The organism is Streptomyces sp. NPDC002888 (assembly GCF_042888465.1).
Taxonomy (GTDB): domain Bacteria; phylum Actinomycetota; class Actinomycetes; order Streptomycetales; family Streptomycetaceae; genus Streptomyces.
This window is the reverse complement of record NZ_JBIAPU010000025.1, coordinates 1-57,671: the sequence shown is the minus strand read 5'-3', so window position 1 is coordinate 57,671 and position 57,671 is coordinate 1. Positions and strand designations below refer to the sequence as shown.

The 57,671-nt window shown below is 71.3% G+C and carries 39 protein-coding genes and 2 pseudogenes; 10 read left to right on the top strand and 31 right to left on the bottom strand.

Annotated elements, in window-relative coordinates; all coding sequences use genetic code 11:
• Nucleotides 1-160 precede the first annotated feature (160 nt).
• Entirely contained in the window at nt 161-1,405 is a 1,245-nt protein-coding gene (locus ACFYWX_RS33825; protein WP_389428648.1) for a choice-of-anchor Q domain-containing protein, read from the top strand.
• Nucleotides 1,406-1,437: 32 nt separating this feature from the next.
• Nucleotides 1,438-3,099 carry a carboxylesterase/lipase family protein gene (locus ACFYWX_RS33820; protein ID WP_389428647.1) on the top strand — a complete coding sequence of 554 codons (1,662 nt, stop codon included), beginning with the start codon at nt 1,438-1,440 and terminating at the stop codon, nt 3,097-3,099.
• A gap of 39 nt (nt 3,100-3,138) precedes the next feature.
• On the opposite strand, the gene ACFYWX_RS33815 is transcribed toward ACFYWX_RS33820, so the two are convergent.
• The 4 genes from ACFYWX_RS33815 to ACFYWX_RS33800 all read right to left on the bottom strand — a co-directional run bounded on the left by ACFYWX_RS33815 (nt 3,139) and on the right by ACFYWX_RS33800 (nt 6,830).
• Entirely contained in the window at nt 3,139-3,750 is a 612-nt protein-coding gene (locus ACFYWX_RS33815; protein ID WP_389428646.1) for a TetR/AcrR family transcriptional regulator, read from the bottom strand.
• Nucleotides 3,751-3,854: 104 nt separating this feature from the next.
• A complete protein-coding gene (locus ACFYWX_RS33810) occupies nt 3,855-4,919 on the bottom strand; it encodes an LLM class flavin-dependent oxidoreductase (RefSeq protein ID WP_389428645.1) in 1,065 nt (354 codons plus the stop codon).
• Nucleotides 4,920-4,993: 74 nt separating this feature from the next.
• Nucleotides 4,994-6,358 (bottom strand): MFS transporter, encoded by a 1,365-nt coding sequence (locus ACFYWX_RS33805; protein ID WP_389428644.1) that lies wholly within the window; start codon nt 6,356-6,358, stop codon nt 4,994-4,996.
• Between the two features lie 391 nt (nt 6,359-6,749).
• Nucleotides 6,750-6,830, bottom strand: coding sequence for a putative leader peptide (locus tag ACFYWX_RS33800; protein ID WP_389428712.1), 81 nt, complete (start codon nt 6,828-6,830; stop codon nt 6,750-6,752).
• A gap of 473 nt (nt 6,831-7,303) precedes the next feature.
• Here ACFYWX_RS33800 and ACFYWX_RS33795 point away from each other — a divergent pair, with 473 nt between their 5' ends.
• The gene (locus ACFYWX_RS33795) at nt 7,304-9,961 is read left to right on the top strand and encodes a BTAD domain-containing putative transcriptional regulator (RefSeq protein ID WP_389428643.1); all 2,658 of its coding nucleotides are present in this window, start codon (nt 7,304-7,306) and stop codon (nt 9,959-9,961) included.
• Between the two features lie 105 nt (nt 9,962-10,066).
• Here the strand turns inward: ACFYWX_RS33795 and ACFYWX_RS33790 are convergent, their stop codons facing one another.
• The 13 genes from ACFYWX_RS33790 to ACFYWX_RS33730 form a co-directional block, all read right to left on the bottom strand.
• Entirely contained in the window at nt 10,067-11,395 is a 1,329-nt protein-coding gene (locus tag ACFYWX_RS33790) for an NADase-type glycan-binding domain-containing protein (protein WP_389428642.1), read from the bottom strand.
• Nucleotides 11,392-11,949, bottom strand: a complete 558-nt coding sequence (locus ACFYWX_RS33785; RefSeq protein WP_389428641.1) for a phage tail protein — start codon at nt 11,947-11,949, stop codon at nt 11,392-11,394. The genes ACFYWX_RS33790 and ACFYWX_RS33785 overlap by 4 nt, the downstream gene beginning before the upstream one ends.
• Nucleotides 11,950-13,896, bottom strand: coding sequence for a putative baseplate assembly protein (locus ACFYWX_RS33780; protein ID WP_389428640.1), 1,947 nt, complete (start codon nt 13,894-13,896; stop codon nt 11,950-11,952).
• The gene (locus ACFYWX_RS33775) at nt 13,893-14,306 is read right to left on the bottom strand and encodes a GPW/gp25 family protein (protein ID WP_103553588.1); all 414 of its coding nucleotides are present in this window, start codon (nt 14,304-14,306) and stop codon (nt 13,893-13,895) included. Before ACFYWX_RS33775 ends, ACFYWX_RS33780 begins: the two co-directional genes overlap by 4 nt.
• A gap of 7 nt (nt 14,307-14,313) precedes the next feature.
• On the bottom strand, nt 14,314-14,595 hold the full coding sequence (locus ACFYWX_RS33770; protein WP_389428639.1) for a PAAR domain-containing protein: 282 nt from the start codon (nt 14,593-14,595) through the stop codon (nt 14,314-14,316).
• A gap of 51 nt (nt 14,596-14,646) precedes the next feature.
• The gene (locus ACFYWX_RS33765) at nt 14,647-16,518 is read right to left on the bottom strand and encodes a VgrG-related protein (protein ID WP_389428638.1); all 1,872 of its coding nucleotides are present in this window, start codon (nt 16,516-16,518) and stop codon (nt 14,647-14,649) included.
• The gene (locus ACFYWX_RS33760) at nt 16,518-17,345 is read right to left on the bottom strand and encodes a peptidase M23 (protein WP_389428637.1); all 828 of its coding nucleotides are present in this window, start codon (nt 17,343-17,345) and stop codon (nt 16,518-16,520) included. Before ACFYWX_RS33760 ends, ACFYWX_RS33765 begins: the two co-directional genes overlap by 1 nt.
• Nucleotides 17,342-17,779, bottom strand: a complete 438-nt coding sequence (locus ACFYWX_RS33755) for a phage tail protein (protein WP_389428636.1) — start codon at nt 17,777-17,779, stop codon at nt 17,342-17,344. The genes ACFYWX_RS33760 and ACFYWX_RS33755 overlap by 4 nt, the downstream gene beginning before the upstream one ends.
• 37 nt (nt 17,780-17,816) lie before the next feature.
• Nucleotides 17,817-20,948: a hypothetical protein gene (locus ACFYWX_RS33750; protein WP_389428635.1), complete on the bottom strand. Its 3,132-nt coding sequence runs from the start codon at nt 20,946-20,948 to the stop codon at nt 17,817-17,819.
• A 12-nt stretch (nt 20,949-20,960) separates the two neighbouring features.
• On the bottom strand, nt 20,961-21,104 hold the full coding sequence (locus tag ACFYWX_RS33745) for a DUF6760 family protein (RefSeq protein ID WP_167455655.1): 144 nt from the start codon (nt 21,102-21,104) through the stop codon (nt 20,961-20,963).
• Complete coding sequence (locus ACFYWX_RS33740; protein ID WP_389428634.1) at nt 21,101-21,586, bottom strand: hypothetical protein; 486 nt, start codon at nt 21,584-21,586, stop codon at nt 21,101-21,103. The genes ACFYWX_RS33745 and ACFYWX_RS33740 overlap by 4 nt, the downstream gene beginning before the upstream one ends.
• Nucleotides 21,586-22,029, bottom strand: a complete 444-nt coding sequence (locus tag ACFYWX_RS33735; protein WP_389428633.1) for a phage tail protein — start codon at nt 22,027-22,029, stop codon at nt 21,586-21,588. Before ACFYWX_RS33735 ends, ACFYWX_RS33740 begins: the two co-directional genes overlap by 1 nt.
• A 107-nt stretch (nt 22,030-22,136) precedes the next feature.
• Nucleotides 22,137-23,711 carry a phage tail sheath family protein gene (locus ACFYWX_RS33730; RefSeq protein ID WP_389428632.1) on the bottom strand — a complete coding sequence of 525 codons (1,575 nt, stop codon included), beginning with the start codon at nt 23,709-23,711 and terminating at the stop codon, nt 22,137-22,139.
• A gap of 179 nt (nt 23,712-23,890) precedes the next feature.
• Between ACFYWX_RS33730 and ACFYWX_RS33725 the strand changes: the two genes are divergently transcribed.
• Together ACFYWX_RS33725 and ACFYWX_RS33720 are read left to right on the top strand one after the other, a co-directional pair.
• Complete coding sequence (locus ACFYWX_RS33725) at nt 23,891-27,406, top strand: hypothetical protein (RefSeq protein ID WP_389428631.1); 3,516 nt, start codon at nt 23,891-23,893, stop codon at nt 27,404-27,406.
• Complete coding sequence (locus tag ACFYWX_RS33720) at nt 27,403-28,110, top strand: hypothetical protein (protein ID WP_389428630.1); 708 nt, start codon at nt 27,403-27,405, stop codon at nt 28,108-28,110. Before ACFYWX_RS33725 ends, ACFYWX_RS33720 begins: the two co-directional genes overlap by 4 nt.
• A 35-nt stretch (nt 28,111-28,145) precedes the next feature.
• Here the strand turns inward: ACFYWX_RS33720 and ACFYWX_RS33715 are convergent, their stop codons facing one another.
• The 5 genes from ACFYWX_RS33715 to ACFYWX_RS33695 all read right to left on the bottom strand — a co-directional run bounded on the left by ACFYWX_RS33715 (nt 28,146) and on the right by ACFYWX_RS33695 (nt 35,755).
• A complete protein-coding gene (locus ACFYWX_RS33715) occupies nt 28,146-28,874 on the bottom strand; it encodes a hypothetical protein (RefSeq protein WP_389428629.1) in 729 nt (242 codons plus the stop codon).
• 20 nt (nt 28,875-28,894) lie between these two features.
• Nucleotides 28,895-30,955, bottom strand: coding sequence for an ATP-binding protein (locus ACFYWX_RS33710; RefSeq protein ID WP_389428711.1), 2,061 nt, complete (start codon nt 30,953-30,955; stop codon nt 28,895-28,897).
• Nucleotides 30,956-31,153: 198 nt separating this feature from the next.
• Nucleotides 31,154-31,834, bottom strand: a complete 681-nt coding sequence (locus ACFYWX_RS33705; protein WP_389428628.1) for a DUF4255 domain-containing protein — start codon at nt 31,832-31,834, stop codon at nt 31,154-31,156.
• A 19-nt stretch (nt 31,835-31,853) separates the two neighbouring features.
• Nucleotides 31,854-34,973, bottom strand: coding sequence for an HYR domain-containing protein (locus ACFYWX_RS33700; protein ID WP_389428627.1), 3,120 nt, complete (start codon nt 34,971-34,973; stop codon nt 31,854-31,856).
• A 161-nt stretch (nt 34,974-35,134) separates the two neighbouring features.
• Nucleotides 35,135-35,755 carry a response regulator transcription factor gene (locus ACFYWX_RS33695; protein WP_389428626.1) on the bottom strand — a complete coding sequence of 207 codons (621 nt, stop codon included), beginning with the start codon at nt 35,753-35,755 and terminating at the stop codon, nt 35,135-35,137.
• A 160-nt stretch (nt 35,756-35,915) separates the two neighbouring features.
• Between ACFYWX_RS33695 and ACFYWX_RS33690 the strand changes: the two genes are divergently transcribed.
• A complete protein-coding gene (locus ACFYWX_RS33690) occupies nt 35,916-37,328 on the top strand; it encodes a hypothetical protein (RefSeq protein ID WP_389428625.1) in 1,413 nt (470 codons plus the stop codon).
• Between the two features lie 115 nt (nt 37,329-37,443).
• Here the strand turns inward: ACFYWX_RS33690 and ACFYWX_RS33685 are convergent, their stop codons facing one another.
• From ACFYWX_RS33685 to ACFYWX_RS33655, 7 genes and pseudogenes are all read right to left on the bottom strand, one after another.
• The gene (locus ACFYWX_RS33685) at nt 37,444-38,214 is read right to left on the bottom strand and encodes a DUF4157 domain-containing protein (protein WP_389428624.1); all 771 of its coding nucleotides are present in this window, start codon (nt 38,212-38,214) and stop codon (nt 37,444-37,446) included.
• A 285-nt stretch (nt 38,215-38,499) separates the two neighbouring features.
• A pseudogene (locus tag ACFYWX_RS33680) lies at nt 38,500-38,592 on the bottom strand (IS5/IS1182 family transposase); the annotation flags it as partial.
• Between the two features lie 130 nt (nt 38,593-38,722).
• The gene (locus ACFYWX_RS33675; RefSeq protein ID WP_389428623.1) at nt 38,723-41,656 is read right to left on the bottom strand and encodes a hypothetical protein; all 2,934 of its coding nucleotides are present in this window, start codon (nt 41,654-41,656) and stop codon (nt 38,723-38,725) included.
• 2 nt (nt 41,657-41,658) lie between these two features.
• On the bottom strand, nt 41,659-43,506 hold the full coding sequence (locus ACFYWX_RS33670) for an HSP90 family protein (protein WP_389428622.1): 1,848 nt from the start codon (nt 43,504-43,506) through the stop codon (nt 41,659-41,661).
• Nucleotides 43,507-43,567: 61 nt separating this feature from the next.
• On the bottom strand, nt 43,568-44,554 hold the full coding sequence (locus ACFYWX_RS33665) for a hypothetical protein (protein WP_389428621.1): 987 nt from the start codon (nt 44,552-44,554) through the stop codon (nt 43,568-43,570).
• A 156-nt stretch (nt 44,555-44,710) separates the two neighbouring features.
• Nucleotides 44,711-45,226: pseudogene (locus ACFYWX_RS33660) on the bottom strand (ATP-binding protein); the annotation flags it as partial.
• A complete protein-coding gene (locus ACFYWX_RS33655; protein WP_389428620.1) occupies nt 45,195-45,806 on the bottom strand; it encodes a PAS domain-containing protein in 612 nt (203 codons plus the stop codon). The pseudogene ACFYWX_RS33660 and the gene ACFYWX_RS33655, both read right to left, overlap by 32 nt.
• Before the next feature lie 174 nt (nt 45,807-45,980).
• Here ACFYWX_RS33655 and ACFYWX_RS33650 point away from each other — a divergent pair, with 174 nt between their 5' ends.
• Nucleotides 45,981-47,447: an aldehyde dehydrogenase family protein gene (locus ACFYWX_RS33650; RefSeq protein WP_389428619.1), complete on the top strand. Its 1,467-nt coding sequence runs from the start codon at nt 45,981-45,983 to the stop codon at nt 47,445-47,447.
• Nucleotides 47,448-47,532: 85 nt separating this feature from the next.
• Here ACFYWX_RS33650 and ACFYWX_RS33645 read toward each other — a convergent pair whose 3' ends face one another.
• Together ACFYWX_RS33645 and ACFYWX_RS33640 are read right to left on the bottom strand one after the other, a co-directional pair.
• A complete protein-coding gene (locus tag ACFYWX_RS33645; RefSeq protein WP_389428618.1) occupies nt 47,533-48,120 on the bottom strand; it encodes a two-component system response regulator in 588 nt (195 codons plus the stop codon).
• Complete coding sequence (locus tag ACFYWX_RS33640; protein ID WP_389428710.1) at nt 48,117-52,286, bottom strand: HAMP domain-containing protein; 4,170 nt, start codon at nt 52,284-52,286, stop codon at nt 48,117-48,119. The genes ACFYWX_RS33645 and ACFYWX_RS33640 overlap by 4 nt, the downstream gene beginning before the upstream one ends.
• A 292-nt stretch (nt 52,287-52,578) precedes the next feature.
• Here ACFYWX_RS33640 and ACFYWX_RS33635 point away from each other — a divergent pair, with 292 nt between their 5' ends.
• From ACFYWX_RS33635 to ACFYWX_RS33625, 3 genes are all read left to right on the top strand, one after another.
• A complete protein-coding gene (locus ACFYWX_RS33635; RefSeq protein ID WP_389428617.1) occupies nt 52,579-54,420 on the top strand; it encodes a SpoIIE family protein phosphatase in 1,842 nt (613 codons plus the stop codon).
• Nucleotides 54,421-54,844: 424 nt separating this feature from the next.
• Nucleotides 54,845-56,239, top strand: coding sequence for a Mucin-2 (locus tag ACFYWX_RS33630; protein WP_389428616.1), 1,395 nt, complete (start codon nt 54,845-54,847; stop codon nt 56,237-56,239).
• A 788-nt stretch (nt 56,240-57,027) separates the two neighbouring features.
• A complete protein-coding gene (locus ACFYWX_RS33625; RefSeq protein WP_389428615.1) occupies nt 57,028-57,531 on the top strand; it encodes a lamin tail domain-containing protein in 504 nt (167 codons plus the stop codon).
• The last annotated feature ends 140 nt before the right edge of the window (nt 57,532-57,671 follow it).

Sequence of the window (57,671 nt, the reverse complement as noted above, 5' to 3'; positions counted from 1 at the left end):
CGTTCGCATCCCGCCGGCCACCTGCTCCGGCCCTCCTCGCCGCTCGAGCGCGCCACACCCCAAGGCGCCCCGCGTTTCTCACACGAGCCGCATCTGCACCAGCAGGAAGTCCTTGCATCAGCCGAGTTCTCCCCTTCCTCACCCAGAGGAGCTCATCCTGATGAACGTCCGAACCAGCCCGGCGGCACTCGCCGTCGTCCTCGCCACGGCAGTCGCACTCGCCACCCCCACAGCCCGGGCCGCCGCGCCCGCAGCCCCCGGACCGACGGAGTTCACCGTCGACACCACGTCCGACGCGGTCGATGCCGAGCCGTCGGACGGCCTGTGCCGCACCGCGTCGGGCGCCTGCAGCCTGCGCGCCGCGGTGATGGCCGCCAACGCCCGCCCGGGCAGCGCCATCACCCTGCCTCCGGGCCGCTACCAGCTCACCGTCCCACCCGATCCCCGCCTGATCATCGGAGACCACCCCGACCCGACCACGGGTGACCTGAACATCGACGCGCCCACCACGATCCGCGGCTCCGGCGCCCGGACCACCGTCATCGACGCCAACCGCCTGGACCGCGCCTTCCGCATGCAAGCGGACACTGAGCTGTACGATCTGACGATCACTGGAGGACTGGCCAAGGAGCGCGAACTGCCCATCACCGACACCGGTGGCGGCGGAATCGCCAACGGACACCGCATGACGCTGCGGCGTGTCGCCGTGACCGGGAACTCCGCGGGCTACGGCGGTGCCATCTTCAACATCCCCGGCTCACACCTGGATCTGATCGACAGCACCGTCAGCGGGAACGTCGCGGGAGAGGCCGGGGGCATCAGATTCGACGACAGCGGCACGGTGACCAACTCGACGGTCGCCGACAACCGCGTGACGAACCCAGGCGACCGTCCCGGCAGCCTCGCCGGCTACGGCGGCGGGATCGACATCCGCGGCCTCGGACTAGTCGCGATCCTCAACTCGACCATTTCCGGCAACAGTTCGAGTGACGGCGGAGGCGGCATCAACATCGCCCCCGCCTACCTCGACAGCCTGCCCTCCCCGATCCCCGACGTCGTCGATCTACCGCTGGGGCGACTGACGTTGCGCAACTCCGTCGTCGCCGGCAACACCGTCGACGGCAAGGCCGCCAACTGCAAGAAGGCCTTCGCCGCCATCGCGTCGGAGGGCCACAACATCGACAGTGACGGAAGTTGCCGACTCACCGCCGTGGGCGACCTGCCCAGCCGTACGCCGCTGATCGGCCCCCTCGCCGACAACGGCGGCCCCACGGACACCGCCGCGCTGCTGCCGGGAAGCCCCGCCCTGGACGCAGCGGCCGACTGCCCGCCCACCGATCAGCGCGGTGTCACCCGCCCCCAGGGCTCAGCCTGCGACATCGGCGCCTACGAGCACACGCCATGAGCACACCGCTCGCCCCGGCATCAGGAGATGCGATGAGATCGCCGAGCCTGCGCAACACCCTGGCCCGCGCCACGATCGCGGTTCTGGTCCTGCTGCTGTCCTCCCTCGCCGTTCCCGCGCCCACGGCCCGGGCGGACGCCGCCCGCGACCCCCTGGTCGTGCGCACCGACCGCGGCTGGGTGCGCGGCGCGGCCCACCGCGACGGTGGCCGGGTCTTCCAGGGCGTCCCCTTCGCCGCCCCGCCGACGGGCACACTGCGCTGGCGTCCCCCACGGCCCGCCGAGCGATGGCCCGGCGTGCGGGACGCCACCGTACCGGCCGACCCCTGCCCCCAACTGCCGCTCACGCTGCTCCCCGACGGCAGCCCCGTCCTGCCCGGCGAGTCCAATCGCACCGGCAGCACGACGGAGGACTGCCTGTACCTCAATGTGTGGACACCCGCCCGCACCGGCGGCCGGCCCCTGCCCGTGCTGGTCTGGCTGCATGGCGGCGGCCACTCCTACGGTGCCGGCAGCGACTACGACGGCTCGGCGCTGACCGCGCGCGGCGTGGTCGTGGTGACCGTCAACTACCGCCTGGGAGCGCTGGGGTTCCTCGCCCACCCCGCCCTGTCGTCGGAGAGCGGGGACCACGCCTCCGGCGACTACGGTTTGATGGATCAGCAGGCCGCGCTGCGCTGGGTTGCGCACAACATCGGCGCCTTCGGTGGCGACCGCAGCCGAGTGACCCTCGGCGGCCAGTCCGCCGGATCGGTGGACACCTGCGCCCACATTGCCTCCCCGACCGCCGACGGCCTGTTCCAGCGGGCGATTCAACAGAGCGGGAGCTGCGCCTCGGACGGCGGTCTGCCACCGCTCACGCTCGGCGCGGCCGAGCAGAGAGGAAGCGGTTTCGCGGCCTCGGTCGGCTGCGCGGACCCGACGACCGCGGCGACCTGTCTGCGCGCCCTGACCACCACCGAGCTCCTGCGCGGCAGCGGGACCGGAACCCCCTCGTTGTGGAGCCCGAACACCGGGCCGCGTATCCTCCCGCGTGCTCCGCACAGGGCATGGGCCGAGGGACGGGTGAACGCCGTCCCGACACTGAACGGCAACACCCATGACGAGTACCGGTACTTCACCGCACTGTACGTGGACCTGCTCGGCGGCGGCCCCCTGACCACCGCCTCGTACGCCGCACTGATCGGGCTCCAGCACGGCGGCCGCGCAGCGGCAGTCCTGGACACGTATCCGGCCTCGGCGTATCCATCCCCGAACCTGGCCTATTCCGCAGTCAACACCGACCAGCGGTTCGCCTGCCCGGCACGGGCCGACAGCCGGCTGTACGGTACCCGGGCACCCGTCTACGCCTACGAGTTCCACGACCCGCAGGCACCTCCGTTCATCCCGGCACCGCACACGCCGCAGGGCGCGTTCCACGCCTCCGAACTGGCCTATCTCTTTCCCATGAACTCCCTGCGCCTGACGCCCGCCCAGCGGCGGCTGTCCGCCACGATGACCGGCTACTGGGCACGGTTCGCGGCCACCGGCGACCCCAACGGCTCCCGCGCCCCCGCCTGGCCTCGCTACACCGCCGAAGGAGACCGCATCCAGGTGCTGGCGCCGGACCGCATCACATCCACCACCGGCTTCGCGACCGACCACCACTGTCCGTTCTGGCTACCGTCCCCCACGTCCCGGGGAACGGTGCGATGACGCCGACGCGCCCGCGGCCGCAACGAGCTCGCCTGGGGCTCAGTGCCCCAGAACGTCGTGGTGAGCCGCGAGCGCCAGCAAGGCGACGTGCAACGGCCCCGTCTCCAGGGCGACGCCCGGTTCGAACCAGCGGGCGACGGCGGTGCCGCTCGCCATTCTGAGTGTGAAGCGCGCCAGTTCATCCGCAACCTCCGGGCGGTCCTTCAGCCCGAAGACGGCGCTCAGCGCATCCTGAGCCCAGGCCACCAGCGCGTCCCGGTAGTGGTGCACCTCGGCCACGGCCGCCGTGCTGGCGTCCTGCTGCACCATGCCCAGCCCCAGAAGCAGTTTCAGACCGTGCGGGTGGCGCCGCAAGGCGTCCTCGACCTCCGCCAGGAAGGCGTCCAGGCGCTGCGTGACGTCGGCGCCCGGCACCTCGGTCGAGGGCAGGGCTGCCAGCAGCGCGGTCCTGGCGCGCTCCAGCACCGCGACGTAGATCCCGTCCTTGCTGCCGAAGTGCCAGTAGATGGAGCTGGGCGGCAGACCGCACTCGGCGGAGATCATGGAAATGGACGTGGCGGCATAGCCGTACCGCGACATCAGTTCGCCGGCCGTGTCGATAATCGCGTCACGGGACCGTGCGCCGCGGGCCTGGGCCGGTGCCTCCGTCATACAGCCGACTCTAAGGGGTCCTTGCACTATGAGCGGCGGGCATGGTGCAAGGACCCCTAAGAGCGAGAAGCCGGTGTCCGCTCAGCCCCACGCCGCTTCTCGGCTCAACGCAGCCTGGGCAGGAGCTGGCTGCCCACGCGGATGGTCTCCTGCTTGTAGGGCGTGTCGGAGAGCACGAAGTGAGTGACGCCGAGCTTGCGGTAGTGGTCCAGGGCCGTGGCGACGTCGGCGGCGGAGCCGACCAGCCACGTGGTCCCCGCTCCGCCACCCCCGAACCTGCCGGGCGTCGTGTACAGGCAGGTGTCGAGCACCTCGCCCCGCGCGGCGAGGTCGAGGAGCCTCCGCTGTCCGACGGCGGTCGTGCGGTTGCCCGTCCACGTCAGCTCGTGCGCCCCGGACGCCGCCATCGTCGCGATCTTCTCCTCGGCCGCCTGCCATGCCTCCTCGGTGGTGTCACGCACCAGCGTGGTGATCCGCAGCCCGAACTCGAGGGGCTTGTGCCGACGGCCCACCTGCTCGCTCAACGCCTTGAGCCGGTCGATGCGTTCGGCGATCCCGTCCAGGGGCTCGCCCCAGAAGAGCTGCACGTCCGCCTCCGCCGCCGACACCCGTTCGGCGGCCTCGGAGGCGCCGCCGAAGTAGAGCGTCGGATGCGCCCTCGCGTCGGTCGCGTACGGCCTTGGCGTCACCGTGGATCGCTCGACGTGGAAGTGCTCGCCGGCGAACGTGACGTCCTCCTCGGTCCACAGCCGTCGTACGAGATGCAGGAACTCCCGGGTGCGCTCGTACCGTTGCGCCGGGTCGCTGTGGGTGTCGCCGTACGCGGCCGGGTTGTCCAGTCCGCTGACGATGTTGATCAGGACCCGGCCCCGGCTGAGCTGGTCGAGTGTCGCCGCAGCGGTGGCGAAGTGCGCGGGCTGCCAGTAGCCGGGGCGGATGGCTGTCAGGGGTTTGAAGGTGGTGGTCCGGGCGGCCAGCGCGGTGGCGACGGTGAAGGTGTCCGGCCGGCCCCACCCGGTTCCGACAAGTGCACCGCCCCAGCCGTGTTCCTCCGCCGTGCGGGCGAGGTCGGTGGAGAACTCGATGGAGCCCCAGCCGGTCGTCGTGTCGTCTCCGCGGTGGCCCGGCTCGACGGTGTTGGGGATGTACCAGAGGAATTCGGAACTCATCTTGTCTCCGATCAGGGGTGACCGGCACCGGACGGCGGGTCCGGGCCTGAGGGAAGGAGGTCGGGGGCCCGGTGTCAGCTCGACGAACGCCTGCGAAGCGCGGAGCCGGTGAGCGAGGGCGGGGTGTGACCGGCGTCGCGGGCCGAGGGCACGTCGCCCTTCGTCAGGGACTCCCGTCCGGTCGGCACATGCAGATCCCCGTCCCGCAGCCGGCCGGTCGCCCACACACTGACCAGCCCGGCCAACGCGAGGTAGCCGCAGGACCACCACGGGCTGCCCGAACCGAGGGCCAGCAGAGCGGTCATGATCAGCGGGGTGATGCCGGACGCGAAGATGCCGGACACCTGGTAGACGAAGGACATGCCCGTGTACCGGACCGGTGTGGCGAAGAGGGCGGCGAACAGGGTGCCCTGGGCCCCGTAGAACCAGGCGTGCACGACCCCGAGTGTCACGATCAGCGCCGCCGCGAAGGCCCAGGTCCCGCCGGTGCCGAAGAGCCAGAACGCCGGGAAGACCGAGACGGAGAACGCGGCCATGCCGGTGACGTAGACCCTGCGGGCCCCGCGGCGGTCGACCGCCGCCCCGGACACCGGTATCAGCACAGCCATCACCAGTGCCGCGGCCGTGACCGCGAGCAGCACGTGCGTACGGTCCAGCTGCAGCGTTCCGGTCGCGTAGGTGATGGCGAAGACGGCCCAGGTGTTGAAGGCGGCCCCCTCGCCCCACCGGGCGAGCATCCCGAGCAGAACGTGCCGGCGCGCTTGTGGCGCACGCACCAGCTCCACCAGCGGCGCGGAACGCGGCAGTTCCTGAAGGCGGCGTACGGCACGGAAGGCCGGCGTCTCGTCGATCTTCAGCCGTACGGTCAGTCCGACCACCACGAGCGCCAGGCTGACGAGGAAGGCGATCCGCCACCCGTAGGCGAGGAACGCCTCCTCGCTGAGCGCGTCGCTCAGCAGCGCGAACACACCGGTCCCCAGCGCCAGTCCGAGGGCCAGCCCGATCTGCGGGCAGCTGCCGAACCGGCCCTTGCGGCCGGCGGGACCGTACTCCACGGCCAGCAGCACCGCCCCGGCCCACTCCCCGCCCAGCGCCACGCCCTGCGCGACACGCAGGACCAGAAGCAGCGCAGGGGCGAGGATGCCGACCTGCTGATACGTGGGCAGCAGACCGATCAGGGCGGTGGAGACGCCCATCAGCCCCATGGTGAAGGCCAGGGTGTGCTTACGGCCGATCCGGTCTCCGATGTGCCCGAAGAGCAGACCGCCCACGGGGCGGGCGAGGAAGCCCACGGCGAACGTCGCGAAGGACAGCATCGTGCCGACCGTGCCGTTGGACGTGGGGAAGAACAGCTTGTCGAAGACAAGCCCGGCGGCCGTGCTGTAGAGGAAGAAGTCGTACCACTCCACGGTGGTGCCGAGCAGACTGGCGAGCACCACGGTCCTCAGCCGGGCAGGAGACGGAGCATCCTGTTCCGCCTTCTGGGCTCGCGACGTCTGCGACGGTACGGGCGCGGCGCTCATCGCAAACCACCGCCCGGTCCGGCCATCCGGCCGAGGGAGCCGGCCGGGACCGGGCGGTCACCGATGGTGGGCAGGAACAAGGGAAGGGCATGCACAGACATGTGGCTCCGAGTGGGGTGCGGAAGACGGCGTGCGGGCATGCCGACGCGGTGGCGCACGTCCATGGACGCGTCGCGGCACGCAAGGGCGCGTGAAAGGGGTGGCCGCAGCCTTGACCGGTCCGCGTGATGCCGTGGGGGATGCGGACGCGCGCAGGCTGACGACCCGGTGGCCCTACGCCGTCAGGGGGCTCATGGGCTCTTGGCCGTCAGCCGCGACAGTTCGCGCTGGACTGGCGGCACAGATCGACGTGCAGTCGTCCCACGAGGATGTCGGCAGCAGCGGTCATGCCTGGCATTGTGCGTGAGCTGCCCCGCCAAGCTCAAGTACGACCCGACCCAGTGCCAACTCGGCGAACACATGACGAGGCGTCAAGGATGATTCCTGCATTGCTCGTTGACCCGTACGGAGCCGCGTGCCCGACGGCGCCCGGGCCGACGCCCCGACGGAAGGCGAGCGGCCGTCCGCGGCGGTGTCGAGTCGATCGTCCCTCGGGTCCCGAAAAACGGCACTCTCTTTGTCATCGGCCGTTTCCGGTCGCGCCGGATGAGGGAAAAGCACGAAAATGACACCCCACGACCATGGAACCTCCATACCCCATAATCTGCCAGGCTTTTCAGTACTAAAAAACGTCACAAAAGAAGAAACAGTCGAAATGGGGCACCCATGTCAGAGAGTCCGGGAACTGCGGAGATGAGGCATATGACGAGTCTTTTACCGGCTCAGCAGTGGACCGCATTCCGGATACCGGCCTCTGAGGCCATGTCCCGGGGCCGTCTGACCGAGCAGTTCACCCACTGCTCGTTGGGCTTGGTGGTCGCCCCGCCCGGCTTCGGCAAGACCGCGCTGTTGGCGCAGGCGGCCAGAGCGCATCCGGGCCCGGTGACGTGGTATCAGGCCCGGCCCGACGCAGACCAGCGGGAGTTGCTGACCACGCTCGGGTACCCGGCAGACGCGCTGGCGGGCTCCGCCGATCCGCCCGGCGCGGCCCAGCAGGTGTCGCGGCGCCGAGATGCCAGGGACGGCGGAGCCGTCGGCCGACTGGTCGTTATTGATGACATGCACCTGCTTTCAGCGGCCGCGCGGGCGCTTGTGGTCCGGCTCGGCCAGCTGGCACCGCCACACCCACGGGTGCTGATCGGGACGCGCCCCGCCGCCGGGTTGTCGGTGGCCGCGCTGGAGGCGTCGAGTGCGGCAGTGGTGAACGCCGACGCGCTGCGTTTCCGTTCCTGGGAGGTCGAGCACCTGTTCCCGCATCTGTACGACACTGCGCTGCGCCCCGGAATCGCGCTGCCCCTGGTCCGGGCCACCGGCGGCAGGGCCGCGACGCTGAGGCTGTTCGCCAGAGCCGTGGCGGCCCGCCCCGACACGGGTCAGGAGCGGATCCTGGCCGACGGGATGTTCGGCCGCGAGTACCTGGAGAGGGAGGTACTCGCCCCGCTCCCCGACCGTCTCAGACGGTTCGTGACGGAGACCTGCCTGCTGAGCCGGCTCACTGCCGACGCCTGCCAAGCGCTGACCGGCCGGGCCGACAGCGCAGAGATGCTGTGGTCCCTGGCCCACGAGCACGGGGTCCTGCGCGCCGACCCGGACGGACGGACGTACGTCGCCGAGCCTCTGCTCCGCGAGTGTCTGCGCGCGCGGCTCACCGGCACGCTGACCGACGTCGAACTGACGCGGCTGCGCGGCCGGGCCGCTGCCTGCGCCGTCGGAGGCGATCATCAGGACCCGCCGCCTTCGGCGGTGCGCCGCCACCTCGGGTCCGCCGACTGGCCCGACCCGCTGCGCGCCGTCGTCGCAGGCACCCCGGACGCGCGCCTCGGCCGCTCCGTCGGGCGCGTCGCCGAGGGCGGTTCCGGCAGCTCCGCCGCCCTGCTCGTCCAGGGCATCGCCGCCGCCCTGACCGGCGACAGGATGTCCGGCACCATGGTGCGCCGGGCTTTGGCGGAGGCAACGGACGATGCCCTGGTCGCGCTGTCCGGGCAACTGGTCCGGGTGGCGCTGGCCGTGCTGGCCGGGGGCCCGGCCGGGCCGGTCCCCTACCCGGAACTCCAGCGGATCGCGTACGACGCCGAACGGCTGGACCTGCCGTGGCTGAGCCGGGCCGCCCGGTGCCTGCTGGGCCTGGGGCCGCACCCCGAGGACGCCGGGCAGCCGGTCGTCGTGCTGGATGAGTGCACCCGGCTCGGCGACGCCGAAGGGGCCGCGCTCGCCGCATTGGCCGTGTGCCTGCGCTCGGTGCGGACGGGACGCCCCGGCATCGGCGAGCTGGAGGAGGTCGTGCGGCGGTTCCGGGCGCTGGGCTGGGGCACGCTGGAGGCGTGGGGCCGGGCCGCCCTCGCCGTCGTGGAGGCCGCGCACGACCTGCCGGACGCGGGGCAGCGCGCCGCCCAGGCGGAAGCGTTCGCCCGGTCGGCGGGTGTACCGGGCGCACGTGCGCTGGCCATGGGCGCGATGGCTCTGGCGGCACCTGATGCGGCGAACCGGGACGACTTGCAGGAGGCCGCCTGGTCGACGGCCCGGTCCGCGGGGCTGCCGGTGGCCGGGCTGCGCTCCTGGCTCACCGCGCTTGCGGCCCCCCTCGGCCCGGTCGGGGACGGCGGAGCGGCAACGGGCAGGACCAAAGCCGGCGGGCACCACACCACCGCCTCCGGACGCGTCCTCGGAGCAGGGTCGGTGCCGGGCCTGACGGTGCGTTGCCTCGGTGGCTTCGAGTTCACCCTGGCCGGGCGCGAGCACGACTGGGCGAAGCTGCGCCCCAGGGCACAGGCGGTGCTGCGGCTCCTCGCGGTACGCGCAGGCCAGGCGGTCCACCGTGACCATTTGGTGCTCGCGTTCTGGGACGGAGTGACGACACCGTCCACGCTGCACAACCTTCAGGTGACGGTCTCCAGTCTGCGTTCCTTCCTGGAACCGGAACGTCCCAGGGGCGGTTCACGGCTCATCGCGCGGCAGGGAGATTCCTACCGGCTGGTGCTGGCGCCCGGTGATGTGAGCGACGTCGCGGCGTTCGAGCGTGCGGTGCGCGACGGCCGACGAGCCCGGGCGCAGAAGCGGCTGGAGGAGGCGGCGGACGCGTTCCGTATCGCTCTGGACCACTACGCGGGTGAGCTGCTGCCCGAGGACGGGCAGGCCGAGTGGGTGGCCGCCGACCGGGAACGGCTGCGCCGGGAAGCGGCCAACTCGGCCGTGGCTCTGGCCGAGATACGTCTCGCCCAGAGCCGGCCCGTGGAGGCGGTGGAGGCGGCCGAACGCTGCCTCGAGGTCGACGGGCACCGCGACGCCGCGTGGCGGGTCCTGATCCGGGCGTGCGACGCCGCGGGGCTCGCGGCCGACAGTGCGCGGGCCCGGAGCGGCTACTCGGCGATGCTGGCCTCCCTGGGGATCCCGCCGTCCGGCGGGCTGTCCCATCCGATGTAGCGGCGGGCGCCGGGGCGCGCGTCCGCCGAAACCCCTGCTCCGGGGCGCGTCGCGGGCTGGACGCCACCACGGGGGAGGCACCCTGGCGCGCGTCCCGAGCGGACGTCATCGCAGACCGAAGAACTCGACCTCCACGATCGCGGTGTGCCGGTCCTTCCCCTCGACTCCGTAACTGGACCGGACGATGAATCGCACCGAGCTGACGTTCTTCCCTTCGAGGTCCAGCGTCTGCGGCCCCGGCTTGTCCTCCAGCTTGAGCCGCTTCTTCTCGACCTCACCGCCCGGTCCGCCCAGCTCGACATCGAGGACGGACGGCCTGGCCTGCTTGAGGAACTCGTCCTTGTTGACCGAGACCCCGGTTTGGATGATGAGTGTCTTGAGCGTGACGGGCTGTTCGAAGCGCGCCTCCAGATCCTCACCCGTACCCGCGCCGGCCCGCGCCGGCGCCCAGTAGGTGTTGTTCGCCCCGTCGAAGGCCAAGTTCGGCCCATGGTCCTTGAGGTGGTTGGACGCCTCCGCGAACTTCGGGTTGACGGGGGTGGGTTTGGCCGTCCGGTTTCGGAGGTTGTCGATGAGACTGCTCAGGTGGGGGCGGGCGAGGTATCCACCGCCGAGCAGGAGGACCAGCGTGATCGGGATCGCGAGGCTCGGCCGTCGCCATGCCCGGGCCGCAGGACGCTGCCCGGCCGCGAGCCGGCGCGGCGGGCGGCGGCGCATCCGCCGCCGCAGTCGCGCCCACCACGAGAGCCGCTCCTCTTCCACCACGGGCGCGGTGAGAACGGCGCCGCAGCGAGAACACAGGGTGCGGGTACGGGGGTTGGCCTGTGCGCATGCCGGACAGAGCAGGTCGTGGACCGGGGTCCGGGGGCGGGGCACGGTCGCGGTGGTGTCCTGCGTGCCCGGCGACGCGGGCAGGTCGTCCGGGTCAGCCGACCGCTCACCGGGCCGCCGCACGGTGCCGGAGGCCCCGGGTTCCGTCGGCGTCCGGGGCCGGACCGGTCCGGCCGGCGCGGCGGGGACGGACGGGCCCGCCGGATTCGGGACAGCCTGCTCCGGCGTGGCACCGGGCGGCTGTGCCTGGCGCCGCGTCGGAGCGGGTGCCGAAGTCTGCGGCCGGGGCAGGACGGGAGCGGTCCGGGTGGCCGCCGGCTCCGGCGCGGGACCGGCGGCCGCGGCTCCCTGGACGGACGGCCCGGAACCGGACGCGTCCGGTGTCACAGGGCCCGGCGCCACAGAACCCGGCACCGCCGGGCCGGAGACGGCGGGCCCCGCGACGGCTGCGCGGGGCGCCGTTCCCGTGCCCTGGCCGGCGTTCGCGGAGCCGGCGCCGTTGTGCTCCCACTCCAGGAAGGCGTTGCAGGACGCGCAGAACGCCGCGTCCGGCGCGTTGTGGTGGCCGCAGTCCGGGCAGGCCGGCCCGCCGGGGCTGCTCATGACGCCTCCGCGAGGGGCAGCAGTTCCGTGTCGTACACGACGTGCGCCGGCACCTCACCGGCCACCAGCTGCCGGAGCCGCTCCGCGCCTGCCGCGTCCGGGTCGGCCACCCGCACCCGTACGGTGACCCGGGGCGGAGCAGCGGCCGGCCCGGGAAGGGGACTGTGTGCCTTCTCGGACCACGACGTTCCGCCCGTCTCCTCGATCTCCGCCTCCGTGCCGAACTCCAGCCGTACGGCTTCGGCAAGTCCGCCTCTCGTACCGCGTCTGCGGTGCCGTTCCACCGCCCCGAGGACTGCGGCCCGGCGCTGTTCGGCCGGCTGACCGGCAGCCGGGCCGGTGGCCACCCACTCGCCCATCCACGCCAGAAAGTCCTCCGGAGCGGTTCGCGGGTCGAGGTGGGCGGGGAGGTTGTCGATGGTCAGCAGCACCGGCGCCAGTACGTCGTCCAACGCCCCGAGGAACCGCTGGATGAAGTCCTCTCCCAGGTACACGGCGGGGAGCTGGTAGATGAGTGGATGAGGCGTGGGCAGCCCCTCGACTGTTCCGCGCATTCAGGCCTCCCGCATTCGAAGTTGGTGCTCGTAGGAAAAGACGAGGGCGTGCGGGTCGAGCACGATCCGGGTGACCGGCTCGGCGCGCTGACCGGTCAGCGGGTCGGCCGGGAAGAGCCTGACGTCCTCGACGAGGTCGACGCCCGGCACCCGTTGGAGGACGGCGTACACCTCTCCGGCGTGGACCGGCCGCCCGAACGGCCATCCCTGCCCGCCCGGGCCTCCGGTGATCGGGTTGAAATACCCGTACAGGGCGGCCAGGGCCGCGGTGCGGACCGGGTCGGCAGCCGCACCGCGGGCCGCCAGGACGGACGCCACGACGGTGACACCCTGGTAGTAGGGCGGCTCGACCACCAGCCGGGTGCCGATGGGACGGCGCTGGTCCAGGTAGTCGGCGAGGCCCCGCAGCGTCTCCCGGGGCGGCACCAGGTCGTCGAAGCGCAGCCGCCCCTGTTCGTCGCTCCGCACGGCCGGCACCAGAAGCAGCCGCACGCCGCCCTCCTCGCCTTCCCCCGCGGGTACGCAGGCGACCCGCGCCGCGTCCGGGGCGACCTCCCGCGCCAGCACCTCGTAGTCGCGCGGGACGACCGCCCGGTACAGCGTGCTCAGCGTCATGGGGCCGCGGACCTTGGCGCTCTCCACGCTCTCCCCGTCGACCCCGCCGAGGGCGGCCCGCCGGTTCTCGGCCCGCGCGACGAACGGCAGCGAGGTGCGCAGCACCCGCAGCGTCCCCTTGGCGACGTTGCCCGGGCTGCCGCCTCCGGTCCGGTAGGCGCGGATCCGCACCGGGGCGCCCTTGGCCGGCACGGCGCCGTAGTAGCGGATCGTCCCGTCCGGCTCGCGAACGGCCGGTCCGAAGTCGATCCGGCCGGAGTTCGGGTCCAGCGTCAGGTGCCGGTCGGCGGGTCCCGAGTGGGCGAAGTCGTCGACGCGGTGCCACTGCGACCAGTCCGAGCCGTCCGCCACCTCTACGACGAACGGCTCGTCGCCCGGGACGACGGGGGGCCGGGCGACGTGGAAGGACTGGCCGGGCACGCCCTCGGACAGCCCCAGGACCTCGTCCGTCACCGTTTCGGCGTGCACGGCCTCGGCCGTCGCGCCGATGGTGAAGGCCTCGGCCTCACGGATGGTCGGCGACTGCAGATAGGTGGGCTGGTTCGGCTCGGCGGAGACCAGCCGGCAGCGCACCCACCCTGCGGATTGGCGCGCGATCGTGGATTCCGCGTGGCCGCCCGGCAGGTGCAGAACCACCTGGCCGGGGCGGTTGAAGCCGCCGGTGGTGTCCTCCTCGACGTCGCAGCGCGCCCAGGCCGTGCCGTCCCACGCCTCCCAGCGCAGCGGCGGGCGCCGTGGGTCGACGCCGACGCCGTCCACCCGGCAGTCCAGACGCAGCACGACGACCCCGGCCGGGACGGGGTTGGTCAGGCCGACGTACAGGGCATCGCCCGGGGCGGGCTCCGTGTCGAAGCAGGCCACGTCGCGGCCGAGGGCGAGTTCCTGCGTACGGTCGGCGGCCCCGCCTCCGGCGGGGCAGGTCGCCAGCCAGGTCAGCCCGCACGGCACGATCGGCAGATCGCGGACGGTGGTGAACACCACCGCCTCGTCGGTCTCGGTGCGCACGGTGGCGACCTCGGTGCCGGCCCTGACCCGGACGGTCTCGGGCTGCGGCGCGGACAGCCAGAACGTGAGGTCCGTGCGGGCGGCGGTGGGCGGGTGAAGCCGGACGCCGATCAGGTCGAGGAAGGCCAGGTAGTTCTTCTCCGGCACGCGGTTGAGGCGATAGAGGAGCTGGTCGACCATCGTGGCGAACGCCTCGATCAGGGTCACGCCCGGATCGGAGACGTTGTGGTCGGTCCACTCGGGGCAACGCTGCTGGACGAATCTCTTGGCGTCGTCGACGAGTCCCTGGAACCTCCGGTTGTCGAGATTGGGGCTGGGCAGCGTCACGGACCCGTTCCTTCCTCGTGCGCGGGGATCACATAGAACGGGAACACGAGGTTGCGGGGGTCGTTCGTGCCCCGCACGGTGTAGCTGATGTCGATGTACAGCACGCCGTCCTCCACCGCGTCGAACCGGACGTCGATGCCCACGACCTCGATCCGCGGCTCCCAGCGGTCCAGGGCGAGCCGGATCTCATAGGCGACCTGGCCCGCGGTGCCGGCGTCGGCGGGGGCGAACACGTAGTCGTGGATGGCGCAGCCGAACTCCGGCCGCATGGGGCGCTCCCCCGGGGAGGTGGCGAGCACGAGCCGGATCGATTCCTCGATCTCCCGCTCGCCGCGCACCAGGGCGATGCTCCCGGTGGCGTCGGTTCGCGGCGGGAACGCCCAGCCCGCGCCGACGAACTGCTGTCCCATCAGCCGGTCACCCGCCGATCAGGACGGTCGGACAGCCCGCGATGATCGGAGCCCCGCAGGCGGCGGTGTCCCCCATGCGGGCGGCGGGCTTGCCGTTGATCAGGACGGTGGGACACCCCGGCGGAATGATCACGGACGGCGGGTGCACGGCGGGCGGCGGGAAGGCGCAGGTGTGGGTGGTACCGACGGTGGCGGCGGGCATGCCGCCGATGAGGACGGTGGGCGCGCCAGGCGGGCCGACCGTCCCCGGGTGGCCGGTGGGATCGCCGACGCGAGCGGCGGGTGGCATGGCGGAGGCTCCTTTTCGTCGTCTCTTCGTCGTATCGGGGCTGGTCGTACGTCAGTTGATCCGGACCAGGCCCGCGTTGATCGTGCAGGTCGCCCCGCCCTTGATCTCCGTGCGCGCGGTGCCGTTGACCGCGACCTGGCTGCCCTTCACCTCCACTCCCCCGCTCGTCTTGAGCCCGACCTGGCCACTGCCGCCGTCCACCTGGACGCCTGTCTGCGCGGTCACCTTCACCGACTTGCCGGTCAGTTCGAGGGTGCCGTTGCCCGCGTCCATCAGCGCGCCGTTGCCCGCCTTGACGGTGACCTTGTCCTTGGCGTCGATCTCCACCGTGCCGTCGCTGTGCACGATGATCTTGGTGCCCTTGCGGTCGAGGTCGATGGTGAGCTTGCCGTCGCCGGTGACCATCCGTACGCCTTGTGCGCCGGAGGCGTTGTCGAGCAGTTCGAGCTGGTTGCCGCTGCGGGAGGAGAACGACCGCCGGTTGACGGCGCCACTGGTCCCGTCGATCAGCTCGCCGCTCGCCGTGGACGGTTTGTCCTGCCCGTTGAAGAGGCAGCCGAGTACGTACGGGCGGTCGAGCCGGCCCTGCTCGAACCCGACCAGCACCTCGTCACCCACCTCCGGGACGAACGCGGAGGTTCCCTTGCCGTCCTTGCCCCCTCCTCCGGAGGTCTGCGCGCTGCGTGCCCAGTCGCTGACGTACTCGTCGGACAGCCAGGGGAACTTGACCTTGACGCGGCTGAGCTTGTCCGGGTCCTTGGTGTCGGAGACGAGACCGATGACGACACCGTCCACCTCGGGGAGTCGGCCCGCCCGGCCCGCGGCGCCGCCGGCCAGCGCCGACAGGGAGCGTTCCTGCTGGCCCGAGACGGTCACCCAGGTCTCGTAGCCGCGCTGTGCGTCGAAGACATGCCGGGAGGCGGTGACGGTGTACCGGCCCTCGAACGGGGCGCCGACCCCGGACAGCGCGACCGCACCGCCGGCCCGGACATCGGGGTTGCCCTGGATGACCGCCTCCATCTCGGCGAACGACCCGGCGATCCGCTGCGCCAGCGCCTTGGCGACCTGCTCGACGCGGGCCTGCACGCCGTACGTGTTGTCGGTGACGAGGTAGTCGGCCTTCCCGAAGGGGCGCGCCACGTCCGCCGGGCCGATGCCCAGCTGGGCGGTGTCCGCCTTGCCCGCCTGTGCCGTGCCGACCAGGGCCCGCTTGGTCTTGGTGTCCCAGCCGCGCACCTGGACCTGGGAGACCTGCTCGGCGGCGGTCACCCCGGCGCGGCAGCGCACCAGGTTCTTCCCGAGCTCCAGCACGAGCGGGTCACGGTCGGCGCGGGCCGAGGAGCCGGGCGCACCGGACGCCGCGGTGGGCCCGGTGACATGCAGGGCGCCGTCGATCACGTAGACCTGCGCTCCGGCGTCCTCGGCCAGGTCGCGGACGAACTCCCAGTCGGAGACGTTCGCCTGGGCGACGTGTTCGAGGACCGGGCCGGAGACGTCGATCGTGCCCGTCCCGAGCCCGGCGCGCTGGGCGACGCGGCGGCAGATGTCCGCGACGGTCATGTTCTGGTAGGCGGCGACCCGACGGCCCCGGAAGAGCCGGTGCGCCTTGTCCATACCGCGGACCACGGTGAACGTCCCGGTCTCGTCGAAGTCCAGCTCCAGTGCGGTCACCTCACCCTTGAGCAGCGGTTTCGGCGAGCCGCCCGCGCCCGACGCGACCATCAGCCGCGCCTCGGAGCCGATCTTGATACCGGCCTTGTCGAGCAGCACCCGGCTGGGGTCGCGGAACCGCAGGACGAACGTGTCGGGCAGGGTTCGGCTGTCGTCGACGTAGCCGTCCACGAGGGTGTTGGCGAGGTCGGCGGGGAGCCTGGTCCCGCCGATCTCCATGACCAGGATCTTGGCGACGGTGTCATGGGCCATCAGAAGTCCTTCCGGCCGCCGGTGGCCGCGGACCCGTACGCGACGGGCTCCGCCGTCCCGCCCGGCACCGTGTCCAGTTCGTCGGCCGAGGGGAGCAGCAGTTCCCGCCCCTCGGTCAGCCGCATCGGATCGTCGATGCCATTGGCCTCGGCGATGGCCCGCCAGGCCGCCGCGTCGCCGTACTCGGCCCAGGCGAGGCCCTGCAGCGTGTCGCCGGCGCGGATTCGGTGGACACGGCGGGCGGTGAGCGCCCCCGAGGTCGGGTTCTGGCCGGCTGTCTCTCCGCTGATCTCCTCCATCGTCACCTGGCACACCGCGCGAATCGGCACCCCGGACGTGGTGAACAGCGTGTACTTGACCTGGACCTGGCTGACGTAGCCGGGGAAGCCGGTGATGCCGCCCCAGTGGAAGACCACCCAGGGCGGCGACGACCGCTGCGCCTGCCGGGTCTCGTTGGTCGGTACGCAGCAGGCGAACAGGCTCTCCACAGCCTTGACGACACGGGTGTCCTGGGTGTCGCTCGCGTCGAAGAACATCTCGACGGTGAGCTTGCTGGGCTGCGGCCCCTGGTACTCCGGCGGGCCCGCGCTCTTTGCGCCCTTGGCGGGGGTGCGTTTCCAGGACGCCGACTTGCCCAGGCTGAGCTCCTTGGGATTGAACTGGAAGTCGATCCGGCCGCAAGGCCCGCCGGGGGTGAGGCTGCCGCCCGAGGGCGGGGTGCGCAGTTCGAGGTAGGCGTGCTCCAGCTTGGGCCGCGCGTCACCGCCCGCGGCCGACGCCGACCTCGCGCCGCCGCCCGCCGCGCTGAACGCCACGGGCCCGCTCATGCTCCGGGCTCCATCGTGTAACCGTGGTGCGCGATCTCGATGGTCTCCGTGGCGACCTTGGGCGACTCGGGATTGAACGTCGGCCCGGTCCAGCGCACCGGCACCACCTCCAGCAGACCCCAGCGGGCGACCATCACGTCGTCGCCGGTACGCGCCTCGATGTGCGCAGTCTTGCGGGCGAACCCGGTGGTCATGCTGGCGAACCACTTGGCCACCTTCTGGGTGTCCTTCGTCAGCGGCCGGGAGAGTTTGACGTTGGGGTACTTCAGGCGCGTCGGCAACTGCCAGACATGGCCGTTGTTCCCGCCCTCCTCGCGGGATTCGAGCACCACCTCGCAGCCCAGTCCCTCACAGGTGTTGAACGACCCCAGCTCGATCCCGTCGATCGTGACGACGAAGCAGACCGAGACCGCCGGGTCCTGGGTCGTGGACATCCGATGCCCTGCCTTTCTGTCGGTACCGGGTGCTCTGTCAGTGCCGGATGTTGATCAAGGTCCCGGCGCGTTCACGTTCGATGCGCAGCTCCGCCCTGAGCAGCCTGCTGAGGGGGGCGACCAGGGCTCGGACGAGTTCGTCCGTGACCTTGGGGACGCCTGCCCCGCCGGCCTTCCCCGTGGCGGCCGACGTCGAGGAGTCGCCGGCGGCCACTGACGGCGCCGGTGGGTCGACAGGCTCCGGCTGCGCCGGAGGGTCGGCCGGCGGCTCGGTGCCCGGCGGGCCGTCCTCGGCGCGTTGCACGGCGGGCGCGGTGAACTCCACGGAGCCGTCCGGCATCCACCGGGCCACCCCGGCGGCGACCGCAGCGGCCCCCGCGCTGACGTCGGGCGTCACGCCGGAAACCGACGGCGCCTGTCCCCGAGGGGGCGGGGACGGGGGCGCCGTCGGGGCCGAGTGGCGTACGGGCGGCGGAGCGACGTCGCGCACCGGTTCGAGCCGCTGCAGTGGGACCGCGGGGCCGAGGGCGCCCGGACCGTGAAGCGCCCGGGTGGTCGGCTGGGGGACGCCATCGGGGAGAGCGGCACCGGCACTTGGGCCGCCGGGGAATGCTGGGGGCCCGGAGACACCGAGAAGGCCGGGGAGCCCGGAAAGGCCGGGAACCCCGGAGACTCCGGAGCGGCCGGTGTCGCCGTAGGACCAGGCGGGCGGGGCACCATCGGCGAGGGCCGCAGGGCCGGCGACCGCGGACCGCTGCACGACACCACCCGCGTGGCCCGAGACGGCGCCGGGGAGGCCGGCCTCACCGTAGGACCAAGCAGGCGGAGCACCATCGGCGAGGGCCGCAGGGCCGGCGACCGCGGACCGCTGCACGACACCACCCGCGTGGCCCGAGACGGCGCCGGGGTACGCGCTGCCGCCGCCGGTCGCGGTGTGCCCACCGTGAGGGCCGCCGTGGTCGCCGGGTCCGCGGAAGCCGTCGGGTGCGGCGGGGGCTGACCCGGCACGGCCTCCGGAACCGCCGGCCCCCGAGACGGACGCCCCGCCCCCGACCCGCTCCCATTGGATCGGGACCGCGGCCGGAGGCTCGGAGGCGACCGGCGTCTCGGTGGACAGCGCCGGTTCCGGCACCGTGTAGAGAGGCAGCGACCGCTGCGCCACCAGCGGGAACACGGGGCCGCCGCCCCGGGTTCCCGACCCGGCACCGACCCCCGTCTCAGGCACCGTACCGGGAAGCGTGGCCTCGTCCACGGCGTCCAGCCGCCGCATCGGCAGTGGCGTCGAGGCCGTCACCAGCTCTCCCGGGCCGGGCGCCTCGAGCACCACCGTGTCACTCACCGCGAGCGGTCCGGCGTCCCCGAGGAGCGGTGCCGGGTCGGCCTCCGCGACCACGGGCGTCTCCCCGGTCGACGGGGGTGCGGGGGGCGGGCCGCCGGGAACGTCGAGTCGCTGCACCGCGACCGGCCCCGGCGACGCAGCGCCACCGGAACCGGCGGCGGATCCGGAGACGGCATCCGGTCCGGGGCCTGGACCTGGACCTGAACCTGAGCTTGGACCGGTGCCTGAGCCTGAGCCGGTGCCAAGGCCTGAGCCAGGGCCTGAGCCAGGGCCGATGCCCGAGCCCGAACGAAGGCCTGGGCCGGTGCCCGAGCCTGGGCCGGCCCCCGGAGCGGGCACCGGACCGACCTCCACGGCTTCGGCGCCGGCACCGGTCGCCGTCTCGGGCGAGAGCCCTGTGCCGAGGTCCACCGGGTCCGTGGTCAACGGTGGCGTGTCGCCGAGCAGCGGCGCGGTGCCCTCGCCGTCGGGCGACGACTCTTCGGGCTCGGCCGGACCTGCCACGAGGTCCGGCACCGCCGGTACCTCCGGAGCGTGCGGGACGCGCAGGTCCCCCGGGGCCGCCGGGGTCTCCGGGGCCTCCACGGTCCGGGAGACGTGTACCCGGGAGGGGACAGAAGGGGACACGGCAGACTCGGTCGGCGGCGCCGCCGGGCCCGGAAGCGGCACGGCGGTGGGCGGCAGCGCCGAGAGCGGCTCGCCGAGACCCCGATGACGCGGACGCGGCGGAGCCGCGACGTCACGCTGCACAACGGGCTGCACGGCAGGCTGCACGGCAGACCCGGCACCGTCCACGCCGCCGATGAGCGGAGCGGTGGGGGCAGCGTCCGGTCCCTGGCCGGCGGCCGTGCCGGTGCGCGGCGCGGCGAGCGGGAGCGGTGCCGTGTCCCGTACCGCCGTCGGCCGGTCGGTGACCGACGCTTCGGTGCGCTGGACGACACCGCCCTCACCCTCCTCGTCCTGCCCCGCACGCGTGGCGAGGAGGTCGGCTACGGGCTCGTCCGGAGTGCCCGGGGCCAGGGGGCCGGGGTCCGCGTCCGGCAAGGACGCAGGGACAGCCGCGAGTTCCCTCGCCGGTTCGCCCGGTGGCTCCGCGACGATCAGGGGGCGGGCGGGTACGGGACCCGCGGGGGCTGCCGGAACAACGGGCACACGCATGACCATCACCGGAGCGAGCGGTGCTGTATCCCGCGCCGGGCCGGTCGGCAGAACGGTCGTCCGCTGAAGTGGCGCCAAAGGAAGCGCCGCTGGTGCGACCGCCCGTACGCCGTCGGGCACCGACGCACCCGAACCCGAACCCGCGCCCGGGCTCGGCGCGTGGTCCAGGTGCTGTGCCGTCGCTGAGCCCCCGGCCGGGGACACCGTCCGCAGGACGGTCGGGCCACCCGTGCCGTGGGGGTCGCCCGGCCGGTCTGCCGACCCGCCGTCATCGCCCCGCACGGGATCCTGCGCGCCCCGCGATACCCCGAAGGCGTGAGCCTCCGGCCGTACGCTCGTCCGCTGCACCGGCATCGTGGGTTCCGCCAGCCCGTGGCCGACGCCGGACGGCGCCTGTGCGCTGACGAGATGGCCGAGCGGTCCGGTGACGGTCGGGTCCTGCCATGTACCCAGCCGCCGGCCGAACCCGCCGGGGTCGGTGAGCAGCCCCATGGGCGCGCTCAGCGTCCGTTGCACGGGGGGCGTCGACCGCCACCCGTCCGTGACCTGTGCGTCCGTCGCCGCGTCCGGTCCGGGTGACGTCGTCCCGGCGTCGGCGCCCGCTCGCGTCCCGGGCTCCGTGACGCCCCGCGAGCGTTCACCGCTCCTCGTCAGCCAGGACAGCAGTCCCATCTCGGTGTCCTCTCACCGCCCGTTGAGACGGGCGATCTGCTCGACGTACCGCTGCCGTTCGGGGTGTTCCAGATCGAGCAGCTCGTCGAGTGGCCAGTGGAAGTGATAGGCCAGGTACGCGATCTCCTCGTAGAGGCGCTCGACCGCGTACGTCACGATTCCCCCAGGCGGCCCCCGGCGAGGTCCACGGCGAAGTGTTCCTGGCAGGAAGGGCAGGTGACCGCGGCGCGGGTGTGGCCCTCCGCGTTGATCCGCCGGTAGAAGTCCTGGAGGAAGGCGAGGTCCGAGGCGAACAGGTCTTCCACGATGCCCGCGTGCACGTCCTCGATGGTGCCGAGCCGGGTGATCACCCGGGCGATCAGGACCACCGACAGGTACGCGGAGTTCTCCCGCACCCGGTCGTCCCGCAGCGGGATGAGCTCGTCCCGGGCGGTGGCCAGCCGCATCACACCGTGCCGGTGCACGGTGCCGGATTCGTCCACGTACCCCCGGGGCAGTTCGAAGGGGAACTCGGTGCGGAGCGTGTCACGCCCCGCACCGCTCGTGCCCTCGCCCGGTCCCCCGGTGTGGTCCTGCTCCGGTGCGCCCGGGAGGGGCTGTGCCGCAGACCGCGCCTGGGCGGGCATCGTCCTGCGCATCACTCAACTTCCATGCTCTCGTACGTGATCGAGAGCTTCTCGGTGAGGACGGAGGTGTCGCCTGCCTTGAGGGTGCCGATCTCCAGCGACTTCGGCCAGGCGTTGATCAACTGGTACCGCTTGATCGCGCTGCCCTCGTAGTCGTAGACGATGATCGCGCCGTTCTTGCGGGCGTCGCTCATCTTCCCGAACCGGGACGACTTGATCCACGTCTCGAAGCTGTTGTCCTCGGTCAGGCCGCGGGTGACGGTGACCTCGCCGGCCTTGGGGCGGCCCGGCAGCTTCTTGACGGCGTACTTTCCGTCGGCGGTGTTCTGCTTCAGCTCGATGACGTCCTGTTCCATCTTCAAGCCGCTGACCTCGGTGATCTGCTTGATCACCACGCCGTCGAATTCCAATCCGAAGGAGTGGCCGACAGAGCTGTCAAGTTCGGGGAGTGCCATCCCAGCCTCCATGGCTCATCTGGTGTGTGGGGCGGCGGTCTTCCGCCGCCCCGGGACCGATCGCGGGCGGCCCACTGCCTTCCGGCCATGACCCGCCTGCCGCTGCGCTACTCGTCGACCGATCCCGTGCCGCCCGACAGCTGCGCCAGCCGGAACACCACGAACTCCGCGGGCTTGACCGGAGCGACCCCGACCTCGCAGACGACCTGGCCGGCATCGATGCCCTCGGCGGGGTTGGTCTCCCGGTCGCACTTGACGTAGAAGGCCTCGTCCGGGGTCAGCCCGAACAACGCGCCCTTGCGCCACTCGTTGACCAGGAACGCCGAGATGGTGCGCCGGATACGCGCCCACAGGGCGTCGTCGTTCGGTTCGAAGACGACCCACTGCGTGCCCGTCAGGATCGACTCTTCGAGGTAGTTGAAGAGCCGGCGCACGTTCAGGTACCGCCAGGCCGGGTCGGAGGAGAGGGTGCGAGCGCCCCACACCCGGATCCCGCGGCCCGGGAAGGAGCGGACGCAGTTGACGCCGATCGGGTTCAGCAGGTCGTGCTCGCCCTTGGTGATCTGTGTCTGGAGGCCGACCGCGCCCCGCAGGACCTCGTTCGCCGGCGCCTTGTGCACACCGCGGGACTCGTCGTTGCGAGCCCATACCCCGGCTATGTGCCCGCTCGGCGGGACGAAGGAGTTACGGCCGACCGACGGGTCGAAAACCTTGATCCACGGGTAGTAGAGCGTCGCGAACCTCGAATCGAAGCCGGCCGTGTCCATCCGCCAGTTCTTGATCTGCTGCGGCGACAGCCCGGGGGGAGCGTCCAGGATGGCGACCCGGTCGCCCATCAACTCGCAGTGGGAGATCAGGGCCTGCTGCACCGAGATGGCGGTCTCGTCATCGAGGATGCCGCGCTGGTGGGCGCTCATCAGGTCGGGCACGGCCACCATCGTGATCTCGTCGATGGCCTCAAGACCGCCGAAGCCCGTCCGCTCGTCCGCGTCACCGATGTAGTCGTCGGCCGACAGCGCGACCGTGCCGGACCCGGCCGGAACCGGGGCCGTGCCGGACTTGGCCGCGAGCACGACCGTACCGGTGTCGGGCTTTGTCGACGCAGCGGCCCGGCTGACCTCCTCCAGGGCGATGGTCTGCGACTTCTCCTTGACCTTGGTGACGACGTTGTCCTTGCCGCGGCGGGTGGACACCGAGGGGTAGGTCTCCTTCTCCTCCCCGTCCACCTTGACCACCAGCTTGAACGCCTCGCTCGGCGGCGCCTCGCCGTCCGCCCCGCCGACCTCGAGCGTGATCTCACCGGTGACGCCCGGCAGTGCCCGGACCCGGAATCCGCCGAGCAGCGCCTCGGCTGCGGACTCACCGTCCGACGTCCCGCGGGCGGACCCGCTCGGCAGTTCTCCCGCGACGCCGTTCCCGCCGTCTCCGATCCGGACGACGTAGCAGTTCCCACCCCCGTTGGCGAAGTACCCGTACACGGCGGACGCCAGGTAGGAACCTTCGACGAAGTCGCCGAAGACACCTACGTACTGGCTCCAGTTGGTGACGAGCGTCGGCTCGTTCAGGGGCCCTTGCGGGGCGAAGCCGAGAAACGCGGCTACCGAGGTGCCCACTCCCTCGATCGGTCGTGCCCCAGCCTCCACTTCTTCGACGTAGACGCCCGGGGACAGATACGACGGCATACCCACTCCTCCTTGACCAGCGGCCGAAGCAGATTCTGACTCCGGTCGCGATCACCCGGACGTGCCGTTCGTCCGCCGCGCGGTGCACAGCCAACTGCCCGATCAGGCATGCCGCCCTTCCCCTGGCCGTACCCACCCTTCTCGTGTACGAGTGGCCACGAACCCGAACACTTGCGGCCATGAAGGCGGCGCCGGACAAAAAGACCAGCGCGAGGACCAGCGCGGCGCCGGCACGCCCGGCGGCCCCTGCCCAGGCCCGGCCCACGGTCGAGGAATCCACCTCACCCACCACGGCGCCCGGGCCGGAGAGCGCCCCTTTGACGGGCCTCGCCCCGCAGCAGTTGCGTCTGTTGCAGGCACGGGCGGGGAACGCGGCGGTGGCCCGGCTGGTCGCGCAGCGTCAGACCGCGGCTCCGCCCGCCACGGACGCCCCGGCTCCGCCGGTCAAGCCGCCACCGTCCGCGTCGCCCGCCTTCCAGGGCCTGAAGTCCGAGGTGCGGGCGAAGAAGACCGCGGCCTCCCGGCACGCTCCCGCAGCCACGGAGTCGAAGGCCGCACAGAACGCCGCCGTCGCCCCGCCGGACGACAAGCAGGCCCAGGGCAAGGCCGCGCAGGCCGAGAAGATGAACGCGGCCAAGCCCGGCGTGTTCGACAAGGCCGGGTTCATCGCCGCCGTCAACCAGGCCATCGCCGCGCAGGCTCCGAAGAACCTCGAAGAGGCCGACAACTTCTCCGGGTCCGGCAAGGCTGAGGCCGTCAAGGGCCAGGTCAGTGGCCAGGTCAGCCAGGGCAAGGCCGCCTCCGCCAAGGAGATCGACACCACCACCAAAGCAGCCCCGGACCTGTCCAAGGCCACGGACAAGCCGGTCACCCCGCTCACTCCCGACGCTCCCCCGCCCGTCCCCGGCGCCCCGAACCCGGCAGGCGCGGTCCCGGCCAGGCAACCGGACGCGGTCACCGACTTCTCCGGCGGGCCGCAGCAGGTCAACCAGCAGATGGCCGACGCCGAGGTGACGGAGGACCAGCTCGCCAAGAGCAACGAGCCCCAGTTCACCGACGCCCTCAGCGCCAAGAAGGAGGGCGAGAAGCACTCCGCGACGGCGCCGGGGCAGGCCCGCGGCGCCGAGGCCAAGCAACTCGCCGCCGCCAAGCAGGGTGCGGCGGCTGTCGGCGCCCAGGCCATGACCGGCCTGGCCGCCACCCGGACCGCCACCGGCAAGCAGGTCGACGGCGGCAAGGGCGCCACCAAGTCCGCCGACGAACGCAAGCGGGCGGAGGTCACCGCCCGACTGCAGAAGGTCTTCGACGGCACCAAGACGGACGTGGAGAGGACCCTCTCCGGCCTGGACAAGCTCGTCGACGAGAGGTTCACGGCCGGTGAGAAGGCCGCGCGGGACGCGTTCATGGCGGACCAGAAGCGCCGGATGGACGCCTACAAGGACAAGCGGTACTCCGGCTTCACCGGCAAGCTCAAGTGGGTCAAGGACAAGTTCGCGGGCCTGCCGGAGGAGGCCAACCAGCTCTTCCAGGAGTCCCGCAAGCTCTACGTCGCCCAGATGCAGCAGGTCATCTCCTCCATCGCCGACCTCATCGGCACCGAACTCGGCAAGGCAAAAGACCGCATCGCGCGCGGCCGGGCCGAACTCAAGGCCGAGGTCGACAAGCTCCCCGCCGACCTGAAGAAGTTCGGTCAGCAGGCCGCCGATGACTTCACGGAGAAGTTCGACGGCCTGGAAGCCGACGTCAACGCGAAGTCGGATCAACTGGTCCAGGACCTCGCCCAGAAGTACACCCAGGCGCTGAACGCGGTCGACGACGAGATCAAGAAGCTCCAGGAGGAGAACAAGGGCCTCATCGCCAAGGCCAAGGACGCCGTCGTCGGTGTCATCCAGACCATCATCGAGCTGAAGAACATGCTGCTCGGTGTCCTGGCGAGGGCCGCCGCCGCGGTCATGAACATCATCAAGGACCCCATCGGGTTCCTCCGCAACCTGGTCACCGCCGTCGGCGCCGGTCTGCGGCAGTTCATCGGCAACATCGCCGAACACCTGAAGAAGGGCCTGGTCTCCTGGCTCCTGGGGACCGCCGTCAGCGCGGGGTTGGCCCTGCCCGCCAAGTTCGACCTCAAGGGCATCATCCAGGTCATCGGCGGTCTGCTGGGGCTGACCTGGGCCAACATCCGCGCCCGCATCACCCGCAAGGGCGTCCCCGACCAGGCGGTCACCGCCGCTGAACAATCCGTCCCCGTCGCGCAGGCTCTCCAACGCGAAGGGCCGGCCGGTGCAGTCGAGCACATCAAGGAGTCCGTCGGCGACCTCAAGTCGACGATCCTCCAGAAGCTGACCTCCTACCTGATCCCCACCGTCATCGTCGCCGGCATCACCTGGATCGTCTCCCTCCTCAACCCGGCCTCCGCCTTCGTCCGCGCCGTCAAGGGCATCATCGACATCGTCACCTTCGTGGTGACCCAGGGCGCCCAGATCATCCAGTTCGTCAACTCGATCCTGGACGCGGTCGTCGCCATAGCGAGCGGCGGCGGTGGCGGCGTCCCCGCCCTCATCGAGGGCGCCCTCGCCGCCTCCATCCCCGTCCTCATCGGCTTCCTCGCCGCCCTGCTGGGCGTCGGCAATCTCGCAGGCAAGGTCAAGCAGGTCTTCCACGCGGTGGCCCGGCCGGTCAACAAGGCGATCGACAGGATCGTCGATTTCATTGCCAAAGCAGCAAAGAAACTCTGGGCCAAACTCAAGAGTTCACGCCGTACCGACAAACGTAAGGAACCCGCCAAGAGCCCTCCTTGGTGGTCGGTCAGGAAGGGCCTTCGGGCACCCAACGGCGAAGCACATACGCTCTTGTTCCGCGGCGAGGGAAACAATGCCACGTTGATGATCAGAAGCAATGAGCAAGAATATCGGAAGTACATCGATTCGACCTCCACCTCGGATGACGAACAACGCACGTCCGCCAAAGAGCAGGCACTCCGAATACTGGAAGACATCGAGAAAACAAGGACTGAAACAATTGCCGAACCACTGAAACGGCAGAAAATTTCCAACTTGCTGAGTCAACTGGCGCAGGCCACATCGAACATGATCGGAGACAGCGGAAAACTGCCCGACTCGACGCCACCGGTCTACGGAGGACTTTCAAGTGGCGGATTCGCCACGACAATGACGGTGACCTTGCTCACGAAAAACGGCCCAGCAGGAAGTGTGCCCGACCCCTCCATGTCAAGTCCGGTATGGGACATCCTGCTGACCCGCTACGAGAAAGCGACAAGCCGACGACGCTTCTACAAGCTGGGCCACCTACTCAGCTTCCGCGCACACGGTCCGGGCGATAGATGGGATAATCTCACACCGCAATCCGAGAGCGGAAATCAGAAATTTGAGCGTCAAGCAGAGAAGAAGGTGAAGGAGTTGCTTGCGCAGGACAAGGGGCTGAGATATACCGTAACCGTACGGTACGGCAGAGCAATCAACAAGACAGATATCGTCAACGCCTGGCAGGCCGCCAACGACCCGAAAATCGCCCAAAAAGAGCGGATCTTGGATGCGGAGGTGCATGTGCCGGTGGCGTTCGACTGGCAGTACGAAGTGGTGTTCGAGAACGGAAAGCGCGTCACCGATGGCGCTTCCGACAGCGGCACCGCGGAAAACGATATACGTCACGAGGCGGGGAGCTATCACGTAAAATGATCTCCGAATTTCGCTCGAGCCTGGAGGGACTGGCGCGCACCATCGAAGCGCACCCCTCCCTGGATCTGCTCGCCTTCGAACTGCAGGCACCAGCCCCTGCTGCGCTCATAAACGATGTAGAGGCTCGACTCGGAAGCAGTCTACCAACTCCCCTTCGACAGCTTTACGGGCTACTGAATGGAGCCAGTCTCAGCTGGCGCTTCAAGCCGGACCTCGACAGCCAGAACCGCAGCCTCCTCATGGAGGAATGCGCAGATTCGGCAACCCGCAACAGTCTGTTCGGGAAAGCTGGGGGCATCGAAGTACTGCCGATTGAGGACATGCTGTTCGACGAGGAGTACTCACTCCCCCAGTCAGAGCCAGACGAGGGAGAGTTCGACTTCGACGGAACCGTCTATTCAAGCAATACCTTCTGTGGAATGCTGCGTCCGTTTGATGCGGTCAGCGACTTCTTTGCGATGGCGTTCGTAGTGCAGCCCGGAAAGCAGGACTGGAAGATGATGCTCCTGGGCGACTACTGGATCGAATACGACTACTCGCGAGTGACCTATCTGGATGATTACCTGAGTTTCACGATTGCCACTTGGGGCTTGGTGGGCGCCCGCGTCGGCATTTTCAGCGATTACCGCGGGGACCGCAAAGAGCCGTTGAGGTACAACCCCGAACTGGCAAAAACCCACTTGCCGAGCATACTGGCCGGCTAGCCGTACACCTCATGGTCGTCCTGCGGTGAGTGCCCCTACGACGCCCACCACACCGCCTTGTTCGTGTCGTACCGGCGGCTGGCGCTGTGGGCGGCTCGGGTGCCGCCGTTACAGGGCTGGGCGCAGAGGACGCGGAGGTTGGTGATGTCGTTGGCCCATCGCTTCGCTTCCGCACGGGTGATCGCGCCGACGGTGCGGCCGTCGGTCAGCCAGGTCACGGCCGTCGCGTGGGCCTGGACGTAGGCGATGATCTCCGTGATGTGGTCGATGGTGACGTAGCGGTTGCCGTCCGCCGGTGTCTTGTCGCTCAGCTGGGGGATGTACGTGCCGCATTGCGCGCACGCGTACTCGGTCCGGCCGTTCGCGTTCTGGCTGGGTGTCGCGGCGAGCACAGCCGTCGTCGTCGCAGGGGTGAATCCGATGTCGTCCCGGGTGCCGCTCCAGATGATTTCGTCCCTGGGGCCCCGACTCGGGAGTTCCGGGGCCCGGGGCGTGTCCGGGTCGAAGCCCTCCTGGACCTGTTGCCGGGCGGAACGCGGTCGGTTGCCGTACGGGGAGTTGCTGACCGCTTGCCGTTTCTCCCGGACGGTACGGTCGGGCATCCGTTGCGCGGTCAGAAGTCGTACGACCGTCGCGTTTCCGGCTGTTCGCTGGAGGGCGAGGACCGCCTCGAGCGGCGAGGCGTGCCGCTCGGCTCCGTGCACCAGCGCGGTGGGGCGGTGTGTCCGCCCTTGTTCCGTCAGCTGTTCGTCGTGTGCGCGCACAGCGGTCCTCCTCCGGTCTCTCACAGGACGAGCAGGTCGACGTACGGCCCGAACTCGCTGGCCAGGGTCAGTCGGCCCAGCTTCTGGTATTCGCGCTGGATGGCGTGGATCAGCTGCCGCATGGTCAGCGGTGATCCGGCCTCGGCGGTGAGGTAGGCGGCGGTGACGGCGATGGAGCGGATGTTGCCGCCGGCGAGTTCGAAGGAGTGGGCGCAGAAGGGGAGATCGAGGTCGTCGGCGCCGGGCAGGAGGGGGGCCAGGGAGAGCTGCCAGAGGGCGAGGCGCTGGGCGGGGTCGGGGACGGGGAAGTCGATGACGAGGTCGAGGCGGCGGGTGAAGGCGTCGTCGAGATTGGCGCGCAGGTTGGTGGCGAGTACGGCCAGGCCGTCGAAGGACTCCATGCGCTGGAGGAGGTAGGCGCTCTCGACGTTGGCGTAGCGGTCGTGGGCGTCCTTGACCTCGGAGCGTTTGCCGAAGATGGCGTCGGCCTCGTCGAAGAGGAGGACGCCGTTCACCCCGGCCGCTTCGGAGAAGATGCGCTCGAGGTTCTTCTCCGTCTCGCCGACGTACTTGTCGATGACCGTGGACAGGTCGACGGTGTAGAGGTCCAGGCCGAGATCGGCGGCGACGACCTCCGCGGACATGGTCTTGCCGGTACCGGAGTCGCCCGCGAACAGGGCGACGACGCCTCGGCCGCGGGCACCGCCGGGGCGCATCCCCCATTCACCGAGGACGCGGTCGCGGTGGCGGGCGCGGGCGGTGAGTTCTCGGAGCTGGTTGAGGGTGTCGGCAGGCAGGACGAGGTCGTCCCAGCCGACGGCGGGTTCGATGTGGCGGGCGAGGAGGTCGAGTCCGGCGGAGTTCTGGGCCCGGGCGCCGCGGCGTATGTGCTCGGGGCGCAGCTCGGCACCGTCCAGGAGCGCGTTCTGGGCGGCGCTTCGGGCTGCCCGGGTGATCTGTTCGGGGGTGAGGAGGAAGGGGGCCAGGAGGTTCGGGACGTTGATGCCGGCGGGCACGGAGGACCCGTACGCGGTCTGCCAGAGCGCGGCTCGCGCGGTCGGCTCGACGCGCGGGGCGCGCAGCAGCAAGGGGGGACGGGTGGACCAAGCGGCGTCCCACGGGACGCGGCCGACGAGGACCACGGGGACAGGGGCGTCCGTCAACTGCCGTAGCAGCGCGGCCCGTTCACGGTCGCGGTCCAGGGCGTCGACCGGGGTGCAGACCAGACCGGCGCCGGTCAGCCGGGCCTCGCGTACGGCGGTGCGCACGGCGTCCGCGGGGGCCGGGTCGCGGGCGAGGCGGGCCAGGTCCAGGGCAAGGGCGGGGCGCCCGGCCCGGGCGAGAGCGGTCGCGGCGAGGGCCGGCCCCGCACCGCCCTGTTCCTCGCTCAGGTAGGCCAGCGGGACCTCGGCCGCGAGGGCCCGGGCCAGCCGGGCGGCGTCGCCCACGCCGGGCACGGGCGGGGCCGGGGTCAGCAGGTCGGCGACCCGGGGGTCGGGGGTGTCGTCGCCGAGCAGGTGCGCGGTGACCCGGTCCGGTACGCGCAGGGCGCGCCCGAGGAACGGGCGGTCCGGGTCCTCGATCAGCAGCAGGCCGCCGGAGAGCAGGGGCGCGGTGGCGCCGAGGCGGGCACGGGCGGAAGCGTCCGCCGGGGACAGTCCGCACAGCGCCAGAGCCAGGCCGATCGAGGGTCGGCGCCGGGTGACGTCGTCGTTGAGATAGCCGTAGAACGATTCGAACCGGGCGTCCAGATCGGGCAGGAGGGCGATGAGCAGGATCTCGACGTCGAGGTGGGTCAGGCCCAGGTCGGCCGTGAGGCGGCGCAGGCTGGTGGGCGGGTCGGCGGTGTCGGCTCGTGTCTCGGCCTCGGTGTGCCGGGCGGCGTCCGTACGGTCGGGGGCAGCGGGACGGGGCGGCGTGTGCAGGAGGCGTTCGACGGCGTCGTCGGTGAGGTAGAGGCCCCGGAAGGCGTCGTCGGGGTTGGGGTCGGTCTGTCTGCGGGCGGCGACGGCGCGGCGTACGCGTTCCTCGACGAGGACCACCCGGTCCAGCAGGTGGCGAAGGCTGGGGTTCTCGGCGATGGGATGCTCCTCGCTCCGCTCGGTGGGTGCGGGTGGGGTACCGCACGGTCGTGCGTGGCCGGCCGCGCAGTCACACTGCGGCCCCTCACGAGGCGCGGTGCCGCGCCGGGCCTCGGCACGACCGCGAGCGTGGCACTCGCGAGCCCGCGCCGGGTCCCGGCGGGGGCCCTGGCCACCAGGGCATCCGGCAGCCCGCGCTCATTCGCGGACGCGCCGGGACAGCGCCGGCCGCGGGCGAGGCGGCACCGGCGCGTCCGCGGCGGCGGCTTCCCGCGCACCGGTGGGGCCCTGGCCGGTGCGCCCGGTGTTCTCCAGCCCGAGCCGCAGGCCGCCCTCCTCCGTGACCGGCGGCCCCGCCGGAACGATCCCCGTGCCGACGAGGGGGACGCTGACCACGAGGTCGAGGGAGGGCTTCAGCTCACCGCCGAGCGCGCTCCACACGTCCGCGAACGACCGGTCCTCGGGGGGCGGTAGCGCGATCGTCATCGGCACCGGCAACGGAAGCTCGGCCAGTGAGCCGGCCAGGTGCTCGGTGGGCATGGCGTCGCTGCGCAGCAGGCACAGCAGGAGGGAGGACAGCAGGCGGTGTTCGTCCTCGGGGCGCCGGGTCCAGGCGGTGATCAGGTAGGACAGCTTGAAGTACCGGGGCGGGCGGTGCCGGGCGATGACGGTGCCGCGCTCGTCGTACTCGTTGGACAGGCCTCGGGAGCGGCGGCGCATGTCCTCCCGGATGTCGTAGAGGTACAGGTTGACGGTGGGGGCGTTGACCTTGGCCGCCCACTCGCGGGTGGGTGCGTCGAACACGACGCTGACCTGTGTGCCGCCCAGGGCGTCGTTCCGGACGAGGGCGCGCAGTGCGTCGTCCACCTCGTGGATCACGGTGCCACCTCCGTCCTGCTCATCCGCGGCCGATGAAGTCGGGTGGCTGGAGGGTGCGGGGCACGACGAGGACCTTCGCGGTGACCGGGTCGTATCCGGGTCCTGTGGCACGGAGCAGCCGTGTTCCGGTCCGGTCCTTGCGCAGGACGAGGACCTGGGTGCGGAACGTTCCGTCGGCGCCCACCCGCACCGGAGCCGTCGCCGCGGTGATGCCCTGGTTCCACTTCAGTTGTACGACGGTTCCGGCCGGGAAGTCGCGGCCCTCGGCGAGGACGACGTCGCCGAGCCGGGCGACGACGGGCCCGGCGGTCAGCTCGGGCTTGAGGACGCGGAACCGGAGCGAGTCGGTGTTGTTGGCGGTGCGCGGGTCGGTCGGCGTGCCGGCGACCCGGGCCGTCAGGGTGCCGCTGGTGGCTTTGTCGTACGACAGCCGGGTGGTGACCTGGATCCGGCCGCCGGCCGGCAGGGTGCAGGGGCTGGCGGCGGTGCAGCGGTCCTGGGGGCTCACCATGGTGGCGGCCCCGGGTGTCCCGGCGGTCAGGACGATCTTCGTCGCGGGGTCCGGTCCGGCGTTGGTGAGGGTGAACGTCGCCGTGACGGTGCCGCCGGTGAAGGCGGGCTGCGGGTCGGCGGCGGCGGTCACGGCGAGGTCGGCGGAGGGCGCGACCGGCACGGGCGGGATCAGGACGACGGTCACGACGGCGGTGTCGCGGCCGGTGTTGCCCGCCTTGTCGGTCGCCGTGCAGGTGACGGTGGTCTTCCCGAGCTGGAAGGTCGAACCGGAGGGCGGGGTACAGGTGGTGGGCAGGGTGCCGTCGACGAGGTCTTGGGCCGTGGCCGTGTACTCGACGGGTGCGCCGTCCCGGCTGAGGGTCCGTACGTTCCGGTCGTCGACCTGGACGACGGGCTTGCCGTCGTCGATGACGGTGAAGACGGCGGTGTCGGTGCCGGTGTTGCCGGCGGCGTCGGTCGCGGTGCAGGTCACGGTGGTCTCGCCGACCGGGAACGTGGAACCGGACAGGGGCGTGCAGGTGACGGGCAGGGGTCCGTCGACGATGTCCTGGGCCGTGGCGGTGTACTCGATCACGGCGCCGTCGGGCCCGGTGGCCGGCTCGGTGCGGTCGTCCACGGTGACGACGGGCGCGGTCGTGTCGACCACCGTGATCACGGCGGTGTCCTCGCCGGTGTTCTCGTGCGCGTCCGTCGACGTGCAGGTGACGGTGGTCTTCCCGACCGGGAAGGTGGAGCCGGGGGGCGGTGTGCAGGTGACCTTCGTCGGTCCGTCCACGGTGTCGACCGCGGTGGCGGTGTACTCCACGACCGCGCCGTCGGGACCGGTGGCCTCCACCGTCAGGTCGTCGACGGTCACGCCTGGCGCGGTGGTGTCGACGACGGTGACGACGGCTGTGTCCTTACCGGTGTTCTCGCGGGAGTCCGTCGCCGTGCAGGTCACCTTCGTCTCCCCGATCGGGAACACCGAGCCCGACGGCGGATCACACGTGACCGGCACCTTCCCGTCGACCGTGTCCTCCGCCGACGCGGGGTACTCCACGACCGCGCCGTCGGGACCGGCCGCCTCCACGGTGCGATCGTCGACGGTGACGACGGGGCCGGTCGAGTCGGTCACCGTGAACTCGGCCGTGTCGCGGCCGGTGTTGCCGGCCTTGTCGGTCGCCGTACAGGTGACAGTGGCCTTCCCGATCGGGAACGTCGAGCCGGAGGGCGGCTCGCACACCACCGGAACATCGCCGTCCACAACGTCCTTGGCCGTGACCGGATACTCGATCACCGCGCCCTCGGGACCGGTCGACTCCACGGTGCGGTCCTCGACGCTCACCACCGGCGCCGTGGTGTCGACGACGGTGAACACGGCCGTGTCGCGCCCGGTGTTGCCCGCCTTGTCGGTCGCCGTGCAGGTGACCGTCGTCCGACCGAGGGGAAAGCGCGTCCCGGAGGACGGCTCGCACGACACCGGGACCTCGCCGTCGACGTTGTCGTGCACGGCGGCCGCGTAGTCGACGACCGCGCCGTCCGGACCGGTGGCTTCCACCGTACGGTCGTCGACGGTCACCGCCGGGGCGGTCACGTCGTTGACGGTGATGCGGATCTGCTCCCGGTAGGCCGGGTCGGCTGCCGGACCGAGGGAGAACTGGACCGTGCAGGCCAGCGTGGAGCCTTGCGGTGCGTCCGGGGACACCGTGATCTGCTCGGTGAAGGAGGCGGTCTGGCCGCTGGTCACCTGGACGCTCGGCGGAGAGAGGGAGACGCTCAGCGAGCGGTCGCAGTCGACGAGCCGGTGGCTGACGGCGACCGGCAGGTTCGTCAGGCCCTGGACGATGGCGTTCGACACATGACCCGGGTCGATGCCCTGGAGGTACGTACCGCCGGTGGCCTGGGTGACCTGTGTGGCTTGGCCGTACGCGTCGAGCCCGTTTCCGCCGACGCCGACGGCGAGGACCTTGACGCCGTGGTCCTTGAGCGTCTGTACGACGTCCGCCAAGGGGTGCTGGTTGCTCGGTTCGTGGGTGGGTGCGTCGCCGACGAGGACGACGATGGGTGTGGCCCCGTCCCGGAAGGCGTTCCGGCCGCCCGCCCCCGTCGCCACCTCGAACAGCCCGTTGCCCCAGTCCTCCGGCACGTCGTCGCCGTAGTGGGCGTCCAGCTGATCGACGCCGCTCTGGATGGCGGCGCGGTCGTTGGTGAACGGCTGGTGGAGGAGGAAGAGTCGGTCAGCGCCGACGTCCCGGTCGTCCTGGTCACCGAAGCTTGCGACGGCGAACCGGGAGTCGGGCTGCACGTCGAAGACCTGGTCGACGATCGTGGGCAGGTTGTCCTTCACGTTGGCGATGACGCTGCCCATGCTCCCCGTGTTGTCCACCAGCAGCACGACATCCGGCTTGGGCGGCACCGCCGGAGTCTGCACCTGCTTGGCGACGGTGATCGAGGCACCGGGATTCAGCGACTGCTCCACCAGCGACGGCGTGACCGGGGACACCGGGGCCGTCGCAGTCGGGAAGGACGAAGAGGAGGACGAAGACGTCGTCCGGGCCCGCGGCGCCGCGTCGGAGATGCCGGCCCCTACCGCGCCGAGCGCGAGGACCGAGGCCATCAGGCCCGCCCGCAGCCGGAACAACCGCACGACATCCCCTCCCAGATCGGCGTCTGCCCAACCGTCCCCCGGCGCCGCTCTTCGACGGAGCAGCGCAAGGGACACGCCCCGGGGAAGAGTGGATTGCCCCTCCGGGCAATCCGCCTCTCCCTTCGCCACCGAAGCGGACCGCCCCCTTCAGAACAGCCCCTTCAGATCAGCCCCTGCCGGAGCGCATAGGCGACGACGTGAGAGCGGTTGCGCAGGTGCAGCCGAGTGACGAGCTCGTGCAGGATGTTCTTGATGGTGCGTTCGGAGTACGCGAGTTTTGAGGCGATGTCCCCGGTGTCGTACCCCTCGGCGACGAGTCGGACGACCTCGATCTCCCGGTCGGTGAGCCCGCTGAAATTCAGGCCGCGCGGCGCCAGGACCTGGCTCTGCAACTGGCCGACCTGCTCCAGCAAGCGGCCCAGCAGATCCGCGGGAACGCTTCCCTCTCCCCTGGCCACCGCACTGATCACCTGTACCAGCCGCTCCGGCGTCGCCTCGGACCGGCGCAGGATGCCCGCCACTCCGCACTCGGCGGCACCGACCAGTTGCTGGTCGTCGATGCGGGTGGCGATCAGCGCCACCCGGGCCGCCGTCGTCCGCCGGATGTGGCGAAGGGTCCGCAGCGACTCCTCGTCTATGGTGTCCACGACCACCACCACCACGGCGGCCGGTTCCTCCCCCTCCTCCTGCAGCCGGATCTCCGGCCGGGGCCGCAACTGGGTGGCGACCCCCGTTCTGGAGATCGGATCATCCGCGCGCAGGCACACAACTATCCGGTCCACACCAGTCTCCCCCCTGGTCGAGCGCATCGCGGCGCGTCGAGCAGTATGCGGCAGGTGACTCCACGCCCAGTCAACAAGGCGTCAATGGGCACATCAGCTTCCCGAAAGTCTTCCTGTGAGGCCCCTGCCGGCCACTGCCACCGGCCTTACTGTGCCGATCATGACAACTGCGGCGAGCCTGGACACGACCGCTGTGACCGCCGAGCCTGGTGGGCGGATCGAAGTCCCCCTTCAGGTACGCAACTCCGGCAGCACGGTGGAGGAGTATCGCTTCGAGGTCGTGGGCCCGGCAGCGGCCTGGGCGACCGTCGAACCGACGAGCCTTTCGCTGTATCCGGACAGTACGGGCACCGCGGTCCTCGCACTGAGCCCGCCCCGAAGCTCGGAAGTGCCGGCCGGGGACGTCCCGTTCGGGGTGCGGGTGGTGCCCACCAGCGCCCCCGACACGGCGGTGGTCCCCGAGGGCGTCGTCACGGTCCTGCCGTTCGCCGAGATCACCGGGGAGCTGGTTCCCCGCGGGTTCGACGGCGCTTGGCGCGGCCGTACGGACGTGGCCGTCGACAACCGTGGCAACATCCCGGTGACGGTGGGGCTGGCGGCCCAGGGTGACAGCTCCAAGGTGCGGCTGCGCTTCGCCCGGGAGACCGTCGAGCTGGCGCCGGGTGCGGCCGAGTTGTCGCGGCTCACCGCGCGTCCGACGCGGCGGCTGTGGCGCGGCGCTCCCGTCGTGCATCCGTTCCAGGTGGTGGCCATGCCCACGGGCGACGTGCCGCACGAGGTGGTCACCCTGGACGGCACCTACCAGCAGGACGCGATACTGCCGCGCTGGCTGCCGCGCGCCCTGATGGCGGCGGCGGCCGCGGTGGTGGCCCTGGCCATCGTGTGGTTCGCCCTGCTGCGCCCGGTGGTGCGGTCGGCGGCGCGGGAGGAGTCCAAGAAGCAGGTGGCCGCCGTGCTGTCGCCCAGCCCCAACGCGTCCGGCGCCGCGAGCGGCGGTGGCTCGTCCGGTACGTCGGCGGGCGCCGGCGGGACGGGACAGGATGCGGCGGCGGGTGGTGGCTCACCGAGCTCCGGCACCGCGGCGGGATCGGGGGGCGGAAGTACCGGCGGCGGCACGGGCACAGCAGTCGGCGGGGGCACGGGGGGAAGCGGGACCGGGGCCGGGGGCGGGGGTGCGGGGGATCCGCGCAGCGCTCAGGCCGGGGTCAAGGACTCGGTGGGCGGCGACCCGACGTCCGACACGGTGTACCGCATCCCGGCCGGCCAGGCGTTCGACCTGACAGACCTCGTGGTGCAGAACCCGCAGGGCGACTCCGGCACCGTCGTCATCTCCTCCGGGAGCCGGACCCTGCTGAGGCTGGCGCTGCAGAACTTCCGTGACCAGGACTATCACTTCGTCACCCCGATCGTGGTGCCCGCCGGGGGACGGATCACCATGACGGTGACCTGCAGTGAGGTGGGACGGCCGGTGGGCGGTCCGAAGCCGGCCCAGTGCGACGAGTCGGTGCTGGTCGGCGGGACGCTGCGGCAGGCGCCCAGCCCGAGTGCCTCCCCCTCCCCCGCCGCGGGCTGACCCGGCCCCGAGAGCGGCGGGACCGGCAGCGGCCGGCGTTCGCGCAGGCGGCGCCGAGCCGCTGACGACGGCGAACCGGCAGGGCCCCCGGGCACGAGCCCGGGGGCCGCTCCGGTCATGAATCGCCCGGCTCCTCCTGCTGCTCCTCCTCGGCCCGTTGCACGAACAGCCCCTGCACGTCGGCGGGTTCCTCGCCCTCTTGCTCGGACTCCCGCTGGACCACCGCGGACGGCACGGGGGCGGCCACCGCCCCCTCCACGGCCTGTGCGGCCGGGGCCGGGGCCGGGGCGGACATGACGCGTTCGGCGTTCGCGCTGGCCTCACGCTCGAACCGGTCCGAGGGGTCACTGACCCGGATCCCACCGGATGCCGTGGTCCCGTCGACCGGGCCGTTGCGCTGCTGGATCACGTGGGTCAGCTCATGCGCGAGCGTCGTGCGCCCGCCATGGGACGACGGGTCGTAGGCATCCCGCTGGAAGACGACGTTGTTGCCGACGGTGTAGGCATGCGCTCCGACGGACTTCGCGGACTCGTGCGCCGCGTCGCCCGTGTGCACTCGCACGTCGGAGAAGTCCGCGCCGAGCCTTGCCTCCATGTCGGAGCGGACATCGCCGCCGAGGGCCTGCCCGGAGCCGGACCCGATGACGTCGTGCACGGGCGAGCGCTGCAGCGAGGGGTTCTCCTCGTCCTGCTCCCGCTGCAGCATGGCGCCCACCGCACTGTTGCCGACGGCACGCTGCAGCGTGCCCATGCCGGATGCGCCCAGAACATCGGGGCGACCCGCGGCTGCCGCCTTGAACAGCCGCGAGTCGTCGGTCTGGGGCTGCCTGTGGCCGGCTTGTCGGTGCTCTTGGTCGTGATCGTGGTCGTGTACGTGGTCGGGCATTCTCGCTCCCTGGGACGTCCAGCGGCAGACCTCTCTGACCCTGACACTGCCTCAGTGCGCGTGCCGGGTACAGGCGTGCGGCTGCTTACGGGAGTGCAGCCACCGCTGCCCGATGAGGCAGACGACGCCACCCCGGGTGTCCGTATGCCGGTCTGCCCCTTCGGCCCATGCCGGGATCCCTGCGTATAACGACATCCAGGGCTTGGTAGAGGGTCAGGCCGACGTGTGGGCTTTTGGATCGAGTTTGCGCAGGGGGAAGTAGGCCGGGGCGGCGGTGGCGAGGATCGTCAGGCCGCCTCGCGAACGTCCGAGTGCCCGATGCCCCCCCTTTTGGGCACCAGCGGCATGCTGATGGGCCCGCACGATCGTGGAGTCGACCGACACCACGAGATGCCGGCGTGACGCGGGTCGTAGGGGCGCTTCGCCGGCTCCAGGGCATGCTCGTCGTCTATGGCCCGGGGAGGTGGGCCCCGGTGCCGGAGCGGGCTGTCGCCCCGGCACCGCCGCGTCACTCCTCGTCGCGCAGCCGGGCCGCCAGGGAGATCAGCGGCTCGGTCTCCTCGGTGTGGCCCAAGGCGGTCAGGCGGGAGACCGCCGCGTCGAGGCGGGCGAGGGCGGGGGCGGGGCGTTCCAGGTAGAGGCCCTCCACGGCACCCGCGAGGCGGACGCACTCGGCCCACTCGCCGGCGCTGTCGTCGTCCCTCCCCGGCTCGCCGAGCAGAGCGAGGGCCTTCTCCAGGGCGGCCAGGGAGTCCTCGTACTCGCCGGCGTAGGCGTTGACCCGTCCGTGTTCGTAGGCCAGGGCGGAATCCAGGGAGCGGCCGTGGGCCTCGTATTCGGCGGCGCGGGCCTCGTCGGCGATCCGGCCGGCGTCGGCGAGGAAGGCGAGGGCGTCGGCCAGGCCGTCGGGGCCCTGCTGCTGAGCCTGGAGACGGCCGAGTTCGCGCAGGCAGTTGCTGAGCTGCTCGTAGCGCGGGGCCCGGGCGTGGGCAACGAGTGCCTGGTCCGCGGCCTCGCGGGCCCGGCCGAACTCGCCGGACTCGCCGAGGAGTACGGCCGTCTCCGCAGCGATCATGGCGTGGCTTCCCGGGTCGTCGTCCCAGCCGGCCGACTCGGCCGCAAGGGCGACGAACTCCGCCGTGGCGGCCTTGAGGTCCTCCCCCGCGTGCAGCGCGCGGGCGCGGGTCATGCGCAGCTGAGCGACGAGCCGGTCGTCCACCTCTCCGGCGGCGACGTCCGGTTCCGCCAGCAGGGAGTCGAGCAGAGCGATGCAGTCCTCGACGCGGTCCAGGTCGAGGCTGAGCTGTGCCGCGTTGCTGTACGCGCAGAACGCGTCCGTCCGGCTGCCGCGGCGAAGCTCCAGCTCCGCGGAGCGCGTCAGGTGCCGCAGGGCCTCGTCGGGGCGGCCCAGGTGCATGCAGGCCTGGGCCAGATCACCGTGAAGACGGGCGGTGTCGACCGCGTCGGCCGGCCAGTCTGCGGCCAGTCGCAGGCCTTCGGTCAGGTCGGCGTGCGCGCCCTGCGCGTCCTGGAGGCCGAGTTGGAGCCGACCGCGCAGTCCTAGCGTGCGGGGCAGGTGCCAGGCGGGGCCGTGCGCCTTCAGCCGGTCGAGGAGGGCGTCGACCTCGGTGACCGCGGCGGGCAGGTCGCCGGAGATGGCGTACGCGCCTGACCGCAGCAGCAGGGCGCCGGAGATCTGCCCGACGAGGTCGTGCCGGGTGGCGAACGCGTGCAACAGGTCCACCGCGGCGAGGACCGGTGCGACGTGCTCCTCGCTCCCCGACGTCTGCAGGCGCAGGCCGAACGCGGTCGCCCGCAGCCGCAGCAGGCGGGCCTCCTGGTGCGGGGTGAGGCCGGGCGTCTCCTCGTGCAGGCGGACCATGGACGCGTGGGCGGCGGTCAGCGCGGCGGCCGTCGTCTCGGCTTTGTCGGCGCCCTCCGCGGGGATCTCGGCGGTGGCGAGCAGGGCGCAGGCGCGGGCGAGCGCCGCGTGACCCGGCACTCCGGCGTCGTCGTACAGGGCCGCGGCCTCCTCGTGGAGGTCGGCGGCGTCGGCGAATTCGTCCCGCTCGCCCACCCGGCTCGCCTCGTGGGCCAGCAGGTCCGCGCGCAGTTGCACGAGCGGGCCCACGGCCGGGTCGTCGGGGTGGGTGTAGTCGCGGGCGGCGACGAGCGTGCGCAGCCGCGCCCAGCAGGCCGGTGCGTCCGGGTGCCCCTGATCGTCCAACGTCCGTGCCTGGAGGATGAGTTCGGGCAGCGAATCCGGGACAGTGGCGGTCGTACGGGCGGCGGGCGCGGCAACCGGGGCGGCCGGGGCCACGTCGTCGAGGCTGCGGGGGCGCAGGGTCAGTTCCAGCGACTCCAGGAGCGGGGCGTGGTCGAGGCGGGCCTTGCGGCGGTCGGTGTGGGCCGTGGTTCCGTTGCGGGCGTCGAAGCGGGCGGCGAGGTCGTCGGCGCGGCCCCGCACCTCGGCGCGCAGGCCGGCCACCGTCCAGGTGCGGCCCGCGTATCCGGCGGCGGGCAGTTCGCCGTGGCCGAGGAGTTCGACCCGCTGGAGGAGGACCTCCACGCCGGTGAGGAAGCTGAGCTGGTCCAGCGGCGAGTCCACCTCGTCGAACAGGCTCCGGTTCTCGGCGAGCAGTTCCAGGCCGCGTGCCTCGTTGCCGGTGAGCGCGCAGAACTCCAGGTGTCGGCCGACCTCCTGGGACATCGAGGGGTTGCGTCGGCAGCCGCGGTAGCCGGCGAGGTGCAGTTCGCGGGCCCGGTCGGTGCGGCCGGTGCGCAGGAGGGGCAACAGTGCGTACGAGGCGGAGCGGGCCGGCTCCTCCTGACAGGATTCCTTCCCGGCCAGGACGGGCTCCCAGGCGCGCAGCGCCCGCTCGTCGTCGCCCGCCGTGAGGTGGTACAGGGCGCGATCGCAGATTTCGCAGGCCTCGCAGTCGCTGAGCCTGGTGCGGGTGCGGCCCGCCCACAGCTCGTAGGCGAGGGTGGTGTCCTCGCCGACGTGGGAGGCGAGCTGGTATGCCTGTCCGTAGTAGGGCTGGAGGCCGAGGTCGGCCTTCTCGTACCGGTCGCGCATCTCTGTGAGCCACTGGCGCAGGCTGGCCAGAGGTATCTCGGGCAGTGCGCGCAGGGCGTTGGCCACCCACTTGAACCGCCAGAACAGCATGTGGCGCAGGCGCTCGTCGAAGACGTCGGGCTGCTCGTCGAAGAGGGTGAGCAGGCGGGCGAAGACGACGGGCGACTTCCGGGGTTCGGAGCCGTAGGTGTACGCCTCCTGGAGTTCGAGGAGCGCATGGACGAGGCAGACGGGCTCATCGAACTGCTCGGCGTCGTCGACGAGTTCCTCGGCGGTGACGGTGCGGGTACGCCCGTAGGGGCGCCGGTCGTTCTCCTTGAGCGCCTGATACAGCTCGTCGGTGGTCTGGGGTGCGGTCGGCATCGTCAGCTGTCCTTGCGGAGGGCGTGGGCGAGAAGGTCGAGGAAGGAGCGGTTGATGAGGCTCGATTCGGATGGCCTCAGCGGGCGCCGGGACAGCATCGCGGCCTGCCCGTAGAGGGCTTCGGCGCTGGTGCGGGCCAGCTCGGGCTCGTCGATGGTGACGGCGGTGCGGACCAGCGGGTTGAGCTGGTTGAGGATCAGCTGGGCCCGCGGCGCCTCCTGCCGCAGGGCGCCGAGGATGTCGCCCCACAGGCCGCCCTCCTGCTCACGGGCGAGCTGGGAGCGGGTGCGTTCGTGCCGGGCCTCGCGGCTGTCGACGAGGAGGGCGGGGGCGGAGGCGGGTTGGAAGGTGCGCAGCGCGACGTCGCAGTCGAAGACGGCGAGGGCGTCGCGGGCCTGGGCGAGGTAGGCGGCTGCGGCGAGTTCCGTCTCCCGGTCCACGGGGTCGAGGTGGGCGGTGAGGGTCGCCGGGTCGAGGTCGGCGACGGCGGCCTCGGGCCTGATCTCGGGCAGTCGGTGGACCAGTTCACGGTCGTAGGTGTAGCCGCCGTTGACGACGCCGAGCCCGGCGGCGGAGGCGATCGCCGCGACCTGCCGGAACTCCTCCACGCTCGATGTCACGAGCACGGTGCGGTGGGTGCGTGCGAACTCGTCGAGGGTGGTGTGCCCGTCGGTGGTCTCGAACGGCAGCCAGGGCAGCAGCATCCGCAGGATCTCGTCGTCGTGCACCGCGAGCGACTTGACGGCCAGGTGGTGGGCCTGGAGGAAGCGGGCGAGCAGATCCGGGTCGCTGGCGGCGGCCCGGGCGATCCACGCGCGCAGCCGCTCGGCGAGGGCGTCGCGGACGGCGGCGAGGGTGTCGTCCTCGTACAGGGACTCGCGGGACGCCGTCGGGCGCAGGCTCTCGGCGTCGACGACGCAGCGGACGAAGAAGGCCCACTCGGGCAGGATCTCCTCGGCCTGCTCGGACAGCAGCATGCCCTTGACGTGCACGCGGTGGCCGTGGCGGCGCCCGGCCGGCACCGTCTCGGGCAGCACGCAGGCGATGCCCTTCAGGCCTACGGCCGGCAGGTCCAGTTCGATGGTGTCCAGCGGCGTGAACCCGAAGACCTCCTCGCCGTACGCGGCCAGGGCACGGGAACGGGATCCCGGCGTGGGGTACGTACGTGCCCAGGGTGCGGGCTCGGGGTTGACGGACGCACCCGGGCCGCCCGTGCCGTCGTCGAAGGTCACCGGGTGGCGCAGCAGGGAGCCGAAGTGCCGGGCCAGCGCGTGCACCTGCGCCGGGCGGGTCCACTCGCCCGCGTCGGCGCGGGGCGTCAGGGTGACGGTGGTGCCGGGCCGGGGGCGGGCGGAGGCGGGCAGGGTGCGGACGGTGTAGCTGCCGTCGCCGCGTCCCCGCCACTCCACGGCGGGGGCGTCGGGGGTGCGGGCGGAGCGGCTCAGGACGTGGATCTCGTCCGCGACCAGGAAGCAGGAGAGCAGGCCGATGCCGAACTGGCCGATGAAGTCGGCGCGTTGCTCGGCGATACCCTCGGCGCGCTTGCTGCTGCGGCCGATGGTGGCGAGGAAGGTGTGCACGTCGGCCTCGGTGAGACCCACGCCGTCGTCCTCGACGCGTACCACCGAACCGTCGGCGTAGAGGCGGACACCGAAGGCGTCGGCGGGAGCGGCCGGTTCGAGGGCCCGCCGGGCGGTCAGCGCGTCCACCGAGTTCTGTATCAGTTCGCGCAGGTAGACGCGGGGGCTGGAGTAGAGGTGGTGGGAGAGGAGGTCGACGAGGCCGCGCAGATCCACCTGGAAGGTGCGGTCGGCGCCGGCCGGGTTCGCGGCGGTTTCGGGCAGAGTCATCGGGCAGTCCGGAGTGGGAGAGGCGACGGGTGGCGGGCAGGCGGCACCGGGCCGGCGGTGTTCAGGCGCGACGTTGGTGGCGGGCGAACGCCTTCTCAGGCTCCGCGAAGTAGGTCCAGGGCCACTTGGTGTAGGCGCCGTCGAGCGTCTGGAAGACGCGCCGGACCGTGTGGCGCTCACCGGCCAGCGACAGGGCCATGGCGAACATGTTGAAGTCGTGCTGCCAGCCCGGGCGCCACGCGTAGGCGGGGTGGAGGATGCTGTGGTCGGCCGCTTCCCGCAACTGCGCCTGGATCTCGGAGGTTTCGAGGTAGTCCCCGCGCTCCGACTCGACCCACTCCTCGATGTACGCCATGGCGATCACGCAGCCGAGGCGGTGCCCCTGTGGGGCGCCGGAGGACGCGTTTTGGGCGAATGTCAGGGCCTGCCCCGGCTTGCCGCCCCAGCGGGGCTGCAACTGTGACACCCGCTCGATGTGGGTCTCCAGGTCCAGTGGGTCGCGGCGCAGGGCGGCCTCGAACCGGGTCTCGTTGACGGCGGGATCCAGCGACATGCCGCGGCCGGAGGTGAGCAGGCGGCGCCACGGCGTGACCCATTCCGGTCGCAACTCGGCGGCCTGGAGCAGTTGCTCCTCGGCGGTCTCCAGCCGCTCGTGGAAGATCCGCCACTGCTCCTGCGAGACGTTCACGGCACGCTCGGCGGTGCGGGCCTCCCATCCCCAGCTGATGTGGCGCGTCCCGGATATCAGCAGGGCCGTCGCGCGGTGCTCCTTGTCCTCCTCGACGGCCCGGCCGATCCAGTCCTGCACCCCGTCCAGGTCGGCGAGCTCATCGAGGACCTGGTGGTCGCGGCCGAGATCGAAGGGGGCCAGCGCCGTCTTCACCGCCTCCCAGTCACCCGTGTCGGCCGCCTCCACCAGCGCGAGCACGCGCGCGTCCCCGAGCGCGCGCAGGGTGTACATCCCGTTCTTCTGCCTGCGCGGGACGGGAAGGGCGTACGGATCCGCCGCCGGTCTCTCCTCACCCCTGCCGAACAGCCTGCCGAACATGCCGCGCCCTCCCCTGGTCCCGCGTGATCGTCTGGGGCAGCATAAACGGCCCCACCGACACCACTTCCACAGAGTTTTCACCGGTGCTTCACGGGCCCGGTCCCGCCCTCTCGCCGGCTGGCTGATCGACAGCGGCCTCCGGGCTGTGGGTGGCCCTCAGGCAGCCCACTGACCGTCCGTCTCAGTCGCGGGCAGTGACTGCTCGGCCCAGATGGTCTTGCCGGTGGTGGTCTGGCGGGTGCCCCACCCCTGAGTGAGCTGGGCGACCAGGAGCAGCCCGCGGCCGCCTTCGTCGAAGGTGTGGGCGCGACGCAGGTGGGGGGCGGTGGTACTGCCGTCGGAGACTTCGCGGATGAGGGTGCTGTGGTCGTGGATCAGCCGGAGCTCGATGGGAGGCCGGGCGTATCGGATGGCGTTGGTGACCAGTTCGCAGACGACCAGCTCGGTGATGAACTCGGCGTTCTCCAGGCCCCATTCGGAGAGCTTTCGGCAAGCGTTCCTGCGGGACTCGGCGACTGTGGCGGGATCGGGCCGCACCTGCCAGGTCGCCACGTGGGTGTCGTCCAGAGCGCGGGTACGGCCCACGAGCAGGGCCACGTCGTCACGGGGGTGGTCCGTGAGCAGGGTCCGCAGCAGGGCGTCACAGGTGTCCTCCAGGTCGCGGGCCGGTCTCCAGCACGGCCCGCATGCCCTCCTCGGTCCGTTCGCTCTCCGGATCGAGGACGAGCTCCGTCACCCGCAGCCCGCGCATGGCCTCCTGGGACAGGCCCATCACACCTTCCATGTCCGCGTTCGCCCAGCGCAGCCGCAGTCCGGTGTCGTAGAGAGCCATCGTGCAGGGGGACTGCGCGAAACCCCGTAGCACGAACGCGTCGCCCTCGGGTGTCGGCGCCGGACGGGTCACCGGCGACACCAGCAACCATCCGTCGCCGTCGTTTCTCAGACGGTGAGCCAGCAGGTCGACCGTGAGGCGGTGGCCGTCACGGTGCAGCAAGGTCACTGTCCCGCTCCATCGGCGGACACCCGGCAAGGAGCGCGGCAGCTCCGGTGGGGCCCCGTCCGGGAGCAGCGCGGCCGCGTCGCGGCCGACGACCTCGGCGGCGCGATAGCCGAGAAGCCGCCGCGCCCCTTCGCTCCACGCGGTCACGACGCCGTGACCGTCCACGTCGACTCTGGCCGTGGCCCCCTCGTCGACGAACTCGAAGGGCCAAGCCCGCCGGCCGTCGCCCGGGGCGGACACAGATCCGGTCATGAAGTCGTTTCGCCTCACTCCCACCCTTGGATCCTGTGTCCGGGGGCGGCCTGGAACCGAGGTGCAACGCACGTCCATTCAATACGACACTAGACCACAAGAGTGATGAATCTTATTGAACCGGATCTCATGGCTTTTATAGGTAGAAATCGACCACGGAGAGAGGGCGGACCGATGGCTGGCATCGGCAAGACGTGGCCGGACCAGGCCGAGTGGACCGGGAAGCTCTACAGCGCGGGCTGGCGCGAGTCCGACGGCGGCACGCGCAAGGTGATCGAACCGGCAACGGGTCGCCCGCTGGCCGAAGTGGGCGTAGCCGCCCCCACGGATGTCTCACGGGCCGGTGTACGGGCTGCCCTGGCTGTCGGCGACTGGGCGGCAACAGCGCCTTCCGAACGCGTCGAGGTGCTGCTGCGCGCCTCGTCAGCCTTGCGTGCGCACGGCGATACGGTCCGCGACTGGATCGTCCGCGAGTCGGCCGGCGTCCCCGCCAAGGGGGACTACGAGATCGCCGCGGCGCTCGGCCAGCTGGCGCACGCGGTCGGGCTCGCGTCCCTCCCCCAGGGTGAGGTCCTGGCACCGCAGGCCTCCGGCGGAGACGGAGGGGGTCTGGCCTGGCGAGTGCCGCTCGGTGTCGTCGGCGTCATCAACCCGTGGAACGCTCCCCTGCTGTTCGCGATGCGTGCGCTGGCGCCCGCGCTCGCCCTGGGCAACGCGGTACTGCTGAAGCCCGACTTGCTCACCCCGGTCTCCGGGGGCGTCCTCGTCGCACGGCTCCTCGAGGAAGCCGGGCTGCCCGAGGGGCTGCTGCACGTCCTGCCCGGAGACGCGGAGACAGGACAGGCGGTCGTAGCCGATCCCCATGTCGCGATGATCGCGTTCACCGGCTCCACCGAGGCCGGACGTGCGGTGGCCCGCCTGGGGGGCGAGGGGCTGAAGAAGGTCTGCCTGGAGCTCGGCGGCAAGAACTCGATCATCGTGCTCGACGACGCGGACGTCGAGGCTGCCGCCCTGGCCGGAGCGGTGAGCGCCTTCGGTTACCAGGGACAGGCCTGCGTCGCGGCCGGCCGCCACCTGGTGCACGCGGATCTGGTGGAGCCGTACACCGAGGCACTGGTCAGGCGCGCGAAGGCCATGCGCATCGGTGACCCCCGCACAGAGGGCGTCACCATCGGCCCGGTCATCAGCGAGCGGCAGGCAGCCAGGATCGAGCGCATCGTCGACGAGAGCGTCGCCGACGGGGCACGGCTGCTCACCGGCGGACGACGCCAGGGGCTCTTCTACCCGCCCACTGTCATGGACCACGTCGAACGAACCATGCCAGTGTTCACCGAGGAGATTTTTGGCCCCGTCGCCCCGGTCATCCCCTTTCACAGCGAGACACAGGCCGTCGAGATCGCCAACGACACCGCGTACGGCCTCACTGCCGCCGTGCACTCCAGCTCCGTACCGAGGGCGGCCGCAGTCACCGGGCGGCTGCGCACCGGCATGGTCCACATCAACGACGTCTGCGCCAAGGACGCCCCGAACGCCCCCTTCGGGGGCATGGGAGTCTCCGGCAACGGCTCCCGCATCGGCGGCACGGCGAGCCTGGAGCAGTTCACCCAATGGCGTTGGATGACGACACCGACAGGCGTGTGACGTGGCAGGTGTCGCGTTCGAGAGCCACGGCGGGCGTGACGACCTCGTACTGTCGCCGGGCGGACACTCGACCGGCTGAGTTCTTCTACTCGGTCCCGGTGCCGCCCGGCAGGAGGGTCTCGACGGCGCGCTCCACCTCCGCGATGCGATCGGCGAGCCCGGCCGTGTCGGTTTCCGGCCTGTTGCGCAGCAGCAGCTCGATCTGGGCGAGCCGCTCGGTGATGTCCGTGAGTCGGTCCGCGTCTCCCGCCGCCGCGCGTCTCGCCAACTGGCGGTTCTTGCGGTGCAGATCGAGAAACACGTTGACCTTGGTGCGCAGCACCCACGGGTCGATGGGCTTGGCGATGAAGTCGGCGGCTCCGATCGCGTATCCCCGGTAGGCGTAGTCCGCACCGCTCTCGGTCCCGGTCACCAAAATGATGGGCACGTGCTTGGTCTGGTCGAGGCGCTTGATGTTGGCAGCGGTCTCGAAGCCGTCCATGCCGGGCATCCGGACGTCCAGGAGGACGACCGCGAAATCCTGGCGCAGCATCGCCTTCAGCGCCTGCTCCCCCGAGCGCGCGCGGACCAGGTGTTGGTGCAGCGGGCTGAGTACGGCCTCGAACGCGATGAGGTTCTCCTCCATGTCATCGACGATGAGGATGCCGCCCGCGTCGGCCAGGTTGGGGCTCATGGCGCCTCCCCGGTCGGATCGTCGGCACTGTCGTCCGCGGCCGGCGGTTCTTCGGCGACGCCGCGGTCCTGCGCCGGTGCCGGGGAGTCGCTCTGCGGGTCGAGCAGATCGCAGATGACCGACAGCAGGCGGTCCACGTTCACCGGCTTGGGTACGTAGCCGTTGGCGCCGCTGTCGATCGCCTTGTCGCGGTCTGCGGGCATCGCCTTGGCGGTGAGCGCGATGATCGGCAGGTGAGCGAGACGAGGGGTGTCCCGGATGGTGCGGATAGTCTCGTATCCGTCCATCTCGGGCATCATGATGTCCATCAGGACCAGGGACACCTCAGGGGACCGCTCCAGGACCTCGAGGCCCTCCCGGCCGTTCTCCGCGTACCGCACGGTGATGCCGACACGGCCCAGTGCGTGCGTGAGGGCGAAGACATTGCGGATGTCGTCGTCGACGATGAGGATGCGACGGCCTGCCAGGACGCGGCCGGGGCGCCCGCTGAGCCATTCCTTGAGCCGCGTCGTCTCCGGCCAGGTGCCCTCGCGGCCCTCGGCGGTCCCCGTGGTTCCCTTGCCGGTCAGGTCGTCCGCGTGGCGGTCCGGGGCCAGGACGCCGACGCTGTGGGTCCTCGCACTGTCGAGCACATGCTCGCGTGACGCATCCTCCTCGACGGACGCCGGTGCCCGGGTCGGCAGGGGCAGTGCGGGCGCGACGCCGACGGTGCGCAGGTCCGCCGTGCCCTGCGCGGCAGTGGCGCCAGGGAGGTGCGAGGGAATGTAGAGGGTGAACCGCGAGCCCACACCCGGCTCGCTCTCGGCGACGATCTTGCCGCCGAGCATCCCGGCGATCTCCCGGCTGATGGACAGGCCGAGGCCGGTGCCGCCGTACTTGCGGTTAATGTTGCCCTCGGACTGCTGGAACGCTTCGAAGACCATCGGAAGCTTCTCGGGGGCGATACCGATCCCGGTGTCCTTCACGGAGAACGCGATGACGGCTTCCGCGTTCTTGAGCGTCTCCTCGGCGAACTGCTTCCCCGGCACCCGGTTGACGCGCAGCTCCACGCTGCCGTCGTGGGTGAACTTCAACGCGTTGGACAGCAGGTTGCGCAGCACCTGTTGGAGGCGCTGCTCGTCGGAGTACAGCTCGGCCGGTACGTCCTTGTCGACCGCGATCTCGAAGCCCAGACCGCGATCGATGGTGAGCGGCCGGAAGGTCGCGTGGACGTAGTCGAGCAGCTTGATCAGCGGGAGCGTCCTCGGACGCACGTCCATCCGCCCGGCCTCGATCTTCGACAGGTCGAGGATGTCGCTGATCAGCTGGAGCAGGTCCGAACCCGAGCGGTGGATGGTGGTCGCGAACTGCACCTCCTGTTCGGCCAGGTGTCCGTCGGGGTTGTCGGCGAGCAGCCGGGCCAGGATCAGCAGCGAGTTGAGCGGCGTGCGCAGCTCGTGCGACATGTTCGCGAGGAACTCCGACTTGTACTGCGAGGCGGTCGCGAGCAGGGCTGCCTTCTCCTCCAGCTCGGCGTTGGAGCGCTGGAGTTCGTCCGACCGCTCGCGCAACTCGGAGGTGAGCCGCTGGGACTCCGACAGCAGGGACTCCGTACGCGAGTTGGCGATGATCGTGTTGATCGAGACGCCGATCGTGTTGGCGAACTGGTCGATGAAGGCCAGGTGCACATCGCTGAATCTGCTGAGCGAGGCCAGCTCGATCACTCCGAGCACCTGGTCCTCGAAGAGGATGGGCAGGATGACGATGCTGGCCGGGCGGGCCGTGCCGAGTCCCGAGTTGATGGTGATGTAGTCGGGTGGGGCGTCCATGATGAGGATGCGCTTCTTCTCCTGCGCTGTCTGTGCGATCAGTCCGCGGCCCGGGGTACCGGTGCCGGGGAGCGGGCCGCCACCGCCGGCCTGGTCGGTGCCGTACCCGGCGATGAACTGGAGGCCCTCGCCGGGAGGCGCCCCCGTCTCGGCCAGGAAGAACGCACCGAACTGTGCGTTCACCAACGGGGTCAGCTCGCGCAGGATCAGGTCGGCGACCTCCACCAGGTCGCGGTGGCCCTGCATGAGCGCGGCCATGCGGGTGAGGTTGGACTCCAGCCAGTCCTTGGCACGGGTGGTCTCGCGGAGGTTGGAGACCATGAGGTTGATGTTGTTCTGCAGTTCGGCGACCTCGCCCTGTGCCTCGACCGTGATGGCGCGGGACATGTCGCCCTGGGTGACCGCACCGGCCACCTCCGCGATCGCCCGGACCTGGGTGGTGAGGTTCAGGGCCAGCTCGTTGACGTTGGTGGTCAGCCGCTTCCATGTTCCGTAGACGCCCTCGACACGGGCCTGACCGCCCAGCTGCCCCTCACTGCCGACCTCCCGGGCGACACGGGTGACCTCGGACGAGAACGAGGAGAGCGTGTCGACCATCGTGTTGATGGTGGTCTTCAGCTCCAGGATCTCGCCGCGCGCGTCCACGTCGATCTTCTTCGACAGGTCCCCCTGGGCGACTGCCGTGGCCACCTGGGCGATGTTGCGGACCTGGGAGGTGAGGTTGTCCGCCATGAAGTTGACATTGTCGGTGAGGTCCTTCCACACCCCGGAGACGCCCGGTACCTGTGCCCGGCCGCCCAGCTGCCCCTCGGTGCCGACCTCGCGCGCGACCCGGGTGACCTCGTCGGCGAACGCGCGCAGCTGCTGGACCATCGTGTTCACGGTCTCCTTCAGCTGAAGGATCTCGCCCCGCGCGTCGACCGTGATCTTCTTCGACAGGTCGCCGTTGGCGACCGACGTGGTCACCTGGGCGATGTTGCGCACCTGCGAGGTCAGGTTCGACGCCATGAAGTTGACGTTGTCCGTCAGCTCCTTCCACACGCCCGAGACCCCGCGGACCTGCGCCTGTCCGCCCAGGTTGCCCTCGGTGCCGACCTCGCGCGCGACCCGGGTGACCTCGTCGGCGAACGCCGACAGCTGGTAGACCATCGTGTTGATCGTCGACTTCAGCTCCAGGATCTCGCCCTTCGCCTCCACCGTGATCGTCTTGCCGAGGTCGCCCTGGGCGACGGCCGTGGCCACCTGGGCGATGTTGCGGACCTGGGAGGTGAGGTTGTCCGCCATGAAGTTGACGTTCTCCGTGAGGTCCTTCCACACCCCGGAGACGCCGCGGACCTGCGCCCGGCCACCGAGCCGCCCCTCGGTACCGACTTCACGGGCGACGCGGGTCACCTCGCCCGCGAACGCCGACAGCTGGTCGACCATCGTGTTCACGGTGCTCTTGAGCTGCAGGATCTCGCCCCGGGCGTCCACCGTGATCTTCTGGCTCAGGTCGCCGGTGGCTACGGCCGTGGTCACCTGGGCGATGTTGCGGACCTGCGAGGTCAGGTTCGACGCCATGAAGTTGACGTTGTCGGTGAGGTCCTTCCACACCCCGGAGACGCCCGGTACCTGTGCCCGGCCGCCCAGCTGCCCCTCGGTGCCGACCTCGCGCGCGACCCGGGTGACCTCGTCGGCGAACGCGCGCAGCTGGTCGACCATCGTGTTCACGGTGAGCTTCAGCTCCAGCAGCTCTCCGGTCGCCTCCACCGTGACCTGCCGGGTCAGATCGCCGCGTGCGACCGCCGTGGTCACCACCGCGATGTCGCGCACCTGTGCGGTCAGCCGCGAGGCCATCGTGTTGACGGCCTCGGTCACGTAGCGCCAGTCGCCGGCCAGCCCCTGCACCGTGGCACGCCCACCGAGACGGCCCTCGGTGCCGACCTCCCGGGCGACGCGGGTCAGCTCGCCGGTGAACAGTGACAGCTGCTCCACCATGCGATTCACCCCGCTCCCCAAGCGCCGGAGGTCGCCGCGGAGCGGGCGTCTGCCGTCGTGCAACTCGGCGCGCTGCGTCAGATCACCGTCCGCGACGGCATCCAGTACGCGCGTGACATTCACGATCGGGACGGCCAGCGCTTCCAGCAGCGTGTTGGCCGCGTCCACGCTCGTCGTCCACCCTCCCGGCCCGGGACTCGCCGTGAGCCGCTCGTCCAGCCGCCCCTTTCGGACCACGTCCCGGCGCACCCTCTCGAGCTCCGAAGCCAGGTGCGCGTTCCGCGTGAGGACCTGGTTGAACACCCCCGCAATCTCGGCGAGGACCCCTTCGGGCAGATTTTCCATGCGCACGGTGAAGTCGCCATCACAGAGGGAGTTCATGGCTGCGAGCAGCGGACGCAGATCGGCCACGCGCACCCACTCGCCATCCCGGGCGGGGGCGGGCCGGTCTGCGGTCTCAGGTCTGGTCTCAGCGGGCTCCCGCTCCCGGGGTTCGGGCTCAGGAGACGCGAGTTCAGACGGGGTGGGAGGTTCCATGGCAACACGTTTCTCGCAATAAACGTACGAATACTTCCCATTTAGGCTACATTCGTCCCGTATTCGTCGGCAGTAGGAGCTTGGCAGGGGGTCGCCAGTGAGGCCGTCCGTTGATCCGCGCACAGCGGCGGCTCGGATGCGCGTACCGGCCAACGAAGTCGCGGCCTCGGCGGCGCGCAAGTTCCTGCGTGCCGTGCTCGCCGAGCGGACCGCACCGCACTTCCCCGGGGCGCCTACGATCAGTGACCGGTCCGTCGATGACGCCGTGCTCCTCGTCAGCGAGCTGGTCACCAGCGCTGTCACGCACGCCGGGTTCGAGGTCGAGGTGGCCTGCCGCATCGAGGCAGGCCCTGGCTCCCCGGCCGATTCCGCGGAGGCGGAGAACGGGGGTGTGAATGTCGTGGTCGAGGTGCTGGAGCGCGGCTCCTCCGGCTGCCTCGATGGCGGACAGGGCGTACCGAGCCACGTGCGCGGCCATGGGCGACAGCTGATGCGCGCACTGGCCGACTCCTGGGGTGTGACCCACCGGCGCACCGGGAAGGTCACGTGGTTCCGTCTGAAGTGCGTGACGGTGACCCCGCTCGCCACCCCGGAGCAGGGCGTCGCAGGCCCCCTCACCGAGGCCGTCCACCTCGGGCCGTCCGTCCCCGAGTCCGTCCTGCCGCGCGACCGCACGGGCCGCAGCGCCGAGTGGGCGGATCGCGCAGGACAGTCGTTCCTCGCCGAGGCCGGAGAGCTCCTCGCCGGACAGCTGGACGAGGACATGGTCGCGGCGCTCGCCGGACAGCTCCTGGTCCCCAGACTCGCCGACTGGTGCGGCGTATGGCTGACCACGGACAATGCCGAGATGCGGCTCTCCCATGTCTGGCACGTGGACGAGCAGAGGATCCGCGCACTGCGCCTGACCTTGGAGAAAGAGCGTCCGTCCGCCGGGCTGAGCACGACCGGTGTCCCATGGCCCTGGCCCGCGTCCCAAGGCGCCGGGAACACCGGCGGCTCGGCGCTGGCGTTCCCCCTGGTCGCGGGCGGCCGGTACCACGGCACACTCCTGATCGGCCAGGCGGGGCTGCCCCAGCTGAACGACGCCGTGGTGCGGCTCGCGGGGGACGTGGCCCGGCGCATGGCCCAGGCGGTGGTCACCGCCCGCCACTACACACGGCAGGCGAGCATCAGCCGGACGCTCCAGCGCAGGCAGCTCCCCACGTCCCTCGCCGCCATTCCGGGCGTCGACACGGCGATCGTCTACGAGCCCTGGGGTGAGGGCCAGACCGTCGGCGGGGACTTCTACGACCTGTTCCCGATAGAAGACCACCGGTGGTGCTTCCTGCTCGGCGACGTGAGCGGCCACGACGTGGAGGCGATGTCCGTCACCGGCCTGGTCCGGCACCTCGTGCGGCTGTTGGCACGTGAGGGCCACGGCATCGAGTCCCTGCTCAACCGGCTGAACCTCGCGATGGCGGAGGAGGCCGCTGAGGCCATGACGCTCCGCGGCGAGCGGGAGGGCTCCCGCTTCCTGAGCCTGTTGTACGGGGAGTTGGAGCCCGACTCGGTCGCCGGCGGCGCACGGTGCACCATAGCCTGCGCCGGGCACCCGCCGCCGTTGCGGCTGACGACGGACGGCTCGGTGACGCCGGCCGCAGACCCGCAGATGCTGCTCGGCGTCGAGGAGCATGCGGAGTTCCACGCCAACTCATTCACCCTCGCGCCGGGTGAGACGCTGCTGTGTGTGACCGACGGTGTGACCGAACGTCGCAGAGGGACACGGCAGTTGGATGACGACGACGGCCTGGCGGAGGTGCTGCGCAGATGCGTGGGACTCGGCGCGAAGGCCGTGGCGGAATGCGTCCGGCGAGCCGTTCACGACTTCAGCACCGAGCCGATCGACGACGACCTGGCCGTACTGGTACTGGAGGCGGTGCCGGTGCTCCGGAGTGCGGGAACGGTGGCGACGGCTCTCCGGGGCGGCCGCACCAGTTGACGCTGCCACGGTGACACGGCCCGGACTCCTGAGCAGGGGTGCGGGGCCTGGCCGACCACCCGAGGCGGGGCGGCCCCTGCTCCTCCCCCAGCACCCCATGTGGCTGCCGACGGAGCCTGCCACCTGGCGTACCAACCAGCTTGTCCCCCAGCTCACTTCACGGACCAGCGTGACGGTGTTCGGCCTTCCCGGCAGCCGCCCGAACCCTGAGTGGATCATCATCGAACGAGATACCGCAAGGTCCCCGGCTGCAGCGAGCGCCCGCCCAACGGGCAACGGCCGGCTCGCAGTACGGGCTCTCGGTGATCACGTGCGGAGGCAGCCTGGTCCGTGGCAGGATGACGGCTTGTTGCCCCGAGAAGCCGATGCCGCGTAGGTGTCCGAAGGGGCTGCGCGCACAGCGACGGGTCGGGGGAGCTGAGACATGGTCGCCTTCTACTCCTCCGCGCTGGACGGAGTCGCCGCCAACCCGGCCCTTCCCACACCGCTGCTGCTGCGGCTGCTCGCCTTCGATGGCGGGGGCCAAGGCCCGCCCTTCCAAGCCCTCCACAGGCCGGGACTGCCCGAGCCGGCCGTGGCAGCCGTCCTCACCCACCCGATTCTGGACGCGCGAGTCCAGTTCGCGATGAGCGGCCAGGCCGATGCCGAGCAGCGGGCCCGGCTCGCTGACGATCCCTCGCCCGAGGTGCGGGCCGCTGTCGCAAGCGGGCCCGAGTGGACCCACGATCACCGGACGAAGGTCCGTCCGCTGCCGGATGCCGTGTGCGGACGTCTCCTCGAAGACCCCGAACCGTCCGTACGGAGTGCGCTGTTGCACTCGCGCCACTTGGCGCCGTCCTTCCTCGCCGCCCTGGTCCGGCACCCCGATCCGGCCGCACGACGTGCCGCCCTGCGCGTCTGGGACGAGCTGACGGCGGACGAACGTGCCACGCTGCTCGACGACCCCGACCCTGCGGTGAAACGGTCGGCCGCGCTGTGCGCGTGTCCTCACGACGCACGGCTCACGGCGGCGCTGCTCCGCGACTTCGCCGCCCGGCCCGAGGCGCTACGCCGGGGGCTTCTCTACCGCGCGGACGCCGAGCGGTTCCTCGCCGAGGGCGTCCACCTGGTCGAACTCGCCGGTAATCCGTCCCTGCCGGCCGACCTCGTGGACCGTCTCGCGGTCGACCCCGACGACGAGGTGCGGCTCGCCGTCTCCCTCCGGCCCGAGCTGACCGAAGCCCGACGCGCCGCGATCGACTGCACAACGGCCTGGCACGCCCGGGGTGATGTGGACTGGGTGACGGCCGGCATCGCCGATCAGGACGTGCTGCACCGGGCCGCGACCTCCGCCCATCCTCTGCTGCGTCGCGCCGCGGCCCGCAGTCCTCATCTGCCCCCCGATCTTTTGCGGCTTCTGGCCGAGGACACGGACGTTCTCGTGCGCACCCACCTGGCCGTGTACCACCCCGACACCCCGGAGGAGGTCCTGATGAGCGTGTACGCACGGCTCGGCGGGACGTTCTCCGCGTGGATGGCGACCAGCCACCCCCGCTTCCCCCGCGAAGGGCTCGCCGCCCGCTACGCGGACCATCCGGACGGGATCTACCGACAGCTGGCCGTCCGCGACCCCACCGCCGGCCCCGATCTGATCGAGCGGCTCAGCCACGACCCGGACGTCTGGACGCGCCAGGCGGCGGCCCGCGACCCGCGCCTGCCGCTCCCCCGGCTCCTCAAGGCCCTCGCCCTGCCCGAGCTGGCCTCCAGCGCGGGTGCCAACCCGGCCCTTCCCCCTGGTGAGATGGCCGTGGTCATGGACGAGGCCGGTGTGCCCGCATAGCGACGGGATCCTGGAGCGACGCGGCCAACGTGCATCTGGAGTTGACCCGGGCGGGCAGTCGGCGGGCGTTGCGCGAGGCGGCACGGAACGGCCGACTGGAGCCGGGGACGCGGCTGCCGCCGAACCGGTCGCTCGGCGCCGATCTGGTCCTGCCAGGAACACCGTCGCCGACGCGCACAGGAAGTGCGCGCTCCCGCCCCTGAGCTACGGGCGCTCTCGTGACTCACCGACCATCGGGACAGTGCGGGCCCTGCCTCATCACCGACCGGGCGCCGATGCGGCCCATGGCCTCTTCGGCGACCATCCACCCGGATGCAGCAGAGCGGCTTGGAGTGCTCCTATGACCTGTTGAGCTGCTTGGGGCTGCTTCAGCCGCTGCTGGGTGAGAGAGCGCCCCAGGATCCGCACCTGGTCCCTTGCGCCTCTTCACGGCATGCGGGCCCCCCGGCGGGGGCCGGATGGCTGTCGTTGTTACTCACTTTCGGGTGATGGTCTGGGTGGTGTTGGGGTGGCGTGCCGTGGCGTGCACGGGGCGCGGGCCAGTGCCCGCAACGGCGGCAGGCCTGACAGGACGTCAATCCGGCAGATAGGGTGCATAGATGGGTGTTGCATCTGAGAGTTACGGAAATATGGGCGATCCGTAACACCGTTCACGCCTCGCCCACATGTGTCGCACCTGGCGGTCACGGTGTGGGGGTGCAGCCGACCGGCCGCCACCCGTACCCGCACCATCCCCGTACGCGGCCTGACCGCGGGCGGGGTGTGCCCGCACCTTGCAGGGAGACCCTGTGTCCGTTTCCGCATCCGTGCCCACCCGTCGTCTGGCTGCCGCCGCGCTCGCGGCCGCCGCCGTGATCGGGGTAGTGGCGCTGCCGGCGTCGGCGGCCGACCACGCCCGCCCCGACCGGCCGAAGGTGGAAATCAGTGCCGTGCAGTACAACTCCCCGGGCCGTGACAACCGCTCCAACCGCTCCCTGAACAAGGAGTGGGTGGAGCTGACCAACACCACCCGCCACAGCGTGAACCTGGACGGGTGGACGCTGTCGGACGAGGACGGCAACACCTACAGCTTCGACCACTACCGTCTCGACGGGCGCGCAACCGTCCGTATCCACACCGGCAAAGGCCGCGACCGTGACACGGACCTGTACCAGGACCGCCGCCACCACGTGTGGGACCACCGCTCCGACACCGCGACCCTGCGCAACCACCGAGACCGCGTCGTCGACGAGGTCTCCTGGAACAGCGACCGCCACCACCACGGCGACCGCAGCGGCCACCACCATCACTAACCCCCACACCGATGTGCCGGCGACCACTGAAAACGTCACCAGCACACCCACGTGAGACGGTGGCGGGGGGGGGGGGGGGGGGGGGGGGGGGGGGGGGGCGGGGGGGGGCGGGGCCCGCCCGCGGGGGGGGGGGGCGGGCC

Excerpts from the sequence above, each read along its gene's own strand:
- ACFYWX_RS33825 (WP_389428648.1), top strand. The coding sequence starts at position 161 with ATGAACGTCCGAACCAGCCCGGCGGCACTCGCCGTCGTCCTCGCCACG.
- ACFYWX_RS33820 (WP_389428647.1), top strand. The coding sequence starts at position 1,438 with ATGAGATCGCCGAGCCTGCGCAACACCCTGGCCCGCGCCACGATCGCG.
- ACFYWX_RS33815 (WP_389428646.1), bottom strand. The coding sequence starts at position 3,750 with ATGACGGAGGCACCGGCCCAGGCCCGCGGCGCACGGTCCCGTGACGCG.
- ACFYWX_RS33810 (WP_389428645.1), bottom strand. The coding sequence starts at position 4,919 with ATGAGTTCCGAATTCCTCTGGTACATCCCCAACACCGTCGAGCCGGGC.
- ACFYWX_RS33800 (WP_389428712.1), bottom strand. The coding sequence starts at position 6,830 with ATGACCGCTGCTGCCGACATCCTCGTGGGACGACTGCACGTCGATCTG.
- ACFYWX_RS33795 (WP_389428643.1), top strand. The coding sequence starts at position 7,304 with ATGTCCCGGGGCCGTCTGACCGAGCAGTTCACCCACTGCTCGTTGGGC.
- ACFYWX_RS33790 (WP_389428642.1), bottom strand. The coding sequence starts at position 11,395 with ATGAGCAGCCCCGGCGGGCCGGCCTGCCCGGACTGCGGCCACCACAAC.
- ACFYWX_RS33785 (WP_389428641.1), bottom strand. The coding sequence starts at position 11,949 with ATGCGCGGAACAGTCGAGGGGCTGCCCACGCCTCATCCACTCATCTAC.
- ACFYWX_RS33775 (WP_103553588.1), bottom strand. The coding sequence starts at position 14,306 with ATGGGACAGCAGTTCGTCGGCGCGGGCTGGGCGTTCCCGCCGCGAACC.
- ACFYWX_RS33770 (WP_389428639.1), bottom strand. The coding sequence starts at position 14,595 with ATGCCACCCGCCGCTCGCGTCGGCGATCCCACCGGCCACCCGGGGACG.
- ACFYWX_RS33765 (WP_389428638.1), bottom strand. The coding sequence starts at position 16,518 with ATGGCCCATGACACCGTCGCCAAGATCCTGGTCATGGAGATCGGCGGG.
- ACFYWX_RS33760 (WP_389428637.1), bottom strand. The coding sequence starts at position 17,345 with ATGAGCGGGCCCGTGGCGTTCAGCGCGGCGGGCGGCGGCGCGAGGTCG.
- ACFYWX_RS33755 (WP_389428636.1), bottom strand. The coding sequence starts at position 17,779 with ATGTCCACGACCCAGGACCCGGCGGTCTCGGTCTGCTTCGTCGTCACG.
- ACFYWX_RS33750 (WP_389428635.1), bottom strand. The coding sequence starts at position 20,948 with ATGGGACTGCTGTCCTGGCTGACGAGGAGCGGTGAACGCTCGCGGGGC.
- ACFYWX_RS33740 (WP_389428634.1), bottom strand. The coding sequence starts at position 21,586 with ATGCGCAGGACGATGCCCGCCCAGGCGCGGTCTGCGGCACAGCCCCTC.
- ACFYWX_RS33735 (WP_389428633.1), bottom strand. The coding sequence starts at position 22,029 with ATGGCACTCCCCGAACTTGACAGCTCTGTCGGCCACTCCTTCGGATTG.
- ACFYWX_RS33730 (WP_389428632.1), bottom strand. The coding sequence starts at position 23,711 with ATGCCGTCGTATCTGTCCCCGGGCGTCTACGTCGAAGAAGTGGAGGCT.
- ACFYWX_RS33725 (WP_389428631.1), top strand. The coding sequence starts at position 23,891 with ATGAAGGCGGCGCCGGACAAAAAGACCAGCGCGAGGACCAGCGCGGCG.
- ACFYWX_RS33720 (WP_389428630.1), top strand. The coding sequence starts at position 27,403 with ATGATCTCCGAATTTCGCTCGAGCCTGGAGGGACTGGCGCGCACCATC.
- ACFYWX_RS33690 (WP_389428625.1), top strand. The coding sequence starts at position 35,916 with ATGACAACTGCGGCGAGCCTGGACACGACCGCTGTGACCGCCGAGCCT.
- ACFYWX_RS33685 (WP_389428624.1), bottom strand. The coding sequence starts at position 38,214 with ATGCCCGACCACGTACACGACCACGATCACGACCAAGAGCACCGACAA.
- ACFYWX_RS33675 (WP_389428623.1), bottom strand. The coding sequence starts at position 41,656 with ATGCCGACCGCACCCCAGACCACCGACGAGCTGTATCAGGCGCTCAAG.
- ACFYWX_RS33670 (WP_389428622.1), bottom strand. The coding sequence starts at position 43,506 with ATGACTCTGCCCGAAACCGCCGCGAACCCGGCCGGCGCCGACCGCACC.
- ACFYWX_RS33665 (WP_389428621.1), bottom strand. The coding sequence starts at position 44,554 with ATGTTCGGCAGGCTGTTCGGCAGGGGTGAGGAGAGACCGGCGGCGGAT.
- ACFYWX_RS33655 (WP_389428620.1), bottom strand. The coding sequence starts at position 45,806 with ATGACCGGATCTGTGTCCGCCCCGGGCGACGGCCGGCGGGCTTGGCCC.
- ACFYWX_RS33650 (WP_389428619.1), top strand. The coding sequence starts at position 45,981 with ATGGCTGGCATCGGCAAGACGTGGCCGGACCAGGCCGAGTGGACCGGG.
- ACFYWX_RS33645 (WP_389428618.1), bottom strand. The coding sequence starts at position 48,120 with ATGAGCCCCAACCTGGCCGACGCGGGCGGCATCCTCATCGTCGATGAC.
- ACFYWX_RS33640 (WP_389428710.1), bottom strand. The coding sequence starts at position 52,286 with ATGAACTCCCTCTGTGATGGCGACTTCACCGTGCGCATGGAAAATCTG.
- ACFYWX_RS33635 (WP_389428617.1), top strand. The coding sequence starts at position 52,579 with ATGCGCGTACCGGCCAACGAAGTCGCGGCCTCGGCGGCGCGCAAGTTC.
- ACFYWX_RS33630 (WP_389428616.1), top strand. The coding sequence starts at position 54,845 with ATGGTCGCCTTCTACTCCTCCGCGCTGGACGGAGTCGCCGCCAACCCG.